Source organism: Brumicola pallidula DSM 14239 = ACAM 615, assembly GCF_000428905.1.
Classification (GTDB): Bacteria; Pseudomonadota; Gammaproteobacteria; order Enterobacterales; family Alteromonadaceae; genus Glaciecola; species Glaciecola pallidula.
The window spans coordinates 1-57,671 of sequence record NZ_KE386814.1 but is presented as its reverse complement, the minus strand read 5'-3'; the positions used below and the strand labels follow the sequence as shown (position 1 = coordinate 57,671).

The following is a 57,671-nucleotide window of genomic DNA, read 5'->3' as shown; positions in this document are numbered from 1 at the left end:
CAGTATTTCACGATTTATCGTGGTGACTTCAATACCACACATAGCCTCACACAAGGTACAGGTAGAATAATGTTTTTGTTCAATTGATACTGCAGTTGACGTCATGTTCATTGCCAATGTAAGTGATTATGAACATAAATTAGCGGGTAAGCGGATTATACACAAGCATCATTGATATTTATGGGCGCATCTTGCAAAGGTGCTGGCAAATAAGCGTCATCAGAAGGCAGGTTGCATCACCTGCCACATTTCCTACTTTCTTCTAGGCTGCCTCGGTTTGTCACCCCGACCTTCACGATTTCCATTGGCGCCATCAAAACGCGTGTTTTTGGGTGCTTTGGGGCGCTTGGGTTTTTGTGCTTTTAGGGCAACAGGTGCTAACTTTTCACTTGGCTCGAAACCTTTAATCACCTCGGTTGTGATAACTTTACCTATCAGACTTTGGATATCGCTGATATTCTTTTTGTCTTCTATGGTTGCAAAACTATAAGCATGACCCGTCGCGCCGGCTCTGCCCGTACGACCGATTCGGTGAACGTAATCTTCAGGAATGTTAGGTAAATCAAAATTCACAATTTGCGGAAGCTCGTTGATGTCGATACCTCTAGCGGCAATGTCAGTAGCTGCTAATATCTGAACCTTACCGCTTTTAAAATCAGCTAACGCTCTCGTTCTCGCACCTTGGCTTTTGTTACCATGAATAGCTGATGCGCTAATGTTCTTCTTAATTAAAAATTTGGCAAGTCTGTCAGCACCATGCTTTGTTCTGCAAAAAACCAAGACTTGATGCCAATTATTCTCAATAATTAAATGACTCAACAATGTATTCTTGTTTGTTTTGTCCACCGGAATAATGACCTGTTCAACCGCCGTTGCAGTGCTATTTTTGGTATTAACCGAAATTTCTACTGGGTTATTCACAATTGTTTTTGCTAATTTGCGAATATCATCTGAAAAGGTAGCTGAAAAAAGCAGGTTCTGTCTCTTCTTCGGAAGTATTGCCATGATTTTTTTAATGTCATGAATAAATCCCATATCTAGCATGCGGTCAGCTTCATCGAGCACAAGTATTTCAAGTTGCGAAAACTTTACTGCTCTTTGTTGATACAAATCCATTAATCGGCCAGGCGTTGCCACTAAAATATCAACACCTCGGCGTAATTTAATCATTTGCGGATTAATCCCTACTCCACCAAACACGACTTGAGTCTTCAGGTTTAAATGCTTGCCGTAGGAACGAATATTCTCGTCAATTTGAGCTGCTAATTCTCTTGTTGGGGTTAAAATAAGCGCCTTAACGTTGTTCGCTGCTGCAGGTGTTGTGTTTTCAAACATCGACAGTATTGGTAGGGTAAATGCAGCCGTTTTGCCTGTGCCTGTTTGTGCAGCAGCCATGACATCCTTGCCTTCTAATACAACCGGGATCCCTTGTTCTTGAATTGGCGATGGTTGTTTGTAGCCCTTTTCTTCTATAGCTTGAAGAACAAGAGGGGATAATCCTAAGGATTTAAATGACATGGTTATACTCGTTTGAAGAACTGATAGGACCTAACACGCTGTTAAGCAGGAATCGCCTAGCAAAATAGCTTACACATATTGCTGACTGATACTAAGATCGCAGAGGGTACAGCAGAATGTAATACATCGCAATGAAAATGCGGTGTTGTTGACCTATTTATAGCCCCAAAAACATCCATATTGACACAAATAAATAGCCGTCATTTGGTCTGCCCACAACCGTTGTTTTATAGATAATATTCGCCTTTGCCTATTTTACCTTTTCAATCGCGTAGCCTTTGGCTTCTAATTTAGCAAAAACACTGTCTTTACCTACAAAGTGAGCTGCACCAACTAACACAAATTCAGTTGGCTTATCCTTTAGCATTTGCATGATCTTGGGCATCCAATTATTGTTCCGTTGAATAATTAAGCTATTGTAAATTTCAGGGGACGTTTTTTCCATTGCTTCAATAAGCGACTTATTTAATTTTTCTAGATCGCCGTCTCTCCAGCTAGATAAGATATCATCAATAAAAGCTGGTAAAGTTTGGATTTCATCAAGCGTATGTTTGATCATTGCATTGTCATCATCGCCACCTCGGTTAACTATAAAATCTAATTGCTCATCAACAGATTCAAACCATTGTATTGGTTTTCCATCTACTTTTGCTCTCGTTGCGAAAATTTGGTCAACACCATCGTGGTCGAAACCGTTTGCTCTAAACTCCATCATTGAAATCATTAATGCCAACATTGAAGGTTTAAACCGATGGAACTCGACGATCTGCAGACCTCTGGAATCTAAATGCGTCTTCAGTGCAGTATAAGTTTCATCATTTAAATGAGATTGTAATGTCGTACCATCGGTCAAGGTCAGTTTTGATAACATTTTTTGTTGAAAATCTACCGTTTTAATACCGTCAATATCGGTTTCGAAAACCAACTTATCAGAAGCTGCGTAAGCTCTGTCATACTCAGTCGGTAAAGGTAAATTTTCAGCTTTTAAAATGTGAATAGTACCACCAAAGTAAACGCTATTTTCACCATCAGTTACCTTCCAAACAGAAGCTGCTTGCACAGAAATTGACGCCGATAACAATACTGTTAGTGCAACTTTTTTTAGCATATTCATGATTTACTTCTATCCTTAAGGTGTTTCGAATGTCACCCTGATAAGGGCTCAGAGTGCAGGCGAGTCATTGTGCCTGAATTTAGCAAAGTCTTGATACAAAGATTTAAGTGACTCATCTTTTTACTCATCTTATAATAGATTTGACAAGTTTAAACTAACTAACATTTAGGATAAAAAAATTGCTTCAAAAACACATAGGGTTTGCACTCAGCATTGTCGCAATTGGACTGTTTGTACCTGGTATTCTAGCCCCCATGTTTACATTAAATATGGAGCTTGCTGTTGTTCTCTCAGGTCCCTCAATTTCTTCAGAGCTAGTCAATAAAGAGCTAGTCAATAAAGAACTATCCATAATAGGCACGGTACAAGAACTAGTGAGTAAAGATAGGTTGTTTGTTGCTCTGCTCATATTTGTTTTTTCTGTGGTGATCCCATTAACTAAGACCAGTTTAATTACCTCAGTTTACTTTACTAAAAGTATTGAGTTTCAGCGCAAAATCAGCAAATTTGTAGCGGTTATCGGTAAATGGTCGATGGCTGATGTCTTCGTGGTTGCTATATTTCTTGCCGTACTCTCAACCGACCATGCACAAAGTGCAGAACAACATCAACTTTCTTTCTTTGGCATGTCTATCGACTTTGAAATCAGTACCCAAACGTTGTCAAATGTAGGAGTGGGTTTTTATTATTTTGTTGGATACTGCGTGATTTCCTTGATTGGTTCTCAGTTGATGTTATCTGCTATTAATCGCTCACAAAATATAATGGGAAACAATGAGCTATAGAAAACAGTCGATAACACACAAGAAAATATAGTGAAAAACTAAGAAAATGGAGAAGACTAAATTTTAGTAAAAATGAAGAAAGAACTTACAATCTGCCTTGCCGTCATCTGAATTAGGCTATGCTGTACCTTCATTCACAGATTGTGCTGACAAAAGTCCTTAGGTATGGAAGTGAAAAACATGCGTGAAAAGACCAATTTTACAGGAATAAACAACGCAGATATTCGTCAATTTTCTGAGAAATCGAATTAGCAAGCGGCACTGCTCGTCACCGCAAATTGGGCATTGATTTCACTCGCCTTCGCAGTTTCAGTTATTTGGCCATATCGGCCAAGCTATGTATTCAGTATTGTTTTGCTTGCTAACAGGCAGTTAAGTCTTGCTATTTTGATGCATGATGCCGCGCATTACATGCTTTTTAAGAACCAAAAAGTTAATCGCTGGATAGGGAGTACATTCTGCAGAGCTGTGGTTATTGCCGACCTGGACGCTTATCGAACATATCACTTGCAACATCACAAAGACTCTGGAACACAAGATGATCCAGACTACCTAAATTACAAAAATTATCCCGTTACCCATGCTAGCTTTTTACGAAAAGCAGCGCGCGACCTGAGCGACACTACTGCACTCAAAATTTTTTGGTCACTGTTGCTTATGAATGCCGGTGATACCTAGTAAAAAACGGCTATTATAAAGACACTCATATTGCTCAAGGTTATGGCGACGTGCTCAAACAATTAACGCGCACGAATTAAGTGATAGCCTATCCGCTAACCCTAATCTAGGTTAATGCTATTATCTTTTATATCAGCTTCAATTAGCTTGCCGTATTGTCTAATATTCTCTCTAATATCATCGGCTTTACCTACAATTGCAAATTGCATATTTTCTTTAGCGAAATACTTAGCGATAAGCTCTTTGCTGCGCTCTACATCAAGTTTATTGACCTGCTGGGTAAAGGTGTTAATAAAAGATTCATCAAAATCATATACAAACATTTCAGCTAGCAAAAAGGCGATGTCAGACGATGTCTCATAACGCGGAGGAAACTGTCCTTTGACGTAAGACTTGGCTGAATCCAATGTGGCTGTATCAATACCTTGTTGCCATAATTTGGCATACGTTTTTAATGCAAGATCAATCGCCTCAGTGGTGGTTTCTGTTTTGGTAAATGTAGATATCGCAAAGCTACCACCCTCTTTATTACTTGAAAAAGAGCTTCTCGCACCATACGTTAAGCCGCTGTTGACACGTAACTCATCATTCAACCAACTAGTAAATCTGCCGCCCAAAATAGTATTAATTACCGATACAGCAACGAGGTCTGAATTGCTACGTTTTATGCCGGGTCCGCCAATTAAAAAAGTACTTTCAGTCGCATCCGACTTGTTCACTAACAACACGTTTGCTTGTTTTGGGGCAGGTAACGTTGAGCTCACCTTAGCCATCACTTTCTCACCTTCCCATTCACCAAACAGACCTTTCAGTTTTTTTGCCATGGCCTCAGGCTCAATGTCACCGGTCACAATAATCGCTGAATTGCCGGGATTAAACCACTTTTCATGAAATGCTTTAACGTCGTCTAGTGTGATACTTTGGACTGAATCTATATTGCCGCCAACCGGATTTGCGTAAGCATGATCGGCGTACAAAAGCGCATTAAAGAACTGCCCTACTTTGGCCCTTGGACTTTCTTTCTGACGTTCTAAACCAGCTAAGTAGCGTGATTTTTGTTGGTCAAATTCAGCTTGGTTAAATCCAGGATTGAGCAATACATCACGCAAAATAGGTAATACAGTATCAATATCTTTACTTGCCAAGGAGGCGCTTAACACACTGTATTCTAATGCTGCACTGCTGCTTGTCTGTGCCCCAATAAAATCTAGCTTCTCTTGAAATGCTTGTCTATTCAGTGACGCTGTACCTAACAGCAAATTACTTGCTGTCATTTGTGCCACACCCGCTTTATCGTCGCTTACTGCGCCGGCCTTAACGATTGCTACAACATCGACTAGGGGTACTTCGTCTTGTTTCATTAAATAGATAGTTAAGCCATTTTTAAGTACCATCTTTTCATATTCAGGCAAAGTAAACTCTGCAGCGCTAGTAAAGTTAGCCAAACTGAACAAGGAAGTCGAAACAACAGTTATTAGTAACTTATTAAAGATCGTTTTCATTGCTATCCTCCTGGGCTGCTAGTATACCGACGGTGCGGTTTGCTTTTCGTAAATACAAATTGGCAACGCGTTGCACATCATCCTTGGACACTTTGTCGAGTGAATTTGGCAATTCAAATAAAGCGTTGTAATCGCCAAAATAGAATTCATATGAACCAAGCGTATTAGCTTTGCCATTAATCGTCGACATTTCACGATAAAAATTTACCAATTGGCGATTTTTGACTTTTTGAAGTTCCTGATCTGTTACGCCGTTTTTCATTACTTCGTTTATTTGCGTGATCAATCCTTTTTCCAGCAAGTTTATATCAACATTTGGTGCTGCAATCGCGTAGAAATAAAACAGATTGGGATTGATAGATTCTGAGCTAAACGCAAATACTTGAGCCGCTAATTCTTGCTCATAGACCAACTCTTTAGTAAGTCTTGAAGTGTCACCATCACTTAAAATACCTGCTAAAACTTGTAGCGCATAATAGTCTTCATGTTTGGTTTCTGGCACATGGTAGGCGAACATAATGTTGGGACTAGTAACTGATTTTTTTTGTACATATACACGTTTTTCACCCACTTGCTTGGGTTCCACTGTATGTACTTCACGAGGCGCAGCTTGTGCTGGAATAGGTTCGAAGTATTTTTTTGCAAGGCGTTTGACGTCCTCAAATTTGATTGCTCCTACAATAACGACAATAGCATTGTTGGGTGCATAGTAGGTTTTATGAAAGTCTTTCAAATCCTGCAGTTTCCAATTAGCAATATCTGACTCATGTCCGATTACAGACCAGCTATATGGGTGAGCACGAAATGCGGCGGCTTTAACTTGCTCACTAAGCATTCTATAGTTTGAATTTTCAAGGCCCGTGGAACGCTCTGAGATTACTACGCCACGCTCATTTTCAACTACGTCGGCGTTAATGTCCAAGTTTTGGATACGATCAGCTTCAAGGTCGAACATAAGTTCTAAGGCATCGGCAGGAAACCAATCGGAATAAACCGTCGAGTTTTCTGTGGTATATGCATTGTTAGAGCCACCGGCTGCTTCCATGGTGCGATCAAACATTTTAGGTCCGTATTTTTTAGAACCGTTAAACATCATATGCTCAAAAAAGTGCGACAAGCCGGTAATCCCAGGGTATTCGTTTCTAGAACCTACTTTCCAAAATAAGTACATGTTGGCATTAGGAATAGAATCATCTTCTAGGACGATTATTTTCATTCCATTATCTAAGGTGAATTGCTTGATATCTTGTGCTTTGGTGATAGCGTAAGACTGCGCTGAGAATAGGATGGCGGTGCAAAATAATCCTATTAACCACTTGGTGATACCGTATTTTTTCATCAGAAACTCCATTTGTTTAATTGATACTGCTCGCGCGCATCAGCGCATTGAATATATTGTGCGGGACATTTTACGTAAAATGATAAAGAGTCGCCCGCTGATGCACAACATTTGTGTGTCTTTGCTTACTTAATAAATGTAACAAAATCACACGGCTATCATTTTTGGAAGTGACAAATAGAAGTTAAGACATAAAAGTTATTATATAGATGGTTTTAATCTCATTTTGAGTGTTTTTTAAATCCGTAATTCGTAGCATTATAAATTAAAACCTTCATTAATATTATTACAAATAACAAACACTCATGACAATAAAGTGGAGAACATAATGAAACCAGAAACAATTGCGTTACATGCGGGCTATACCAGTGAACCAACAACAAAAGCAGCCGCAGTACCCATTTATCAAACAACATCTTTTACTTTCGATGATACACAACATGGTGCAGACCTTTTCAATTTAGCCGTGCCAGGTAATATTTATAGTCGTATTATGAACCCGACGAATGCAGTTTTAGAGCAACGTGTTACTGAATTAGAAGGCGGTATTGGAGCCCTAGCGGTTGCCTCAGGAATGGCTGCTATACGTTATGCAATAGAAACAATTGCAGAAGTTGGTTCCAATATTGTCAGCTCCAGTCAGTTGTATGGCGGAACGTATAATTTGTTTGCACATACTTTTCCACGTCAAGGTATCGAAACTCGATTTGCAGAAGGTGATGATTACTCAAAACTAGCCTCACTAATTGATAAAAATACTAAAGCTCTATTTTGTGAATCCATTGGTAACCCTGCCGGCAATGTTGTCGACATTCAACGATGGGCAGAAATTGCGCACGCAGCAGGCGTTCCTTTGATTGTTGACAACACCGTTGCAACGCCAATCCTCTGTCGTGCTTTTGATTTAGGCGCCGATATTGTTATTCACTCACTGACAAAATATATTGGCGGCCATGGCACGACTATCGGTGGTATTATTGTCGACTCAGGCAAGTTTGATTGGTCAGCAAATGCAGAGCGCTTTAGTATGCTAACGACACCGGACCCTTCTTATCACGGAGTTGTGTATACAGAAGCGCTTGGTGCTGCAGCTTATATTGGCCGATGTCGAGTGGTGCCGCTGAGAAATACCGGCGCTACGCTTTCAGCTCAAAGCGCATTCCAGATTATGCAAGGCTTAGAAACGCTGTCTTTACGTATGGAAAGACATTGCGAAAATGCTGAAAAAGTAGCTAAATATTTAGAATCACATAGCGCCGTTGCTTGGGTTAACTACGCGGCACTTCCAACCAGTAAGTACTACCAAACATGTCAGCGAATTTGTGCTGGCAAAGCAGCAGGTATTGTTAGTTTCGGTCTAAAAGCTGGAAAAAACACGGGCATCGAAGCGGGTTCAAAGTTTATTGATTCACTTCAATTGATCCTACGACTAGTCAATATTGGTGATGCGAAGTCATTGGCTTGCCATCCAGCAAGCACAACTCATCGACAGCTGGATCCAGATGAACTCGCAAAAGTTGGCGTGTCACAGGAAATGGTTAGGATTTCGGTTGGTATTGAACATATTGATGACATTATTGCGGATATAGAGCAAGCGTTGGCAGCAAGTCAAGCATAAACCGGTCTGCAGTACAGATGTAAAAAATCAATGCTGCTGTTACTTTAATAGCTTATGGCGCGACTATGTAGGAGCGCCATTCAATACATTGCTAGCAATTTCAAATAGGGTTAAACCACTCTTCGCGAGCATTTAGTTGGAATCAAGCGTGTCTGCGATACTTATGCTAAATGAGGTCAGTGTGTTTTTAGTTTGAATTGTTGATAGCAATACATTTTTTTAATAGTAAATGAATAATTTAAGGATAAATTAAACATGAAAAACTTAACTAATGCAGAAGTACAGCAGGTATCCGGTGGATTTTTACAAGCCTTATTAAGCTTCTTTGGTCCCAAGCTAGTAGATAAAACCTTGGAAGCAGCCGCAAATGTCGATGACATGTATCAAGATCCAAATAGAAGTCTACCTTACAACCGATTATAAAATCTGGCGCAGATCACTTCAAATGGACATCAATGAGGTGCAATCATAAAATAAAAGCTATGCTTACTGTATTTTGGTGAGTAATGGCTTTCTTCAGATAAAAGGAAATTAATGTGAACAAACAGATCTATAGTCGCTTAGCTTTTATTTTTTTAACCCTAGGGATCGTGTCAGCTGTTTTTCGACAATCCCTCGATATAACAAATTTCACGGCTACAACTGCATCCAATATACTGGTGATATTGTGCGTGGTTTGGTCCCTTCCGGTTATTTACCCGTCACTATCACCTAAACAATTTGCGCTGAGCAGCTCCTGTTGCGGACTGGGTGGATTTTTATACCAAGTTACTATTCATTGGTCGAATAACCTTTTTATATTGCTCAGTATGCTCATAATATTATGTGCAGTTGGCATAAGTAACCTAGTTTATTTAAGGATTGAAAGCGTTTAAAGGATATATACTTTGGGCTTGGTACAGGATAAACAATATGCCGGTTTGCGGCTGCCTGTAAATATATTTTGGATTTTGGGACTGTGAGGATTTTAACATTTCTAAGTTTACAGCTTGTTAACTAATACAAACTATTCCGAGGAAGAAAAACAAGGCGATGCAGACGCATCACCTCATAAGAAACTTAGATTGTTTCAACGTTTGCAGCTTGCAAACCTTTTTGGCCTTCTTCAACTTCGAAAGACACTTTCTGTCCTTCTGGAAGAGTTTTGTAGCCTTCAGCAACGATAGCTCTAAAATGAACAAAAACGTCTTTGCCGCCATTGTCCTGTGTAAGAAAACCGTAACCTTTATCAGCGTTGAACCACTTAACTGTGCCTGTAACTTTAGACATGTAAACCTCAAATATATGTAAATTTAACCGCGCAAATAGCTGCGCATTTCGAATTTCTGGGAAGATGACTTACTGAGATTTTACTAACAAATGGAAAAACGTCTAACTGATGGTCACGGGCGTGAACAAAGAGGTTTATAGCACTTACAGTATCAAACTAAATAACATTGTCTTTTCAGAAACAACAAGAGTGTAGCACAAAAATCACCATTGCAAATCTTTATTCACTAAAACTGCTAATTATTTGAACAAATTTGCGCAATGGTGCTTCTCTTGATCACACCTACAAGAACTAAGGTCGCAGCGCTTTATCGCCTCTTGCAAGACCACATACACCAGTACGTGCAGACTCAATAATATCGCCACATTGCGACATTACATCTTCAAACGCGCAAAGTTTATCGCTAGTGCCGGTAATTTCAATCGTATAGTTATTCGCATTCACATCTAGTATTCGGGCTCTGAAAATATCCACATTTCGTTTCACTTCGGCACGCGACAACTCTGTTTTGTTGCCTACTTTAATAAGCATTAATTCGCGTTCAATGTGCGGGCCTTCAGTTAGTTCTGCTATTTTGAGCACGTCAATAAGCTTATTTACCTGCTTAGTAATCTGCTCAATAACTTTGTCGTCTCCCTGCGTGATAATGGTCAAGCGAGATAAGCTTTCATCGTCAGTTGGCGCTACGCAAAGAGAGTCAACGTTAAAACCGCGTTGGGAAAACACACCGACTATTCTTGACAACGCACCGGGCGCGTTTTCCATTAATACTGAAATGATTCTTCTCATTATGTACGCTCCGTTTTACTCAAGCGCATGTCATCCATGGCACCATACTTAATTTGCATCGGATAAACGTGTTCATTTTGATCAACCATTATATCCATGAAAACTAGGCCAGGAGTCGCAAAACAACGAGCCATTGCATCATCTAGGTCATCAAGATGGTCTACTTTAATTCCAGTATGACCATAAGCTTCCGCTAGCTTAACAAAGTCAGGCATAGATTCCATGTATGAGCAAGAATGGCGCCCCTTATAATTCATATCCTGCCATTGACGAACCATACCGAGCGCACGGTTGTTCAGTGAAATAATCTTAATAGGTAAGCCATATTGCAAACAAGTCGATAGCTCTTGAATATTCATTTGAATACTACCATCACCCGTTACTACAACAGAAACCGCATCTGGATACGCAAACTGAACGCCCATAGCCGCTGGAAGACCAAAACCCATGGTGCCCAGTCCACCTGAATTAATCCATCGGCGAGGTTTAGCAAATGGATAATACAATGCTGCAAACATTTGATGTTGCCCAACGTCCGAACTCACATATGCATCACCCTTGGTATGTTCATACAAAGATTGAATAACTTTTTGTGGCTTTATTACCTGACTAGACTGATCGAACTGCAAGCATTTTTTGCTTCGCCATTCTTCAATCTGTTGCCACCAATCAGCAACCTTCTGTTCTTGGTTTGTAAAGTCTGCATCAGCCAGAAGCTCCAGCATTTGCAATACAACTTTATCAACAGAACCAACCACGGGAATGTGTGCATTCACAATTTTTGAAATAGACGCGGGGTCTATATCTACGTGAATAATGTCAGCATGTGGACAAAACTTGTCAACATTGTTGGTTACGCGATCGTCAAAGCGCGAACCCAAAGCAATAATGCAATCTGAATTGTGCATTGTTTTATTTGCTTCAAGAGTGCCGTGCATGCCTAACATACCAACAAATTGAGGATGTACTGACGAAAACGCGCCTAAGCCCATGAGTGTGCTGCAAACAGGTGCATGTAGGAGCTCTGCCAGTTGTGTAACGTAAGCACCTGCCTCAGCTACGATGGCACCGCCGCCCACATATAAAACAGGGCGTTGCGCCTTCAGCATTGACGCAACCGCTTTTTTGATTTGTTTATTGTGACCTTTCAAAGTCGGGTTGTAAGAGCGCATTGTTACGTCGTCAGGAAAAACATAAGGATGTGAATCTTGAACGTTTACGATGTCCTTAGGTAAATCAACAACCACAGGACCTGGACGACCCGTATTCGCAATATAAAATGCCTTTGCGATTGCCATTGGTATGTCTTCTGCTTTTTTGACCAGAAAACTATGTTTGACGACCGGCCTAGAGATCCCCACCATGTCACATTCTTGAAAGGCGTCTTCTCCGATATGCATAGATGGAACTTGACCGGACAAAATGACCATTGGAATCGAATCCATAAAAGCAGTCGCTATGCCAGTAATCGTATTTGTTGCGCCCGGTCCAGAAGTGACTAAGACAGCACCCGTTTTGCCTGTAGCACGAGCATAGCCATCCGCCATATGCGCCGCAGCTTGTTCATGACGCACAAGTACGTGCTTAATGTCGTCTTGAGCATGCAAGGCATCATAAATATCTAGTACCGCGCCGCCCGGATAACCGAACAAATGCGTTACACCAACTTCTTTTAGGGCTTCTACCACCATTGCAGCGCCCGACATCATTTTCACAGAGTTCTCTCCTTACGTGTTTTTAGCATATAAAATAAGGTAATAACTCGAATATAGCGTAGCCAAACCAAAGATAAAACCGAAAAGAGGCAGAAAGTGAAAAAATCATCCTAATAGATACAAATATTAGGATGAAAATACTAATAATAGAATGTTAATAGCTTGTAAATAGGATGGATGGCCTAATTATTCATCCAAATTAATACCTGCATCATCATCGACATCATTTACTAGATCGTCATCCAATCGGCTTTCGGTCAATGCTTTTTTCGTACCATGTATACTTGCATATTTTGGTCGATTAATGCGATTTTGATACTTCAACCAGGCACGCTCGGGAGTAGTATCTGGTTTCTTGCGTCCTGAGGCAGATTCAATGAAGCCTATTTCTTCATCGTTTGATGGCAATAAATGTCCATCAACCAATGCAGCAATTAAACAACCATATTGCAGTAGAGCCTTGCTCTCAGCGATAGAAAAATCGCCAGAACGAGAAAAACCATAGGGATAATGCTTAGCATCGCTAAACATACGTTTTAACAGTGATTCGCTATTCATGTTTAACACAAGAAATTGCTCCCAGAAATAAGACAAAAACAATGAGACTTGCTTACAAACCGCATTAGTGATCGGAACTTGCTTATTGTCAATAGCTAATTTTTATATTATTTGAATGGTGAAAGAGTATCGACGCCTGAGCAAGCCAATAGGAGTGCAATTAAGTTTCTATTTTTTAAAAAAAAAGCACCTATTGACATAACCTCAGTTAGTAATTTGCGTCGTGTTTTAACTATAATCGGGCTAATTATTTTTTATCTTTTTCAATCCATGCCCAATGCATTTCTGCAATGACAGGTTCATTCCCATTTTCATCGATCACTTTGACGTCAACCAGAAAATCGCCTTTTGGTTCATTTTGCAAAATATGTATTTGCTCATCGTTAAGACTCGCAGTGGCCTGTATATCCCCATAAGCTCGTTTTACATACTTAAGATTCATACTTTTTATGAGAGGAATTTTATCTCCAGGTAAATTCACTCCCACGATGAAACCGGTCGCTGATTCTGCGATTAATGCCATCGCCGCCGCATGAACGCTACAGATATGATTTTGCACTTTCTTTCGATTTTTAACAAAAAACGTGACACTTTTCAGGTCAGTTTCTTTTATTTCCATTTTACAGGTTCCAACTAATTTTACTTTATATCTAAACATCCAAGTCAATATTTTAAAACGCAGCCACAATGGTCTTTTCATGGCGCTGTCTGCAAAAATTCTCAGTGGGTTTACTATGAACATAAAATCACCTAGGTCAGTAATCAATTAGGAGCTAAGATGGATACACTAAAAACCAAAAAAGCACAGTAAAAACCGTGCTTTTTTTTATATTTGGAGCGGGAAACGAGATTCGAACTCGCGACCCCGACCTTGGCAAGGTCGTGCTCTACCAGCTGAGCTATTCCCGCAATCTGGAGGCGCATTTTACAAAAATACTCGAGCAGTGCAAGTCTAATTTGCAATTATTTGCAAATTAAGCCGTAATCGCCTAAATCTTAAACACATTTTCTCGGTAAAATTTCATTTCATCAATTGATTCAATAATATCATCTAGTGCTAAATGGACGCCTTTCTTCTTAAATCCGGCAAGTATCTCCGGTTTCCAACGCGCTGTTAGTTCCTTAATTGTACTTACATCAACATTTCGGTAATGAAAGTACGCTTCTAATTCTGACATATATTTGACTAGGAACCGTCGGTCTTGACCAATTGTGTTACCACACAAAGGAGACTTCCCCTTAGCTACGTATTGCTCTAAAAATTTTATGGTTTCTCTTGTCGCAGCGTCGACATCATATTCACTCGCGCGACAACGAGCCGTTAACCCCGTCGCACCATGGGTCTTTACACACCACTCGTCCATATTATCGAGCACATCATCAGACTGATACACTGCAATGACTGGACCTTGAGCCAATATATTAAGTTCTTTGTCTGTTACGATAGTTGCGATTTCCATGACTACGCAAGTCTCAGGGTCTAACCCTGTCATTTCCATATCAATCCAAACTAAATTTGAGTCATTAAACGATTCATTCGGCGACATGATTACCTCTGTCATTAAATATCATGAAAATAAAGACTAAAAAAGGTAACATGCAAATAAGCATTTCGCCAGCAAGTATTCAATCAACAAGGTTCACGTGGCTAAACAACCAAAACTATCCGACCGTCAAAAACGACAGGTCAAAGATAATCGCACAAAACGCTTAGCAAGCAAACAGGTTGCGCATAGCGACGAGCACCTTGGTGCTGCGTTAAAAGGTCGCGTTATTGGCCGTTTTGGAAAACATGCGAATGTGGAATCTATTGACGATGGTATCGTACATAAGTGTCACATTCGACGAACCGTTACTTCGGTTGTTTGCGGTGATAATGTGTTGTTTCGTCCTTCTCAATCGGACGACTCGCGCGACCGTGGTGTAATTGAAGTTGTCCTGGACCGAATTACAACGTTAACGCGACCTGATTTTTATGATGGTGTAAAGCCTATCGCCGCTAACATAGATCAAATTATTATTGTGGCTGCTATTGTTCCTCAACTGTCAGCACATATTATTGATCGCTATTTAGTCGCATGCGAAGACGTCGATATCCAACCTGTTGTTGTTATCAATAAAATGGAACTGTTAAGTGACGAAGATCGTGAGTATGTAAAAGAGGTCGTCGAAATCTATGAGGAAATTGGATACAGAGTAATCTACATGAGTTGTGTCACCCAAGAAGGTATTGCTGAGCTGTCCACTTTATTAAAAGATAAAGTTAGCGTTTTTGTTGGTCAAAGTGGCGTAGGCAAGTCCAGTATCATTAATCAGTTACTGCCAGACGCAGAGGAGGTGGTTGGTGATATTTCTAAAAATTCAGGGTTAGGGCAACATACAACAACCGCTGCAAAATTACTACATTTTGAGCAAGGCGGCGATTTAATTGACTCGCCAGGAGTAAGAGAATTTGGCCTTTGGCACTTACCTGTTGAAAAAGTAACCTCTGGCTTCATTGAATTTCGTGATTACATAGGAGGTTGCAAGTTTACAGATTGCAAACATGGAACCGACCCGGGGTGTCTTATCAGACAAGCTGTAATGGATGAAAAAATAACCGAGGATCGATATGAGAGTTATCATAAGATTGTCGATTCTTTAGAAGAAAACAGTCCCTCTTATTCGAAAGGGTAATTTCACATAAGAACTTAATTTCTCATTCGTTTATTCTTTGTTGTACAATAGCGAAGACTAAATTATAGAGAGAATCCAGTGCTAGATTGGCTTAAAGTTCGCGTTCAATACATAATTCCTAAACATTTAACGTCAAGGATCGTCGGCGGGTTAGCTGCGACGGAAGGAGGCGTTATTACACAGTTTTTTATCCGTATTTTTATTAAAGCATTTGAAGTGGACATGTCGGAAGCGAAGTATTCTGAGCCGAGCTACTACAAAACCTTTAATGCGTTTTTTACACGCCAACTAAAAGATGGTGTTCGTCCTATCAAAGAAGATAACAAACAACTTTGCCATTCTGTTGACGGAAGGGTAAGCCAATTCGGTAAAATTATCGGTGACGAGATTTTTCAAGCCAAAGGTCATAATTATAGTTTAACCACATTATTAGGCGGCAAACCCGAGCTAGCGAGTATATTTAAAGGCGGTGACTTTGCTACTATTTACTTATCACCTAAAGATTATCATCGCATCCACATGCCCATTGACGGCAAACTTACAGATATGTTGCATGTGCCTGGCGAACTATTTTCGGTCAACCCTTTAACAGCAGCAAATGTGCCGGGGTTGTTTGCGCGCAATGAACGTGTCGTGACCATTTTTGATACTCCCGTAGGCAAAGTAGCAATTGTTCTCGTTGGCGCCACTATTGTTGCGAGTATTGAGACCATCTGGGCAGGCAATATAACACCACCGGCAGGAAAAACAGTGCAACATTGGCAGTATGAAGATCAAGATATTAGCTTGCACAAAGGAGACGAAATGGGCCTCTTCAAATTGGGCTCGACAATTGTGGTTTGTTTCGAACCAAATGCCGTGGAATTTGCGGACTTACAAGCGGGTATGGTGACACGCTTAGGTCAACCATTTGCGGTTGTCAAAGAAAACATTGAAACATCAAGCGACTCTGAATAACGTTGATGGACCCCGTTAAGAAAAGCCTTATATCATTGCATATTACTGTAATGCTATTAGGCGGTACCGCACTTTTTTCGCAATTAATCCCGCTAGGCTCAATTGACATCACCTTTGGTCGTTCTGTAATTGCGTGTATGCTACTTTTTACAGTCGCTAAGTTCGCTGGTGAAGGATTATGGCTGAACTCAAGCAGAGACTATTTCATTGCATTCGGCCTTGGCATCATTATGGCCGTACATTGGGTCACATACTTTATGGCGATGCAGTTGTCCAGCGTATCCGTTGGTATTATTGCGCTATTTACGTTTCCGGTGATCACCGTGTTAATTGAGCCTTATTTTGAGAAAAACCGCTTGCTATGGCAAGACATTTTGAGTGCGCTTGTGGTGTTAGCCGGTATCGCCCTAATCGTTCCAGATGCGTCACTGGAAAATGATGTGACTTTGGGTGTGATCGTGGGTGTTTTTTCGGCGTTTCTTTATGCTATTCGCAACTTACTACATCGCCATTATTTTTCACACTATAGCGGCGCTAAAGCGATGGCATGGCAAACACTCATCATATGCCCTACGTTGGTCTTTTTTGTATCCGAGGAATTGGCAATGATTGATATAAACACATTGTGGTTACTGGTTGCATTAGGTACATTTTTTACTGCTGTGCCACACGCTATGGTTGCTAGCGCTCTGAAGCATTTGCGGGCAAAAACATTTTCCTTAGTTGCTTGCATGCAGCCCTTTTACGCTATTCTATTTGCAATGATTTTGATCAATGAGCAGCCTACTTGGCAAACTTTAGTTGGTGGTTTACTGGTAATTTCTGCAGCGGTATACGAGACTATTAACACCCATAGAGAAAACCAAAAAGCCAAACAATGCTCGTAATTGCTCACCGCGGTTTTAGCAGTCAATACACTGAAAATACAATTATTGCATTCCAACAAGCGTTGAAGCTTGAGGTTGATGCAATTGAACTCGACATTCATCAAGTTGAACACGAGTTTTTAGTTTTTCACGATCCCTACTTAAATACACTAACCAATGGTGAAGGTCGTATATTTGATATGCCACTGGGCCAAGCGCGTCAACTGCTGATTAAAGATAAAGACCAAATACCGACTTTGGGCGAGGTTGCCGCGCTCATTGGCAACAAAGTCATATTGAACATTGAGGTAAAGTCAGTTCAATCAGTTCAAGAGTTCGTGGTTTATGTGAAACATCTAATTGCAACACATCAATGCAGGGTTGTAATTTCATCTTTTGATCATCCTTTACTCATGGCTATAAAGACCAGTTTCAGTGACTTCACAGAAGCAGATTTGTTATCTGAAGAAACGTGCCCGGTGGAGTTTGGAGCATTAATTGCTCATGCCCCTTTTGATCATGCTAAATACGCTAGCAGTCTCGGCGTGCTAATCGCTGCCACCGATTGGAATACAGTTAATGCTGACTTTGTAGAAGATGCACATAGACGTGGCAAAAAAGTATGGTGTTATACCGTAAACCATCAAGAAACACTGTTAGAGCTTATAGACATCGGCGTCGATGGCATATTTACAGATCGCCCAGACTGGGCGAAACAATTGATTACACGGAAAGCAAGTTTAAGCTGACAAGAAAGTGTCAAACTAAACAACATATTTTCATACTTTTGAGTTAGCCTTTCGCCAAGTAAAGAAAGGACACATACCGGACCTAAGGAAATTTCGTTATTCCATGTAACCTTCACCCATTGTGAATAGTTATCATGTGCTATATTTCCCCCGCTGAGATACAATATTGATTAACGTAACGACTACTGCCTTTCAACTTAACCTCAACACTATTTTACGATATTTTCGTTTGCTTGTGCCAATATAGTAAACCCCGTTGTATAACGCTAGTAGGAAGAATGATACTTTCTGCTAGATGATCATATGGTCGCATGAGATGGTAAAAAAATAATCGTTGTTACTAATAGATCTGACAGCACAAATAGAGAATATTAACATGATTCGAATTGTACAAATTGCTTTGCCTGCCTTGTTGTTTAGCGCATCGACTTTCTCATCAGCAATTGATGAAACCGACAATAGCGATGAAGAGAGTCATATTGAGAAAATTACGGTTGAGGGTTCAGCAACGGCGAATAACAAACCTGTAGGAACCTTCGGTTCACTAGTTTCAAATCTAGAATATGATCCACGCGTTGATCTACAGTCGCGCAATATGGCAGAGGCTCAAGCCGATGTGACGATCCGTGGCGGCATTTTCGAAAATACAGGATTTAGAATAGGCAGTGCAACATTATTTGATCCGCAAACTGGGCATTATTTTGCGGAAATTCCTATTGCTCAAGAAATGTTAAGTAACGCGAACGTTCTAACAGGCGTAGACAATGCACTGCTTGGTGTTAACAGCTCGGTAGGAACTATTTCCCGAAAATGGACCCCCATAAAAACCTCAGGTAGCGTTTCTCTTGGCGCAGGTAATAACAACTTTAATTTACAACGAATTCACAGTGGTGTGACTTTGGCACTGGTTGACTTTACAGATTGGACTATCGGTTTTGAAGGTGAGCTCTCTCGCTCTGAAAGTGACGGTACTATAGAAAATGGCGACCACGATTTTCAACGTGCTTCTGGTCGTATTCAGTTAGTTGGACCATCATCACAAACTGACTTGTTTTTTGGTGCTCAAGAAAAATTCTTTGGTTGGCCAAATATGTACACACCATTTAATGTCAATGAAACTGAAGACCTTAAAGCGCGACTATTCATACTTAATCATAAACAATATTATGCACAAGACAGCCTATTTGAAATTTCCACTTACTATCGTCGTCATCGTGACCATTATGTTTTTTCGCGTGAAAACCCTGATATATTCGAAGCTTTTCACGAAACTGATGTTAAATCGATAGCCCTTTCTGGCCGCCATTTACAAACAGTATCCTTTGCACTCAATTATTCAGCGCAGTTTATAGCAGACGGTATCGAATCAACCACGCTTGAAAATAACTTTACCTCTCGTCATTATTACAAGCTTAGTGTATTACCTGAATACCGCATGGATCTGCAAAATGATCGACAGTTAACTTATCGCCTTGGCGCGACTTTTGACGATACTAACCGAGATGGCTCCGAAACGTCGCTAATTGCTGATATAACGTTGAACACGATCAATGCTGACGATACCTCGCAAACTGTCTATCTTTCTTATGCCCAAGCCAGTCAAGTGCCTGGTTATACGGCTATCGGTGGCAGTAATACAAGTGGGCTGTTCAGAAGTAACTATAATCTTGCGCGAGAAACTACTAAAAACATTGAATTAGGCTTGGCATTAGATCGAGACACTTGGCGTCTTGATTCTGCTATTTTTTATCGACAAGATGATGATTTAACCGATTGGACTTATAGTTTAAGTTCAAGCTCTGCGCGCTCTGCAAACCCCGTCAATATAGAAACTTTAGGTTTAGAGCTACTTGCCATAAAGCGTTTAGACAATACAGAGATCATTACCAGCTATACCTTCCTTAATAAATCTGAAGATTATGCCACTGCAGATATCGATGCTAGCTTTTATGCATTGAACTACCCCGATCATCGCGTAACATTAGGTGTTATTTGGCGCCCTACCAGCATGGTTGAATTCCGTGTTGATAACGAGTGGCGTAAACAAGAAGAAAATACGCTACGCAACGGTGATGACGATGCATTATTTACACACCTTACGTTAAAGATATCTCCATCGCAGTTGAAAGGATTGGATATTATACTTGCGGCAGACAATCTTTGGGATGAATCTTTTGAAGAGGTGCCTGGCACACCCGGCCGAGGAGAACAATACACGTTAAGTGCTACGTACCACTGGTAGAATTGTAGAGAGTCCTTGGCACCGCCCCAACTTATTGGTTATAAGAAACTCATAAAGTAGTTTTTAGTAACGAATTGTTTTTTCCTCGCAATCATTGGCAGCTAAAGACGAAGTCAACGAAACACTAGGGTCCCAAATCCTATCCCAAATACGGCCTACCTTACTTAAGTCTGGCCGTTCAGTTACTTTCTCAAAGTCTCCTAGCTGAATACCCGACATTGTTTTTTCGCCCACCACGAAGTTAAATACATAACTGCACTCAGCTCCCATTCGTAAGTCAGACAGAATCACTTTTTGTTCTTTTTGCCGCACTGAGTAAAATCCCCGAGTAAACCACTGCAAGCGGTTAACACCCCATTCATCTTGAATGTCATTCAATAGCTCAGGATAAGTTTGATAAGCATCCAAGGTGATATCTTTTGGAGCATCAAAAACAGAAGCATAGCCCTCATAATAATGCCCGTCAGACATAACCACGATACGCCAAAGCATGGTAGTCAACGGCGCAGGAGTGCTAATATAATGATTTGCCGGTATGCCGCGTTCGCTCAGCGAAGTTTCTAGTTTATGGTCAATAGCAACTTTAGCGATAAGGGACCAACAAATATAGATGCTACTTAACGCTAATCCTAAAAAATTCATGTGACGAGCTGTCGTGGCTTTTACCTTTGGAAATAGCGCAAAAGCGATGCCCAGCAATAAAGGCAAAGTATACATGGGGTCAATGATAAACAGATTAGAGACAGCAAATGGATATTCAGTGAGGGGCCACATTAATTGAGTGCCATACACAGTCAAACTATCAAGAATTGCATGCGTCGATAAACTTAAAAACACTAAGCAAAACCACTCTTTTTTATACTGTTGGTCGCTCGTATGCAGTTTCAGTATTAACCAAGTTATAAAGGGGCTAGCAAGAAGATGAACGAGAAGAGAGTGACTGAAGCCGCGATGATAGGTAAATGCCTCTACTTCCCCAGCATAGGGTAAAAACACATCTAAGTCGGGTAATGTGCCTAAAACAGCGCCCCAGACAGCGGCTTTACGACCAACTTTACTTCCTAGTACAGCATATCCAACGGCTGCACCCAAGGCGACTTGTGTCAAAGAATCCATGTTTTCTTAATTTGTTTTATGATCCTGCGGGTGATAGTAAATCAAGCATTCTTAAAAGCCAAAAAAATCAGCGCTATATCCAAAAAAATACATTTTACAAATAGTGGTAGTTATTAATGTACTGGTATCAAAGCTCAGCGTGGAAAGTTTCTTTTAAGTCGTGGTAGAATTTAATCTGCAAGGCGTCGTGTTTAGCACTATGCATCGCATTGTTCGCAAACTTTTTAAGTTTAGAAGGGCTTAGTGAGTCATCAGGGTAGATACTATGTACTAGTTTGCTGACCCACATTCATCTTCACAAGTTTTGCAACTACTACACAAACGCATGTTAGTCACGTGAGCGGCAACAATGAGGAAAGCACCAATCGCAATAGTAAAGGGTTCATATTCGTGACCAAATATATCCTTATTCCAGTATATTAACCCCCCAAGTGCAAGTGAATATAAAGGATAAAGTTGACGATGATATTTGTGAAAACCGACAAACAAGGCGGCAAAGCCGACCAAAATTGAGAATGTTAGTATCATACGCTCAAACCATACTTCAGCAAAAACACTGCTGGCAACTAAGGGCGCAAGGGGCAGCAAAATTGGTAAAAGTAAACAATGTACGGCACAAATGCTAGACGTCCAAATGCCCATGCGATCTAAAACTACATTTTGCGTTTTAGCCGCGACAGCAGGTTGCACGGATATAAGTGCTCCAATTTCTGCTTCTAGTACTTCTGGTTTAAGGTCAGCTACTTTGCTGTTCATTTACTCTTCTCAAAAAAGCCGGAACTTGTCGGCACGTGCCTATGCATCGTTATAATATAACATCTAATTTGAGAAGTGTAAAAGTATTAAAACGATACGAGTGTATTTACCCTAGGAGCTTATTCTGGTGCAATGTCAGTTGTCGGTAACATTGTTTCTTTTGCGAGTCTTGGCTGTTCAAAGCTATCGATACTCTCGCGGCTACCTTTGGACAGATATTCACTCACCGTAATGAGCTCAATATCATCAGGTAAATGAGCCAACTTTCGTTGTAAAAATAAGATACTGACTTTATATGGATGGGCTATACCAATCACCGACCCATCGCGTCTGGCTTTTCGAATAAGCTGGTCAAATTGCTTTTCAAGGAATGCTTCATTTGCATGGTGGTCAAGGAATACATGTCGCTGAGCACTAGCCACACCATGCTGCTGAGCGATTATATGTGCTTTAGTAAACTTGGTCGTTCGGCTATCAATGAAGTATAAGTTATGTTTATAAAGAACATCCATAACTGCATTCATCTGCAAGGTAATTTGCGTTAATTTACTGCCCATATGATTATTCACGCCGATGGCATGAGGTACTGACTCTAAGGCTGACAATAAGTTATTTTCGACTTCTTCAGGATACATACTAGCGAGTAAAGCACCATCGCCGAGTGCGTCGCCATGCAATGACTCCATCGGCATATGCAGCATAACTTCTCTCCCTTGATGATAGGAATAGCTTGAAAATTGCGTCGAAAAAGGTGCGTGCGGTAATATCGAAAAGGTGACTTTTTCAGGGAGAGAAAAAGCATCGGCATCGGCCCGTTTGTTTCCGATATCGTCAATAATGATGGCAATCTGAGCCTTTTTTTGCTTATAGCTTGAATATTGTTTGGCTTGTTGAGAACTCACTAATTTCACTTTCGCTGATTTCGCTGCCACCGAGTTGATTTTAGTTTGGCTATCTTTAGTCAATAGCTGAGTTGCATCCACAAGTAAACTAACGCAAACCAATAGCATGACTATGGTTATTTTTTTTAGCACACTTCTTCTTCTTCACTTATCATCACCAACTACTTATTCGGTAACACAAGTTGATTACTATTATTAGTCGATAATAGGATATCAATGCTCTGCAATAATTGCACACAAAATGAAGGCCAAAAATGGATTTAGTTTGACAAGTTTAATTTACCACCCAAAATACTGAACAAACCATTGTAAAGATTGCGTTTAATTTTTTTATGACGCCGCTTTCCTTTATTAATTATCGATTGAAATGTCTATTCAAAAACAAAAAATTGCCAACATGCTGACTACGTTAACTATCGAAACGCAATTTTGAGAGTTTTGACATTCACGAAGTGGAGACTTCTACCACCGTTCCAGTATCCAGTATATAGCGAGTCCTCCGACCAAAAGGGACAGCAATTGCATACCATACCATTTGTAATAATTGCTTTTTCTTAACCATAACAAAATAGGCAAGAAAATGATTAAAAGACCCAACTGCCCTATTTCCACACCTAAATTAAAACCTAGTACACTTAATAATTGATGCTCTTTGGTAAAACCAAACTCGGACAATGCCCCCGCAAAACCCATACCGTGGATTAGACCAAAAATGAACGTAATGAAGCCCAAGTTTTTAATCATCGGGAATAAATTATTGATAACGTTAAATAATATTGACGCAGCTATAGCGACTTCAATCCAAGACCCCATAACTGGAATAAGACCAAGTGCCGTGCCTGATAAGGTGATTGAATGTGCAATGGTAAATGCAGTAATAATCACCAGTATTTTTCTAATAATGATTTTTTTAGACTCTATGTTCTTCCACTCATTTAGGTGACGATAGAGACATAAAGTTAATAATAGGGTGAATAAAAATAGGATGTGATCAAGACCAATAAGAATATGAAATATACCTTGGTAAATAAACGCCCCAAATGTAGCCCATGATGAGTTCTCATTTAAACTAATATCTATCGAATTTCGACTGTTCTTATCGTCTACTATAAAAACATGTTGCTGTGAGTCGACAAGCAAACTGAAAATAGCTTTGTGATTAGCAGCTGCATCAAAAAGTAGTGAATACACAAAACTTAACTTACTCATTTTTGGACATTGTGAAGAAAAAGGTACAACTAGATAAGTAACACCATTCAGCTCTTGTAGCTCAAGCGGGCTATTCAAGTTGAGCATACATTGATCGGTGCCAGCGAAAAAACGTAAACCATTAGAAATATAGGTCTGGATGATGGCTTTACTCACTTCAAGTTCCCCCCAAGTTAATTCACCGTTGGCGTCGATATCAAGTGTAAGCACTTCTTTTAAGTCTAAAACATCAAGTTTTACCTGCCCGTTTAAACTTCCATCTTCGCTAAGTTTAGCCGCGATAAAAGTTGTGCTTAGTTCATGCGCGACTAAATTATTCACGAACAACAAAGAGAATATAAAAAAAATAGTACGAATAATCATTTATCGTCGCCCATGAACTGTTTATCTGCAGGAGGTATTTGCAAAGCATCTTGAGTCATTTTTAATAAATTCTTATCGTCTAATAATTTCGCTTGATCCCAATTAATCAGAGCCCAAGAGTGTGCTTTTTCATATTTACGTTCAATAAAGTAGTAATAAAGGGCAATGTCGAAAGCATGTTCTGTGTCATTTCTAGATTCTCTCAAATCAATTCTTGCACGCACCTTTTCTAGCCACACACTTCTTAGCGGAACTAATCGCTGTTCTGCTAAAGCAAGTCTTAAAATAAGAGCATCGTCCTGATTCTGTGAACTTTTAACAAGACTTTTAAGACGATTCATTACCCGCTCTGGATCCTCTAATTCGAGTTGAATATCAGACCAAAGGACCCAAAAACTGACCGGCACTTTTTTGTCGATATAAGGTGCGAGTATTTGCTGTGCGCGCTTAAGTTCGCCATTCGCTCTGGCAAGGCTAGCGAGAGTCTCTGCTGACCATATGGCTAGGCCTTCATTACTTTCAGCGCTTAAATCATTGTTTTTCAAAAATGTAGATAGTTGTTCCAGACTTGATTTTAAATAACCCTCTTGGGCTCTTACATTGAGTACACAAGTAGCGACGAAAGCTTGCGGAGCGATTGAGATGAGACGAATACACATCTTTTCAGCGAGTTGATGCTCTCCTAAAACAGAATACATATTGGACAGTAATAACAACGCATTAGGATTCTTAGCTTGTGTTTTCAAAAAAGTAAGGAGCAGTTCTTTACTCTCTTCAAATCGATGATAATGCTGATTTATGACGGCCTCATAGTATAATCGGTCCAGCACTAAGAGATCTTCAGTGGAGGATTGTTTAAGTAGGCTTGCGGCAATTGAATAATTTGCGCTATTGCCAGGATAAGAAGCGTTATTGAGTAGATTTTGTATTTGATTACTTACATTTAAACCTGATGTTTGTACTGGCCATTTAGCCACCACAAATTCAGATGAATGAGGCACGAAAGGCTCTGATGAGAAGGCTCTGTTAGAACAGACGAGAAGGAGTAACAAAAGTAAAATCATGCGTTTCACGAGAAGGGGTACTCCTAGTAATAAATTTAGAAATAAATAGTGGGATCAATAGAATTAGAAATGCCATCCTTGGCAAAATCCATTTAGTTACCGTCTAACAAATCCTGATAATCACTTTGATCATTTGAATCTTGAGCCAGCTCTCTGCCATTTAGCGACAATGGTTTATCACTCTGTGGTGCAGTAAATGCCTGACGACTATAGTTAAAGAATGATAACTGCAACACTTCGATAGTGATGTTAACTGTTGCAGATGCCTCTAAGCCACCAACATCGGTCACTACGTATGTAAACGCATCAGATCCCGTCACTTCATTGAATGGCTGGTACGTGAACATACCATCCTCATCAATCGTCAAACTGCCAGACTGAGGCTCTGAAGAGAGCTCAAAGGTAAGTGCTTGCCCTTCAGGATCTGAGCCCGATAACTGGTCCGTGATAGCAACTTCAGTTTGCGTAGTTAACTCGACAGACGTTGCGATAGGGGCTTCGTTAACTGGGGCGGGAGCTACTGCAACGTCAGTTGCCGCTTTATCATTATCACTATCGAAGCAGCCAGATAAACTTATAACACCAGCCATCGCTATCGCCACTTTGATTACAGACTTTTTAATTTTCATAATTGTCTCCTTAACTGTTATTACTTAGAACCGGCAATTGGAGTAGCTAAGTACGGGAAAGCTGTCATCATCATACTAGCGTCGCTTGGCGCTCCGTCAGTAAAGGCTTGATTTCCAACACTCGCGTCACTCTCTTCACAAAGACCTAAGTTTTGTGGTTCGCCATTGATAGGAATTGGGTAGCACAGTGCGCCCATAACTACGCGTAATGCGATATCCACTACATCATCACCCGGACGACGACCATTTGGGAAACCAGCAAGATCATTGCCAGCGATGCCAAATGGGCTCTGCTCAGTAGCTGGTCTCGCAGCAATACCGGTATTCAAACGTAGCATTTCAGATGCCGTAACCGTAGACATTTGATTCACACCAGGAAAACCAGTTAAGAATGCAGTTACCAAATCGACTCTAGGGAAGTTAGTTGGAGCAAGTGTTTCAAATCCAGCGCCAGTGCGCGCATTGACCGCGTCTAAGAACAAAATATTCAACAACTCAGGTAAAGAAGGGTTAGTTACATAATCAGCAAATTGACCATCATCTTTTGGATGTGATGAAGAGAATGCATCTTTATCTTTTAAACCAATAACTAGTTCGTTAACTAATGGTGAACCCAGTCTAGATACTTGTGTTAGTGCACCACCACTCTTTGCCGGCTTATCGAAAGTAGCGTTTGGATTAAGAATCCTTACTTGCGGTAAACTTGCCGTAGTCCAACCACCGACAACGCCGTTTCCTTCCCCAGTTATACAGCTTTTAGGTATTTCAATTGCGATACTTGTCACATTTTTATCTATCAAGTCATCGTTAGTCGAATCTTGAGTAATACCATCTGGAAAACCATTACCATCCCCATTTCCTCGGACACTATCGCCTTCAACAGGAACGTAGTTTACTAAATCAAAGGTTTCTCCTAAGTTAACCACGAATGCGTCTTTACGTTGGCCGACAAAAACTTTTGCTTCAGTAGAGCAACCTGGTATTTGCATGTTATAGATGTAAGCGCCTGCGTAGGCAGAATAACCGGCCTCATCTGTAAATGTTTTATTACCGATATAATCTAATGGCTTTTCAAATGTAGATTGGCTGCCATAATCACTTTGAACACTTGCAACACTTGCACCACTTGTTCTGGTTATTGCCGTTCTTGTTCCGTTTCTCATTGAGCCTTCAATCAAAGACACCTCGTAAGTTTCAGAGAAATTTGCTGCGCCGTCGTTACCTGCAGAAATTCCGCCAACATTCACTAAAGGTACAGCGATGGACTTCTTATCGCCTTCAGCGCCTATATCTAATGCAATACCAGGACTAGACTTAGTAAAATTAAAAGCAAAAGTAAGGTCCTCATTTGCATCGCCATCATTATCAATGTGAATGCTATATGTAGCATCTTGATCCATTGCAAAATAATTTGGACCTCCGTATGCATCTTGAAGAGGAATATAGTTAGCAATTATGGTGACAAAATCGCCACGACCTTCTTCATAACTATTAAACATATAGAAATCTGTTGAATCTACTGTTGGTGTTTTAGTAATGTTTGGCGCTTCACGGTGACTTGATGCGTTTGCTGCACCAGCTGTTAGCACTGCAGTTATAGCAAGTGCTATTTTAGTATTTCGTGTGTTTATCATTATAATTTCCTTTATTGGTATGAATTAGGTATTCAGGAAACCAAACGCATGAGGGTCTGTATTGGATGCAAAAGAATTTTTTTTATTAAACAATTTTTAAAGGGGGATTGAAATCGACTCTTGGGATGGTTGGAGCAGCAATAAATGCTGCTCCATGCGTGTATCTTTACTTACATTAACGCAAGTTCAACAGCATAAAGAACATCTGTCGGGGCTCCATTAGGTGAACCTCCTTTTGGTTCTTTACTTACCGCTAGTGCCGCAATATCAATATTATCAAACTCAACCGGCTTCGATAAATAGAACTCACCGGATTGCTGCATTACACCAATTGAAATAGGAGCGGCACCTGAAGCAGGAACTATCCAAAGTTGATAATCATTATTTGGCAGGTTTGGTACAAAAGAAGTCACTTTGACTCTTATATCGTTGGCCAAAACATCGATAGACCACAATATTTGCGCGTCTTCATTGCTTATTACTGCAAGGCTCTGAACTTGCTGCGTAGTATCAACCTTGATATTTTTTGAGACCAAAACTGCAAGAATTAGTGCCGCTGCTGTGGCCAGCCCAGACCACCATTTCCAGACAATATGTTTATCTTTTTGAGTCGATTTATGTTGCTTAAATTGTCTGACACTGCCTGTATTCACGGGGACATCACTACCACTAGTTTCGGCGCCAACAAACCCTAATCGTTGTCGTATATTTTGTAAGACATACTCTCTTGGCTCAATTGGCTGAAGATGCAAAGCCATTTCATTTAAATGTGATTCCCAATACTTAATTTCTTTGACTACATTTTCATTTTCAAATTTTAACGCTTCAAATCTTTCTCTGGCTTTGCCCCTCAATGTGCCAAGCACATATTCGGCTGCCAACGCAGATATTAATTGTGGGTTGTCGTAATTCATATACCTAAACACCTCTGTAAACTGGTTAATCCACGTCTAATCCAACTTTTGATAGTGCCTAAAGGATGATCCAAGTGTTCCACCACTTCGGAATGCGATAAGCCATTGAAATAGGCCAGATGAATTGCCTGCCTTTGCTGTTGGTCAAGTTCTTTCATACAACCTTCAATTTTAATATCATATCCAGATTCAGTCGTTTCTGTTGCGTCTAACTCGCTCAATATGTCCTCGGATAAATCGTCTTCTTTTTTAACCTTTTGGCTTCGCAACATATCTAAAGCACGGTAACGAATGATGCTCACCATCCAAGTTAGTACTGTACCCTGACCTTCTTTATAGTAATCAGCTTTATACCAAATACTAACGTAGGCCTCTTGCAAAGCTTCTTCGGCGCTATCTCTATTTTTTAACATTTTAAGTGCAACAGCGAAAAGTTGCCCACTGGTAATACTGTATAGTTGGTTAAAAGCGGGCTGGTTGCCTGCAGCAACTTTCTTCAGCAAAAAAAATAGTTCTTCGTGTTCCATAACAATCCTCTATTTCACTTAATTAACCAAACGAGCAACTCAGCAGGGTGGATGCAAAAAATGAATTGTAAACTATAAATAATTTTATGCTCAAAAAAAGCAGTCTTTATTCACCCTAAAAAGCACCGTTTATGCAGTTTTTTTTTAGCTAGCCGAAAATGAACTGCGACAGAAATCAAATAAAACGCCAAACTACACTAAATCTCGACAATAGCCACATTCAGTTGATGTTCACGTACAACGCTCTAAGCTAGGAGCATAAAAACAGAATGCTCATATGGCCAAAAATGGCTTACATTTAAAAGGAATTACTATGTCTCTATTACCCTATAATATATTACCGGCAGGCATATTCTTGATACTATTCAGCGTAAGCCTGAGTGCAAGTCTATCGTCATTTTCAGTATTTGCAGCAACTCAAAAATCATTACCCCTAGATGCTAATTCCATTGTACTAAAAGCAAAAGCATTGAATGCTCAAGGTAAGTACAAGGATGCATTTACTCTATTAAAAGCCGCTCCTAAAAACCCTGCTAGTTACGCCGCAATAATTTCAAACTTAGCAAACATCGATATGGATGACGCTGAAGAAGCCGCTAATGAGGCGGTAAGCGCTTTTCCAAAAAGCGCAAAACTGCATTATTTACGCGGTGTTATTATGGGAAACCAAGCACAACGCTCAATTTTTAGTGCCTTAGGCTACGCCGAAAAATCGTTAAATAGTTTTGTAAAAGCAACTGAACTTGAGCCAACAATGGTTAAATATCGCAAAGCATTGATGAGTTTCTATCTTGCTGCGCCGTCAATTGCGGGAGGCGATGAAGAGCTTGCTTTGGTGCAATTGAAAGCAATTCAAAAAGCAGATGCGCTAGAAGGAGTGTCGTCACAAGTTGCGTTTTACCAAATGACCAACAAACCCGAAAAAGCCACTCAAGCATTGCAAAAAGCCATAACTGACTTTCCATATGAGATTAACTTTGTGTTTAGATTAGCTACTTACTATGCACAGCAGGAAGATTACAAGCAAGCCTTACCTCTATTCCAGCAAGCTGCTGAGATGCCTAAACCAGAGTTCGCAATAGACCCTATAACAGGCGAAACACAAAACAGTTACATTCGAAATATGAGTGCAAAATTAAATGCACTTTATCAAGTGGGTCGCACGGCAGTGGTAACCAACGAAAATACTGAAGAGGGGCTCGCTGCAATGGATAAGCTACAAGCCGCTGTTGAAAGTAGTAAACTTGATACCAATAACCTGCCTAACATGGAGTGGGCAAAAGCAAGAATTGTGGAGTTATATATACAATCAGGTGATAAAAAGGCGGCATCAGATTTATTGATGAGTGTATTGGTAACAGACAATAAAAACTTAAAAAAGCAAGTCCACAAGTTGAAGAAGCAATTGTAGATCATACAATAAGGAGTGATAAAGACGCAGTAGCTTTGCATTTTCACAATGAAAAATACAAAGCTAGGCTATTTTCGATGTTGGGTTTACGGAAAGTTCATTCCAAATTCTGTTATTATTCGCAATCGTTAATTGCTCTTGAAGAATGTCAGACAAATGTTCCTTGGTAGTTAAAGGATTAGCTAAAACCACACGAAATACAGTAATGGCCTCACCATTGTATTTCTCAATTTCAATCCGTGTTCTGGATACAAACGACTTCCCCGCTTCACGTTGTTGCTTTTGTACCGACACCGTTAAACTATTCAATCTGTTATTGATATTGGTAATATCCGATGCCGGCATGCCTGCCAACTGAGATAACGAAAAAGGCCTAAGTCGATAGGTAAGTAAAGATAAAGTGGGTTGCGTGGTTAGCTCAAATTCAGGATGAACGTTTATCATCTCGGCAAATTCAAACGCTAGCTCAATACTTTTGTTAATAAGAAGCTCATAGCCTCGACGACCCAAAATGTGTAATGAAGAATACACCATCATGGCCATACCATTACGCGAACCTTCAAGCGTGGTTGCGCCTAAGTCTTTAGAACCCTCACGCAACACATATTGCGCATGATGACGCACTGCATTACTATGCTTTGGGTCTTTGAATAAGGCCATACCTGCGCCCATTGGCACATACATTTGCTTGTGCGCATCGATACTAACAGAGTCGGCTCGTTCAATGCCCGCCAATTTGCTGCGATAACGCTCTGAAAACAACGTTGCACCGCCCCAAGCGGCATCAACGTGAAACCAGCAATTCAATTCTTTTGCTACATCAGCAAGTTCATCTAATGGATCAACATGCCCGGTTTCAGTCGTGCCTGCTATCCCAATAATGGCAAGTAATTTGTTGCCCGACTCTTGATAAGCCTTACCTAGCTTTAGTGCCTGTTGTGGATCAAGCTTTTGCGTTGGGCTTTGCACCGTAAGCATATTGTCGCGACCAATACCCAATACATCTACTGTTTTAGACAATGAATAATGTCCTCGATTAGATGACATCACCCCAATATTCTCGTAACCGTAATGACGGTAAGCGGCGGCAAGACCTGCTTTTGCGACACCCGGAAACTTTCCATCGGCACCCAATAATTGGTTTCTAGCAATCCACAGCGCTGTTATGTTTGCGACCGTGCCACCCGAACAAAAGGATCCCAATGCATGATCTGCACTGTGCAGATAATCTTCATAAAATTTATCATCTTGCTGATAAATCAAATTATGCATCATGCCAAGGGTCTGTCGTTCGAGTGGTGTAAACGCCTTTGAGGTTTCAATTTTGACCAGATTTTGATTCAAGCCAACCAATAATTTGGCTAAGGTTAAATGAAAGTAAGGCAGAGCCGACGTCATGTGGCCTATAAACGTGGGAGAATAGGTATTAACTGAATGAGCCACCAATTTATTAAGTAATGATTCTGCGTGCTCAGAAACAAATTCAGGACTATCAGGCACAGATGCACTCGAGAAATCTTTTTCAATCTCTTCTAAAGAGGTCTTTTTTGTGACCACATGCTGAGAAAGGAAGTCTGAAATATTGTCAGATAAATGCCTTTCAATCTTGGCTAACGTTGAATCACTATGCTCAGGTTTAGTAAAAACTCTAAATAAATGCTCTAAGCTAACTTCTGCTTTTGCCAATTTGTAACCTTAGGTGAAAACTTTCAGGATTTAATTTTACCCCACTTCCACATCAATACCAAGATACTGAATGTGACAATTATCGACAAAACACATTAAATTAATGTAAATATAGGAGAATTTATTGAAAACACTCAAGATTTTGCGGTTAGAACTGATATATATTGAACAGACAATTAAGTTTGAACCTTCGCAAAATTAGGACAAGGTATTTAAATGGGTCACTCACAGCTCGAAACAGAATTCAAAATGGAGCGCGTTGTTCCCTACTTTCAGCCAATAATGAATTTGCAAAGCAACCGAGTGTGGCGATATGAGTGCTTGGCCAGATTATTGGGTGACAATGAACATATTTTTTTACCTAGTGAGTTTTTGACCATTGTTGAACAAAAGAATTGGAATACCGAATTAACACATCATATGTATGAACAAAGTCGCCGCTATTGCGTTCACCGCAATATGCCGTGGAGTATCAACCTGAGCGAAAAAGATTTAAATGACGAGTCTTTAGTGACTTGGTTGATACGCTCTCATGAAAACACATTGACGACTCTATTTGGCATTGAAATTTCCCATTCAACCTTGAAAAAGCACTTTGCAGTAATTGCTCATTTGAATGAAAACTGCCCAAATTTGACTATCATCATAGACGATGTGTCAACGTCCTGTGCTATTTTGACGCAAGCACTAAAGTTGAAAATTCAAGCTATTAAGCTTTCAGGAACAATGATAAATAGCCCCCACGTAGATAAAAAAGTACTGACTGAACTTGTCGAGTTATGCAAAATCGATAACACAAAACTGGTTGCTGAACACATTGAAGACAAAACAACGCTTGAGTTAGTCACTTCACTGGGGATTGATTATGGACAAGGCTTTTATCTGTCTTCGCCCTCAGCAAGCGTATGAAGCTGCCAACATGGTTGGCCTGATTCAGTATATTTTCGTTCGAACGGCGTAATTGGAGCACCGTTAATGGGATAAATTCGGCTTTTTACGCCATTAATATTCAGTACTTGCTGAAATTCTTCAAGATAAGTGAGCCAATTGCTTCTAACTTCAATATTGGTTGAACAACCAAGCAGAGCGATGAATGCGGGACTCGCATGCCAACGCTTTTGAACCTGAGCTTTTTTAGGGTAAGGATTGGGATAAAACAGGCATTGTTTACTTATATTCCATTTCGCTGTTTTCAGATATTCCGCCATTAACCGCCAGAAATCATTCAGGTCAGCTTGAAATACCCTGGCATTATCACTGCTATTATGATTTTTTTGGCGTTTGTAATGTGTGTATTTATTTAGGCGCACCGCCGACTTGTCAATACCAATAACCTTAGCATACGGATGTTGTTGAGCGAGTACGATACTACTCTCGCCCACACCACAACAAGCATCAATGATAACGTCACCCTGCCAATTACCTAGCCACTCAATGACCGCCTCGAAGGTTTGTTGAGTATGTTCAGCGATCGGCTTTTTAAATTCAGAGTGTCGATACTTATTTACAATATCAGCAAGGTCTTTGTGGATGCCAAGCTGATCCGTTGTAATTTCTCTTGGACTCGATTCCATTAAGTGCGAATACCAGTGCCGGTAGAGAGTAGACGGTAAGCAACAGCAAACAAAAGCACATTTAGGCCAACCAACATACTAAGCGCTAATATAATATTAACATCAGCGCTACCTAAAAAACCGTAACGAAATGCATTCACCATATGATAAATCGGGTTGATTTGAATTACACCCTGCCAAAAGTCATTAAATACTTTTTCTAGCATCGATGCTGAATAAAATACACCCCCGAGATAAGTGAGAGGAGTTAACACAAAGGTAGGAATAATACTGATATCGTCAAAGCTTTTGGCGTAGATACCGTTGATTAAACCTGCTGTAGCGAACAAGATAGAGGTGAGTAAAGTAGTCACGATAATTACTGCATAATGCGCTATTTTTATGTCAACAAAAAACATTGATACAAAAATAACAACCACGCCTATAATAGAAGCTCTCGCAACGCCACCGCCTACGAAGCCCATAATAACAACCCATGTTGGTACTGGAGCGACGAGTATTTCCTCAACATTACGCTGAAATTTTGCACTGAAAAATGAAGACGACACATTCGAATATGAGCTCGTTATTACTGCCATCATAATTAATCCGGGAACAATGAATTCCATGTAACTAGAGCCGTCAATTGGACCTATTCTGTCCCCCATAAGCTTGCCAAAAATCACAAAATAAAGCGACATTGTGATAGCAGGCGGTACTAACGTTTGTACCCAAATGCGTAAAAATCTAGTGCACTCTTTAATCCAAATGGTATAGAGCGCCGTCATATTACGATTACTCATTGGTAGTTCCTTTTGCTTGATTTGCTTCGACTAGGCGCACAAATAACTCCTCTAGTCGATTCGACTTATTGCGCATACTCATCACTTGGATATTTCGTTTTGATAGCTCCTCAAAGACCGGATTTAAGCCTCCTTTTTTGAGTACATCGACTTCTAAGGTTTGGTCATCATTAGCTCGTGTCTCAAAACCCTCAATACTTATTTTATTTGCACCCGATGCAATATCGAACACATAGGTTTCAACGTTTAAGGTGGCCAATAGGGCTTTCATGCTGGTATTTTTAACAATTTGCCCTTCATCAATGATGGCAATATTTCGACATAACATTTCTGCCTCTTCCAGATAGTGCGTGGTCAAAATAATGGTAATGCCCTCCTCATTGATTTTCTTGAGGAAGGTCCACATTGAACGACGTACTTCAATATCAACACCGGCAGTAGGTTCATCAAGTATTAGCATACGAGGTTCATGCATTAACGCACGAGCAATCATTAAACGGCGTTTCATGCCACCTGATAGCTCTCTACCTGCAGAATTCCGTTTGTCCCACAGGTCTAATTGCTTGAGATACTTTTCAGCACGCTCTTTTGCAATTGAACGAGGAACACCATAATAACCGGCTTGATTGACCACAATTTGGAATAGAGTTTCGAATTGATTAAAATTAAATTCTTGAGGCACTAGGCCAATGCAGCTTTTAGCATTAACAATATCAGTCGCTAGATCGTGCCCGAATACTTTCACACTGCCACTAGATTTATTAACTAGAGAGCTAATAATCCCAATGGCCGTGGACTTACCGGCACCATTGGGTCCTAGCAAGGCGAAAAAATCACCTTCTTCAACCGTTAAATCAACCCCTTTTAGAGCCTGCACTCCACCTTTGTAGGTTTTCGCCAAGCCCTTTATATCTAATGCTTTCATTATGCCCCTCAAGCCATTTTCACTTTTGTGAATATAGTGATTTTGCGTGTACCGCAAAAAGTGGCGGTATTATGCCAAAATTCAAGCCAAAAAGTTACACCTTAACGAAATAAGATAAAAGTAAGCGCCCAAGAATGTATAAATTCAGTGGGCTAGTTTGTCCAAGCAGCCATTTTTTGTATATTGCATAAGAGCGCAGCTTTAGCCATTCAAAAGCATATGAACGCCGATACTAGCGCCATAACCTAGCGCAATGGCAGGAGTCCATTTTAAATGACCAAAAAACGTATAATGACCGCGGGCTTGCCCCATTAATGCAACGCCCGCTGCGGAGCCAATAGAAAGCAGGCTTCCACCAACGCCAGCGGTCAGTGTTACTAACAACCATTGAACTTCGCTCATTTCAGGATTCATGGTGATCACCGCAAACATGACCGGAATATTATCCACAATAGCTGATAATATACCTACTAGGATGTTGGCATTTAATGCACCTAGCTGGCCATACATGAATTCAGATGTCATGCCTAAATAACCCATAAACCCTAAACCACCTACGGCTAAAATAACGCCATAAAAGAAGAACAATGTGTCCCATTCTGCTTGTGCAATTTTATTGAAGATATCAAATTTTCCATAACTACCATTTGGCGTTGAGCCCGGAGAAGCATCTGGGTCTTGGTCCCCATTTTGAGACTGTCGATTGAGGAAAAAAGCATACAACTTCAAATAGGCAAGACCTGTCATCATGCCAAATACTGGCGGTAGATGCAGCACTAAATGGAAGCTAATCGCGGTGACTATGGTGGCAAGAAACAAACCGACAATGACTAATCCACCTTGTTTTATCTTGAAAATTGGAGCATTAGTTTGCGTTACAGGCTTGCCAGGTGGAACGGCGAAACTAATAATAAAGGCAGGTATCAAAAAGTTGACTACAGAAGGGATAAATAGCTTAAAGAATGTCCAAAATTCAAGAATGCCCTTTTGCCAAACCATCAGTGTGGTTATATCACCAAAGGGACTAAAAGCACCACCCGCATTAGCCGCCACAACAATATTAATGCAAGCCAATCCGATGAATTTAGGTTGGTCTTTACCTACCGCCATAATAACTGCGCACATCACTAGTGCAGTTGTTAGATTGTCGGCAACTGGCGAAATGAAAAATGCCAGCACACCCGTTAACCAAAATAAGCTTTTGTAACTGAAGCCTTTGCTGACGAGCAAATCACGCAGGGCATCGAACACACCGCGCTCTAACATCGCGTTTACGTATGTCATTGCAACCAATAGGAAGAAAAACAACTCGGCATATTCCAAGAAGTTGTGTCGAATGGCTTGCTCTACAAGCAAATGATTGGGTTGTCCTAAGTAAGCTACAGCGATCAAAATCCAAATAATACCGGCAGCTAGCAACACTGGTTTCGATTTACGTAAGTGTAGCTTTTCCTCTAAGATGACAAAGACATAAGCAATGACAAAAATTGTAATTGCAATAAAACCATAGGCTGTCGCTGTTAAATCTAAAATGCTTGACTCAACAGCGTCCATTTGTTGCGACGCTTTCGCACAAAAACTCGAAAACAAAGATATTAATAGCACAGCACTCGCGCGGAAACTCATTACAAACTCCATTAGCATTAAAGGTTATTAGGATAGAGGAACAATCAAACTGGAATATAAGACCTTGGTCTAGCTAGGACAGGTATAATCAAACACTTCCCTATAATTAATTTTTAGCAGTGTGATTTTTATTTTTTTTCCTGTTTTTTATATATAAGAGAAAACAATATTGACTATCTGACGTATAGAATACATGTTTCAGGTTTCGTGCTAATATTTCACATTGCTTATGGAGGACGATAAATGTCTGATGAAAAATTTGTAGACCCTAGGTTGCAAGCGAAGGAAGGTATATTCCAACAATTGCACCTAAGTACCTTCGACACAATGGGTTATGCCCATGCGATTATTCAAGAAGTAAACGACAGTGGCAAAGATATTGACGAGGACAACGACAACTATCAACAGCTATTAAGGGATTATCTGGTAACCAAGAACATGGCACCGATCACTGGTTCTCCACTTGCATTACTTTGCACGCAAACTGACCACAATATTGAAAACTCAAAACAGGCTCACGCATCTATCTCACAGCTTTGCGCTGCGGCCACAAATACCCTTAATCATTGGCGTATATTAGCAGAAATTCCAGAGGACTTGTTAGATGTTGAAGAAGTGAGTAGTCAGCTAAAACAAAACTATGCAAATCACTTAGCGGCTTGGCACCAAGTTTTACAGGAGTTCGAACCTACCAACAAAACGGACAAGGTCAAAAACAATACTTGATCTTGTCTTATGTAGACAGATTATTTATCACTGTCTTTGGTCAAAAGGCGACGTTCACGTCTGCGCCACATCACTTTTGCAAGCTGTTTCATGCTTACGTTAGTGTCGCTTTCATCTACTATTTCGATACCTAAAAGGCTTTCGAGTAAATCCTCTAGCGTCAGCAAGCCCTCTAAGCCGCCATATTCGTCTACAACTAAGATCATATGAATGCGAGATTTCAAAAACTGATCGAATGTGCTGGATAATGGCATACTGCTTAAAACGGTGGGTAAGGAGTTACTCATTTCGCTAAGCTTCTTATCACCTTCGCCATTCGCTTTAGCCAATAGGATGTCGGACTTAATAACAAAGCCGCTTATATTTTCGCGATGGTCATCTTCGTAAATGGGGATACGAGAAAATTCAGTTGGTAATTTCTGTTTCATAAAGTCGTTGACTGACATTGATTCAGGGGCTGAAAATACGACCGTACGATGAGTCATCGCGTCTTTTACGTTTAACGCATGTAACTGTAATAAGTTCTTTAAAAAACGTGACTCTTGTTTGGCTAATTGCCCTTCTTGACCAGACAACTCCGCCATTGCCAATAACTCGCTTCGGCTTAAGCCTTTGAGCGGACTGTCTTCTTTAAATCCACGGGTTAATTTTTCAGACATTTTTACGAATGGATACAAAACAATAATTAAATATTTGAGAAAATGCGCCGTTGCTGGGGCTAATCGTCGCCAATAGGTTGCGCCGAGTGTTTTTGGAATAATCTCGGAAAAAACAAGGATCAGAAGGGTAAGCACTGCAGAAATAATCCCCAAATAGGCATCACCGAATACCGCAGCTGCTTGAGCACCAGCACCCGCAGCGCCCATTGTGTGTGCAACGGTGTTTAAGGTGAGTATTGCGGATAATGGTTTATTGATGTCGCTGGTTAATTTGCCCAGCAGTGTGCCGGAGGGCTTCCCGTCTTTTTCTAGTAACGAAATATACGCTTGCGAAACGCTAAGTATTACGGCTTCCGCAATTGAACATATAAACGAAAAACCAAGTGCAATGAGCACATATATAATAAGCAAAAGCATAAGACGAAGTCGTTCTCAACATACAAAAAAGTGATTGTAGCACTTAGCGCAGGCATGTCTCATTATTCTGCAAAGAATTTCGTGATTAAATCGAAATCACGCCCTGCAAATTTGCCGCTTAATGTCTGTGACGAGCCCGGATACTGAATACAAGCCAAAAAACACCTAATGCGCAAGTTACAATAACCGCACCTATATTAACGCTAGGAAGTCTATTCAGAATGTTGAAGTCGAAAAATTCAGAAATGATGGTTAGGTAAAACAACGCCAAACACAGCACTAACGCGCGAGTTAAATTGCGTGTTGTTAACAACGTCATGGTACTTGCTCCTAATACAGCTGCGCCAAGCTTTTGTGCTCAAGCTTATTATTATTTTTTAAATTATCTAGGTTACGCACAACTTGTTTGATATCAACCACTAGAAAGCCTGTATACCACCAGCTAAAATTGCGTATCACTGTTGTGAATATTTCTAGCCACATGTTATACCCAATAAGATTGACCTAATCAATACCTATGTATAAAAAAGTAGACGGTGAAAGCCAACAATATAAAAAGTTAATCTCTTACAGCGGCTATAGGCCCAAGTTGACGCTATTTGGCAACATAGCGGCTTGGTTAATCTCGATTGAAATAAATCAACTCAATTGTTCTGATTGTTAACAATCGATCCGTATGAGTAGTATTGAGTTTAAAGTCCTAGGATTTAAGCCCTTTGATAAGGCGACGATGAGTTATCGTGTTGGATTGCTTATAGACTGGGGAAGCTATGAATAAATAACAATCATCATAGTACTGTCATCGTTGGAGAAATAGAAAGGAGGGAAGTCGACGTCTTAAGTGCTAACTAACTGTCGATAGATACAGCAACAAACCTTAATTGATCTTTCCCCTCTTCTTTAGCTTCATAGGCTTTATTATCTGCTTTTTTAATAATGGTATCGAGTAACAGTTTTTGCTCATTTTCATCAAGTTGTTCTGGAACATAAGAAACCACAGAAGCGCCCATGCTTATGGTTATTGGTAGTACGATACTTTCGCCTTTATATTCACAGATATGATTTTTCAATGCTTGTTGCATTCGATAAAATATTATTGTTACTTCTTTTTCGCCTGCATTGGGTAATAGTATTATAAACTCTTCGCCGCCATACCGACCCATAACATCAGTTTCCCGCAGCGCACCGAGCATAATTGACGATAAGTTCTGAAGGACTTTGTCGCCTACATCATGTCCATATGTGTCGTTAACTGCCTTAAAGTTATCGACGTCTAAAATAGCAATTGTCATTGAATGTTTTTTGTTGACCTGATTGCTCAGCATAACTTTTGCTTGATGCATTGCATTTCTGCGATTTGGGCAGCCTGTCAAAAAATCAGTCATCGCTAAATGACTCATCTTTAGTTTCAAGTTACGCTCTCTCATATAGACATACACAAGTAACACAAGCATTACGATTGCACCAGAAATCACGGTCATTAAAAACCTATGCTTGCTTTGGTTTCTTTCTATAATAATCGATTTAAGTTTATTTTCTTGCTCTAAGCGCAGCGATTTCTCTTCGGCTAACTCAAGCTCGAAATTTAACATTAAGCGTTGTGCGTCTTGCATTTTTTTGGCTTCAAAGTCTTCCTCTTTCAATTTTGTTAATTGCTTTTGGTAAAGAAGAGCCTTATCAAAATTGTTGTTTTTCTCTTCAATAAGGAAGCTAGATTTAAATAATTCAATCGTCGGTTTAGCTTGGCTTTTAGCGATTGCTAGAATCGAATAAGCTTCTATTGTATTCTTTTTTGCCTCATCCCAGTTTCCTAAACTAATATGAAATTCAGCTTCGTAAGCGAGTGCTTCTATTATCCTCTGTGTATCATTGATTTTTTTATATGTGCCGATTGAACCATCTATAATTTTTATTGCTTCCGTACTCTTCCCAAGACCATGCTTGGCGCGGGAAATAATTTCGTTAGCAAAGGCAACAAATACATCACTTCCTACATCTTTTGCTTGTTGAGAAGCTAAAGTGGCTGTGTTGAGCGCTTGTTCCCACTCAAATAATTCCAACTGAGACAAAGCGATATTATGATTGTAAATAGTGATATCGAGAGGCTCTAATAAGTCACCTGCTTTATCAATACTTTTTTCATAGTATTTAATGGCATTTTTATAATCACCCAAAGTGAAGTATGTATGGCCTACATAGCTAAGTGTGGTAGATATTTTTTTGCGCTTATTTTCTTCACTCAAACTAGAGCTTTTTCCAAAGGTTTGCATAGCAAGCAGCAACATACTTACTCCGTCTTTATATTTACCAGTTCTTACATTTAACTGACCAGCACCCATAAATACGTGAGCCTTATTTACGTCAGTTACGTCATATAGTGAGAAGTAGGGCTGTAATTCTGCTATTAATTTTTTCGCATTGTCATATTTTTGCAACATTAAATATGCATTAATAGCAGAACGTAATAACCTAACGTAAATGTTAATATTTTCGTTAGTTTTATTAACATTTTCCAAGGGGATAAACGTTTTAAACAACGTTGTTATTTCTACATAACTTCCTACTTTTAACATTTCAACCAGAAGCGCCTCGTTGAATACAAGTGTGGCTATGTCATTTAGATCTTCTTTTATTTTTTCTTTATTGAGCAATGCTTCGTAGGCAGTTATTTTGTTTGCAGAAGACAAACTCGTATCATCTTTTATTAAATCGACCAATTGATTAGCTTTGGATTGTGATGAACTAATCTGAACGGAGAAAACGAGGGGCGAGATCAGACAGCTAACTAATAATGTAGTGAACAACACACGCTTCATATCATGTCTACCTTTAATCCATCTGTATGTTTATTAATAAAATGCAGTTCACGGCATAGCTTACTATCGGCATGTTACGTAAAGATATAAATAATCATTCACAAGTATAGCTGAAGATTTTTTATATGTTAATGAATAAACTGTGGATGAAGAAAACGTTGGCATATCAAAATCAATTGAAGCACAACAAACCCTAATGCCAAGTGGGCTTTTGGACGAAAGATTGCTGACCCTACATTTGACAAATTTACCAATTAACTTACACCTTTTAAACGCTATCGTTTCAGCGTACAATTGTAAGCTGAAATTAAATTAACACTCAAATAAGCCATTATCGTGAAGCAAACAGCAAGCCCACAAATGCATCAATACAGTAAGTTAGAAGAGCGTTTGAATGCGTTTACTCATTTTCTTGGCTTTGCGTTAGCAGCCTTGGGCCTTGGCGCGCTGCTGCTTAAAAGTAATGGCTTAATAGAAGTCATGTCATCTATTGTTTTTGGAAGCTCAATGGTGCTTTTGTTTGGGGCATCTACCTTGTATCACTCAGTCAGTAACCCAAGGTTAAAGCCCATACTAAAACGCGCCGACCACATTGCTATTTATTTGCTGATTGCCGGCACTTATTCACCGTTTTTAGTAGTTGCAATTGATGGTTGGGTGTCTACTGTGAGTATTATTACTATATGGGCCATAGCATTATTTGGGGTTGGTTTCAAAGCCATCTTTAAAGACAAATACCCGAAACTAGCTGTGACTACTTATGCTGTTATGGGTTGGTTAGCCTTGCTGATTATTGTACCCATTTACAATGCTGTTCCTTTAACCGGGTTCATATTTTTATTCTTAGGTGGTGTAGCGTATAGCTTGGGTATTCCATTCTATATGGCAAAACATAAACACTACACGCATGCTATATGGCATTTATTTGTGCTGCTGGGCGCAGCTTGCCACTTTTATGCAATCTACGCCTTTGTTATTGGGCAAACGGTCGTCGTTCAACTTCCTATTGCTGCATTCGCTTCTTGATAGTGGCAGTAGCAGGTGAATTGGCCGGGTCGTCTGGCCAAAAATGTCTCGGGTAACGGCCCTTCATTTCCTTCTGAATTTGCTTATAGCTCCCTTGCCAAAACCCAATCAGATCGTCCGTTGTTTGCAAGGGTCTTTGCGCGGGTGAAAGTAATTCACAAGTAATAGTTAGTTTGCCATTTAATAGTGTGGGATGCTGTTGCATGCCATATAGCTCTTGCATTCTCACAGACAATAGCGCTTTACCGTCCTCATTATAATCAATTCCAGCTTTTCTCCCTGTAGGAATAACGATACTTTCTGGTAGCAAGGAATCAAGCTTTTTGAGTTGCTGATAATCCATTTGTTGACTCAACAGCTGATAAAATGGCAGTTTAACAAATGCCTGCCACGTAGTTTTGCCACTCAAAAATGGCAACAGCCATTGATCGATATTCTGTCGCAATGCGGTATCAGAAAAATCCGGAAACGCATCGTTTTGCTCCGCTATATTTATTGCTGCATTCAACAAATTGACTCTTATGATTAATTGCTGTGTACGGGTATCAAAAGGTATCGCCGGTATTCCTTTTTTCAGTATTTGCTGCCTCCATACTTCAGTTAAAGACACCGGCGAAGGCTTAGGAAGTGGTTTTTTAGAAAATGAGATACTGCCAAAAAATTGTGATTCAAATGCGCTAATCCGTTGTTTCTCCTCATCCCATTGGACTATTTCTTTGTCGTCAAAAAATGCCAAAAAGTGAGCTTGCATCTGTTCAAATTTTATTGGCTCAGCATATCGAATAAGAGCGCTATCCTTCTGTTTGTCGGTCAACTGCATATGCCCGACGGCTAACCAACATTGGTTATTTTGTGACAACGATTGAGGTCCTAAATGTCGCAACAGTTCGTCATTAATACTCAACGTCGCGCCGCTACCATTAGCCAAACTAAAACGTCCTTCTGAGCGATGTTTTGCTATCCACTGAGGAAAACCAAAAGCCAGAACAATAGCGAGGTCTTGTAAAGGCCATTCAACTAATTGAATATTTTGCTTTCGGTGCCATTGCTTAATAAGTAACCATATGTTGTGTTGTTTATTTTTTAGCAAAAAGGTTAATCGGGGCGTCACTTCAACAGTTTGCGCTTGAGGTAATGGATCTTTACTTTCAAGCAGCGCAGCCAATGCGCAAGCCAGACTCTGATGAGCTAAACTCAATTGAGCACTCTTTAATAACATAATGCCAATGTTTGCATTACCGCCCAGCGCATGCACTTGGCGACCAAATTCGGTCACTTTATTACTTTTCTCAATAACGCCAAGACTCATTAGCTTCTCTTCACCTTGAGAGAGTTGTGCTAAATTCGGTTGGTCAATAAGCGCTAAGTCGGCAATCGGCGCGCCCCAAATAGCCGCTTCTAATACTAAGTCTGAAACATCAGATTGCAGTATTTCCGGCGTTGATTGTTGCGCGAGTCGACCATGCAATTCTTTTGACCATAAACGATAACAAGTGCCCGCCATAACTCGCCCTGCCCGGCCTGCTCTCTGGGTGGCCGAAGCTTGGGATATTTTTTGGCTTGTTAGTTGAGTAATACCTCTGCGTAAATCAAATATTGCCTTTTTTTCAATTCCGCTATCAATAACCACTTCAATTCCTTCAATGGTCAGGCTTGTTTCCGCAATGTTGGTCGCCAATACAATTTTTCTTTTGCCCTCTTTATTAGGCATTAATGCTGCTTGCTGATGTTGTTTATTGAGGTCTGAAAACAGCGGTAGAACAACACAATCTGGTAGCTTTCGAGAGAGAACTTCAGCCGCCTTTCTAATTTCAGATGCGCCGGGTAAAAAAACTAGAAAGTCTTTGTCATGGCACCTAAAGGTTTGAATTAGCAGTTCACATACCCTATCAACAACTGGCATTCTTGAATTTGAAGCAACGTACTTAATATCGACAGGATAACTTGTGCCTTTTGACTCTAATAGCTTTGCAGCAGGCATTATTTTAGTAATTGCCTGTGCATTTAATGTGGCTGACATAACTAATATTCGCAGATCATCACGCAACGCTTGCTGAACTTCTAGGCTTAATGCTAATGAAAAGTCAGCATGAATACTGCGCTCATGAAACTCATCAAAGATAATAAGCGCAACTCCTGGAAGCTCAGGACTCGCCTGCAACATGCGCGTAAGAATACCTTCAGTAACAATTTCTAAGCGGCTGTTGGCACTTGTTATATTTTCACCACGCACCCGGTAGCCAATTGTTTTACCTACCTTTTCACCCAATTGTTCAGACAGATAGTAGGCAATGTTTCGCGCTGCAATACGTCGAGGTTGCAGCATAATAATTTTACTATGTTGAAAAGCCGGTTGCTGTAACAAAAACAGTGGCAGCGCTGTTGACTTTCCGGCTCCCGGTGGCGCAACAACAATAGCGTTGCCATCTGCCAGTTGCAGCGCGAGTGCGTTAAGTATTTCCTGTATGGGAAGCAATTGAGTTTCAGTTCCTAAATGAGGTAAAAGCGTTATGCAAACAACGTTCTTGGGTGATTATCCAGCATCTCTGAATAATAGCAAAAACGGTCACCAGGTTCAGTAGCAATTACTTTTTATCAAATTACAATTAATGTAAATAAAATATAAGCAAAGGAATGCTAAAATATGAGTCATCGACAAGCTAAAACAAATCAAAGAAGCAAACTACAATTGCGGTTTAAGGGCACAACACTTGTAGAATTGATGGTTGTTGTTGGTATTTTAGCAATAGTAGGGACACTTGGGGTGCCTAGTTTCTTGTCGATTATTACCAAGGCTAGAATTACCTCTGAAACTAATCAGTTAAATAGCCTAATTCGCTTTGCACGCTTTAAGGCAATTGAGCAAGAGCAACTGACCTTATTGTGTCCCACTAGCGATTACAGTCATTGCGATAAGAACTGGAATGAACCCAAAATTGTCTTCATTGACAGTAATAACAATAATGAAAGAGACCCTCAGGAGCCTATGCTGATGAGCATGCCAAAAAGTCATGATAGTAATCGACTTTACAGTCGCAAAAAGGCTATCAAATTTTATGAAAGTGGGATCACTGCAAGCCCAGCGAGCGTGCGTATCTGCCCTGCCTCAAACGACGCTAAATACGCCAGATTACTAACAGTGAGTTTGCAGGGGAAGATAAAACTCAGCAGTGACAAAAATAACGATGGTATTCATGAAAATAGCGCTGGTATCGCATTATCCTGTTTATAAAACTTTATTTACCTGTGAGCAGCGTCTGCACTTTCTCTCGATCATCTAAAACAAATAATAAAACTAGGTCTCCAACAACAGCGCGGTCCATTATTTTCCTAGTGCCATCTAAGGGATCACTAGCGAGTATAATGTCTTCTTCTACAATACCGGTTGTAAGTAAATGTTCTTTAACTAAAAAAGAAATTTCATTTGGCTCTCGTCCTCTAAGATATTTGTTAATCTCAGCTAAAACATAAGTATTAGGGCGTAAAGCACTTACTGCTTTAGCAACGTCAAGCATATCTTTATCAGAACGATCACCTGCATGGCTAAACATGACGTGCTTAGCCTTAGCTGGCATACTTGACGCCATATTGACGACCGCTTGCATGCTATGACTGTTATGCGCGAAATCAACGATAACCGTAATGCCGTTAACTTCATATATGTTGCCACGTCCAGGATTATCGCTTGCATCGCTACTAAAATTCATTAGTCCAGAAAGAACATCATCATTACAAATCCCCAGCGCCTTGGTTAATCCAATTACACCCAAAGCGTTCTGTATATTGTGCTTTGCAGTGCCATTTACCGTCATCGGAATATCGCTGACAGCAGCAATAATGACTTGCTCACTGTCGCTGTATACAAGCTCATTATTTTGTACAAACACACAGGGATGATGTTGACTCAATGCTTGTAGTATTTGAGGGTTATGTTCATTTTCACTAAACCAACAAATAGGAACATGCAGCTTTTCAGACTCTTTTACTAGCAACACGTCATCTGCATTTAACACAAGCATGCCTTTGGTAAAGTCATTCCCTTGTGGGATAGCTTTTGAAACCATACTTTTAACCGTTGCTATCTCCTCAACTGTATTTATACCGTATTGCCCTAGATGATCACTAGCAACATTAGTAATCAAAGCGACATTTGCGAATTGAACAGGTAAACCACGTCTCAGCAAACCGCCTCGAGCAACTTCTAAAAATGCAATTTCAGTACGTTTATCTCTGAGTACAAGTCTTGCACCACCTGGGCCTGAATAATCGCCGTCATCAATAATCGTGTCTCCCACTTTGATAAAATCAGTCGAGGTTACACCTGCACTTAAGGATGCTGCTTTTGCAATTCCGGCGGCTAAGCGAACACTCGTCGACTTCCCATTAGTTCCTGTGATTAAGGCTAATGGAATAGTAGAATATTGCTGCCAGCTAACACTTTGAGGATCTGGGAATGCATCAATAGGCCATGTATCAGATTTGGCTCCCATACCAAGGCTAATTTCATCATCGTCAACCAAACAAACTACATCGTGAGCTTGAGCTTGCCGCATTAATTCAAGTAATTGTGGGTGTCTCTCGTCAACAATCGTTTCTTTCAGCGCTGCCAAACGAGGCAACATTGAAATGCTGCATTCACTATTGTCGCCTACAGACAACTCGGCAACACATAAGTCCCAAGCAAGTTCAATTAAGTCGCATGCACTATACAGTAAATCCATAGGCGCAGAAATCGACATACTTGCGCCTCCTTTATAATGTCTGTCATAGTAGTTAGAAGGCCATGTATACTCACTACCCAAACTAACCTGGCAGTGATAAAGATGCTTTTGCCAACAATCAATAACAACTTGCGCCTCGACGTTATCAAAAAACACATCTATTATCGCACCGGGTTCATTAGATAATAAATTAGGACCGGTCAACCTTCTCACCTCATCAAGTTCAAAAGCCATCAGTATCACCACTCATTATCTTACTTATACGCAATTTAATCAGCGTCTTCTTCTCTGTCAACAACAATATGAACACCGCGCTCATCTTGTACAATTCGGCTACCTTCTTGTAATTCAAATTTGTGCTCAATAGGTTCATATAATTTTTCGGGGAAGTCACTCGATGGTCTATCCATATCGCTTACAGGGTGCTCAGATACATTATTAAAGTGTACGATCTGTTTCCAGCAACGGGTAATGTTATCGCCTAAAATAATGAGTAAATCACCCGGAGTACAACTGACTAAAGCAGCTTCAACCGCATCAGCTTCACTTGGTATTACCTGAATATCTTTCGCATCAACACCGTTAGCTTCTAAGGTTTGCTTGAGTAACATTGGCACTTCATCATGTCCTCGCCCACGACGATCATCGTCAGCTTTGCAAACAAAACTGTCGAAAGTAGAAGCAACAATTTTAGCTGCCTCTATGATATCTTCATCTCGTCTATCGCCCGGCATAGCCAATACGAGTCTGCGCTTCCCTTTCACACCTAAACGCCCGGCTAAATCGGTAATTGTTTTAATTGCTGCGGGGTTGTGCGCATAATCTAAAATTACCTTGAACGGGTGTTCATCAAAGATATTGAGTCGACCCGGTGCTTGATAGAATGACGTATTGAATATTCTCAAGCCTTGGCGAATATTTTCTAATGAAGTATCAAAGCTATATGCCATCGCCGTTGCGAACATTGCATTTTGCACGTTATGCATTGCTTTGCCTTCAATCGTTGCTGGTATCAAATGCGTCCATAACAAAGGAATGTGAGCCCCATTATCATAGATTGTGATCATCTCGCCATTAATACCTTTTTCTAATACAACCGCCATCCCGCCTTGACGAATATGCTCACGCACCAGTCCATGACCAGAATCGATGGTGACATAACAAATTTGTTTGGCTTCGCAAAACTCTGCCATTTCTAGACAATGGATATCATCTGCGTTAAGTACAACGCAGTCTTGGGCGACTTCAACAACAACCCGTTTAATTTGTGCTAATTGCTCTAAGGTATCGATGCCTCGTTGACCTAAATGATCGGCTGAAATATTTAAACAAGCACCAACGTTACACGTGCTATAACCTAAGCCGCGTTTAACGATACCACCACGCGCAGTTTCCATAATGGCAAAATCGACACTGGGGTCACGCAATACAATTTGGGCCGCGGTCGGGCCAGTCATATCGCCCTTTACTGTAAGATGCCCATCAATATAGACACCATCAGTTGAGGTCATACCGGTGGTAAATCCAGCACTTTTCATGATGCTTGCTAACATTCTGGACGTGGTGGTTTTACCGTTGGTTCCGGTAATAGCGGCAACAGGAATTCTTGCATTGGTGCCAGCCGGAAATAACATATCCATTACTTTACCAGCCACATCTCTTGGTTTACCCTCGCTGGGTGCAACATGCATTCTAAAACCTGGTGCGGCATTGCACTCACAAATACCACCACCAATTTCTTTGTACGATTTGCTAATGTCATCGGTTAAAAAATCAACGCCACCGATATCAAGACCAATGGCACGAATCGCACGCACGGCCATTTCGCGGTTATCTGGGTGCACAATGTCGGTCACATCGATTGCAGTGCCCCCTGTCGACAAATTTGCAGTCGAGCGGAGATAAAACGTATGGTCTTTCTCAAGTACCGTGTCTTTATCATAATCGGCTTCTTCCATGAGCCGAAGCGCTTGCTTATCTAATTCCAGTCTAGTTAGCACTTTTTCGTGCCCTACTCCGCGACGTGGGTCTTTATTCACAATATCAATTAGCTGCTCAATAGTATGCATACCGTCACCAATAACATGCCCGGGAACTCGTTTGGCGACTGCAACTAACTCATTATTAACAACCAACATTCTGTGATCATAGCCGGTGATGAAACTTTCGACCAATACCGCTCTGCTTGTGCCATGCTGCTGCGCTTCAGCAAACGCAGCTATAACGTCGTCATCTGTCCTCAAGTTAATACTAACCCCGCGACCATGGTTCGCATTTAATGGTTTTAGTACAACTGGAAAGCCTATACGCTGAGCAGCCTTCACCGCTTGCTTATCGCTATAAATCATCATTTGTTGTGGTACGGGCAAGCCTAAATCATTGAGTAGATTGTGGGTATCTTCCTTATCACATGAAATTTCAACTGCGATGTGTTTTGTTTCGCTGGTAATCGTCGCTTGAATTCGCTGTTGATACTTACCCTGACCAAATTGCACTAAGCTGTAGTTATTCAAGCGTAACCAAGGTATGTCACGTTCCTCGGCAGCCGCCACTAAAGAGGCGGTACTTGGGCCAAACTCTTTACGCTGCGCCATTTTAATAAAGTCATTTAGTTCATCGCCAAAATTAAAATCTGGTTCAATTTTGGCGGTAATCGACTTTTGTATAGCAGGGGGCATTAAATGTGTTAGCAGTTTTAAACCCAAAGCTCCAGCTTCTGAGCCTACGTCTTTTTGTTGATATTGATAAACAACATAATAACAGCCTTTTTCTTTCAAGCTTCTTGTGCGCCCAAAGGACACTGAGGACCCTGCTAAGTTTTGCAATTCTATTGCTACGTGTTCCCAAATATGACCAATCCACGTTCCTTCATCTTCAACTAGTCTTCTTAAGAAGCCACCTTCTTCACCATAAGAACAACCGTGCTTTTGCAAGGAGGGTAAAGCTGCGATGAGACCATTAATAAAGTCTTCACCTAATTTGACCGAAGGCCAATTTTCTAATTCACCAATGTCAATTTGATAGCAAATGACCGGAAAGTTAGCATAGACATTTGGGCCGACGTAAACGTTTTTACTTAGAATTTTCATGGTTACAGATCCCTTAGTGCGACTTTTTTTATTAATTAACGACAGCAATGAAACAAGCAGTTAATTCAGTATTTGAACCTTTTGTATAATCTCAATAATCTATAGGCATGAACGGGTCAATTAAACTGTTATTATTAGTGATCTAAACTACATAAAAAAGGCAGCTTACGCTACCTTTTGAAGTGTTTTATTTTATCCTCCTCAACATCAGAATTAGCAAGCAAAGAATACTTATTTTGATGCTCAACTTACGTAAGCTTTTCGGTTTGAAATGTCAAACCTAGCACCAGTTGCTAAAATATGTAATTTAACATTTAGTAATGTGAGGGCGTCTCCGGTGCGAGCTTCTGCCATAGATGAATATTCAATATCGCTAGGATCAACGACGGTAATAGCACCGCTACCGACAACCGTAAACACGTTGTTATGGTCAATAAATGCGGCGGTATTTTCGTCCAATCCAACCCCAATCAAAAACGGATTATAACTAACAGCTGAAAGTAGTCGAGCAAGTCTGTTGCGTTCATTGAAATGCTGATCGACCACGACAGTATTAATTAACCCCATACCCGGCGCTAAGTTAACACCGCCTTCGGTCGGCACAGTACCTGTGCTACCACCAGTAATCATGTGCTGCGAGACGATAGCAGCACCTGCAGAAGTGCCTGCATAATGAACACCTTGGGCGTTTAATTGGCGAATTGTCTTTGCGATAGGTGTGCCACCTAAAATAGTGGATAACCTAAGTTGGTTGCCACCAGTAACAAATATACCGGTACTTTTCCCCAAGGTTTGTACGTATTCAGGATTTTGCGCATCACTGCGTTCAATAATTGGCAACGAATAGGTTTTTTTTACACCTATTTCTTCGAAAATTTTCTGATACCGTGAACCCGTATCGTCAAGCTGTGAAGCTGTTGGAATGATGGTAATTACCGCATCTTTACCTCCACTAAGCTCAATAAACTTGGCCAAAATTTCGGGGTTATCTAGTTTTTCTTCTGCACCGCCAATCGGAATTACATATCCTCTTTGGGTGCCATCTATAGTTGGAGAGGGCATAATATTTACTCGAAAGTGCCTTTTTTGACTTGTTGTTTATATTTAACATGCCAATGACCCATCGCCATAACATGCTCAATCCGATTTTGCTTATTCAATATTATAATATCTGCATCAGCCCCCTCTTTAATACGGCCTTTATGATGAAAATTCATCAAAGTGGCAACATTTTTGGTAAAAAAGGGTAAAAACTTTTCAACCGCTTGGTCATCATCTACTAGCTTATAGAAGATATCCGTCATCGATTGGGACTCAGCGAAGTCCATTTTCTTCAAACTACCATCAGAATGAAAATCGGGTAAGCATCCGCCGCCGTCCGAACTAATGGTTAATTTATCTTGTGGCAAATCTTGTTGCATATAGCGCAGCAAAGCTTCACCTGGCTCGAAGCCAACATCGCCAGTTTCAAAAGCAGTAACATCAACCCAACAGCCTCTTTTTGCTAGATCACAGGCTTCTTCAAATAGGAAACGCTGGCGATTAATATGCGTTGGATTATACGTCCTAGGCGGAATTTCGGCTGAATCTAAAGCCTCTCTAACCAAACTTAAGCCGCGTTCGCCGTCGCCTAAATGCAAGTGCAGCATACCTGCTTTACCGGTCATCAAGCGTGCCACGTGAGCTTCAGATGCAACTTTTAACAATTCATTCAATGTTGGCTGACTTGAACGATGATCGCTAATAGCTAACTCTCCGACACCAATAATCGGTTCAATGAAAACAATATCCGATTTCACCGACCCGGTTAAGGTTGTTGCCGGTAAATGATAACCACCGGTGTAGCAATAAGCTGAAAAACCTTCTTCTCTTAACGCATAAACTTGGGCAACCAACGACTCAGTACTACGAGTTAAATCATCTGTACCCAGCAAACCAACGGCGGTGGTTACGCCCGCCCGCGTAAACTTGCTTAATGGCACTGCCGGCACTCTTGTAGAAAACCCGGCTTCACCACCACCACCCGTAATATGCGTATGGCCATCAATAAAACCGGGCATCACAATGCAGCCCTCAGCATCAACAATGTTATGCTCAAGGTTAAGTTCGGGTAAAATGTCACCCACATAAACTATTTTATTTTCTGCAATAAGAATATGCTTCAAGCCCAAATTTTCAGGTGCATAAACGTCAGCATTCTTTATTATTGTGATCAAAACCGAAACACTCTTTTTATATGTTGAAACAGCCTTACGATTCTATAGGTTACCCGACAAAACACATAACCATTTTTAGTATATTTCACTTTTAATTAGGCTAACGGATAAAAAATCAAACTATACAAAATCAAAATAGCAAATCGCGGAGCTGCACAATACACAAATCTGTAAGGCTTGAATTTATAATGAGTGCTATTCCACTATCAAATTAGGCAGAAATCTAGGTAAATCTTTGGGATAAAAACGAATACTTATATTTAGCTTCTCTATGACTACACTTTCCTGTAGTTTAAATTTACCAGGTATCTTGATCAGCAATGATTGCAACCTCGTATCGTGAGTAGATAGCCAAAATTGGCACCAAAAATAGGGATGTTAAATGTCAGATACCAATAATCCGTTTTCAGCGGATAGTAGTCCAGAGTTCAATTACTCATACTACACGCTAGATGAAATGCTAGAAGCTTACGAATCTATTGATAAAGAGGCTTTTCCGGATCGTGCGGAAGCACTGCGAAAACTTATACTTTTGCGCCAACCAGCCATCTCGAGTATTAATCACGAAAAAGAAGAAATACTCTCCAGTGGCAAGATTAAGTTTCATGGCAACGGAACAGAATACTTTGCAATTTGGATAGTTAATTTATTGCTTTCTATTGTTACCTTAGGCATTTACTCAGCTTGGGCGACAGTGCGAACTCATCGTTACTTTTATTCTAATACAGAAATTGCTGGTCACCGCCTATCTTACCTAGCTGAACCAATGCAAATTTTGCGAGGGCGTATTATTGCAGTTCTGTTACTCGCAAGTTATCTGATTATATCCAATTTCAGTCCCATTGCAGGCGTCATCGTTATTCTTCTTATCGCTTTATTAACGCCATTTATTATTTGTTTAGGTGTGCGCTTTAGAATGCGTATGATGGCATATAGAAATGTTCGTTTTAATTTTAAAATGCGCTTTGGTAGGGCATTTTTTATATTTTTAATTTTACCGATTATGGCTATATTTACTCTCTATCTAGCAATGCCGTGGGTGTTGAAAAAAATAGATGAATTTTTATATGAGAATATGGAATACGGTAACAAAAAGTTTAAACCCGAATTAGCTGCTAGCGAATATTATGTTGCAGCTATTATTGCAAGCGCAATCGCTATAGTTGGTATGCTCATTATTGGAATTAGTTTTGCAACCGGCGTTGGTATTGGAGGGTTTGATCTTGAATCAATGTCTGCAGGATACATTTTCACTCTGTTTTTGCTTACTCTTATGTATATTTTAATCATCGTTGCAGCAACGTCATACTACAAAGCGCATATTAGAAACCATGTGTATAACAATACTAAAATTGAAGCTGTTGCGAATTTTGAATCTAACGTTAAGTTCGTTCCGCTTATGCTGTTAAACGCAACCAATTATCTAATGTTAATATTTACACTTGGTCTAGCAATACCTTGGGTTAAAGTGCGAAACGCGCGCTTTTATGCTGAAGCAACAAATGTCAATGTATTAGTCGGGATCAATCATGTGGTAGCCCAAAGCGGTAACCAAGACAGTGCTGTTGCTGACGAAGTTATTGGTGCCTTTGATATTGATATTTCTATCGGGTAATGACGAAGCACCAGCCTAGTGCTTTAACTAGTACACGGAGCTGCTGACAACTCGCTTAAAGGATTAACGTAATGCTTGTAGCACAAGGAAAGTTATTCGCCGGTAGTGGAGCTAACTACCAAATCGTTAAGGTAAAACTGCATGCGAGTGGAATACTTTGTTACACCGACGCTAGTGATGACATAGTTGAATATAAGCACGAAGAGCTAATTATTTCGGATAAGTTAGGAACGATTCCTCGTGAAATTATATTACCTAATAAAACCCTCTTAGTTATGAATTCAGAGCCCTTCCTAGATAGTTGGTTAAGTGCTGGTAAAAAAGATGTCAGCAAATGGGAGAAGTCTGCTAAAGCAGTTATTGGCAGTATAGTTGCGATACCCGTTACGCTATACTTTATTTTTGCGGTTGTTATTCCTCAAATGGCGGTGGTATTTGCGCCATATATTCCTGATGTATTTGTCGAGTTGTCGTCTAGGCATACTATGACGGCAATGGATAAAACAGTTCTCAATCCGAGTGAGGCTGATTTAGAAAAAATCACCGCACTTGAAAGTCAATGGTATTCATTATTGGCAAACATGGATTTAGACTCCGAAAAGTACAATATTCTTTTTAGACACACTAAAATGATGGGACCCAATGCTTTCGCACTCCCCAACGGTACCATTGTATTTACTGATCAGCTTCTTGAGTTAGTCGATTATGATGAAGAAATTCTAACGGCTATATTTATGCATGAAATTGGGCATGTTGAAAATCATCATTCAATGCGACTTATTTCTCAGACCTTAGCAACCTCAATTGCCATAACTTATATATTTGGTGATGTTAGTGGTTTTTTTGATTTTTTTGCAAGTGTATCAAATACCATAGCAACGAATCAGTTCACCCAAAAGCTCGAATGGGAAGCAGATGAGTTTGCTCTTGAGCAACTAAGGGCCACAGGCGCTGAACCAGTGTCTTTTGCACGAGGGATGAAGAAATTTGCTGAATATGCGGATAGCGAAAATAGCCTAATTGCAGAAGATCTTGAGAAAATATTAAGCTCACACCCGTTAACCAAAGAACGTATTGCAAACGCACTCGAATTTGCGGGAGTTTCAGAGTCGGCGTTCGCTGACATGGAAGTCGAAATACAAAAAAACAAAGACGCTCTGAAAGCTCAAAGCGAAACAGAGTTTGAACAATTAAAAACGGATTTACCAAAGTAGGCCTCACTCTAAAGTCAAACTCTCACTTTGCTTAATTTGATTTTCCTCATCGACGACCGCTGTCGAACTCCATCCTTTCAGGTTGTCTCATCAGCCATCGCTGTCGGCCTTTCATGTTCCGCAAGTTATATACAGAAGGCTTCTGTATATAACTTACTAGATTAGCGCGCTGGGTTTGCTAGGAGGTTGATTATGCTCGTTGCTGCATCGATATTTGGTGTTAGATTGATGGTTGATTGTTGATTGTTGATTGTTCGTGAATGCTAAATCGCCGTGCTTAACCTCGGCCCACACGCCACACGTGCGTGGTAAGCAGTAAAAGGAGGGGAAGGAGCGTCTTAACCTACACAAACCTTCTAATGGCAGGGATGCCATTAGCGAGCGGCCAAGGAAGGCGAACAGCGCGTTTGTGTGGGTGAAGACGCTCCCTCCCCTCCTTTTACTGCTTTTCCTTAAGTAAAAAAAAGGCGCTCAATGAGCGCCTTTTTTAGGATTTAATGCGGTATTACGCAACAATCTTTGATACAACACCAGCACCTACTGTGCGGCCACCTTCACGGATTGCGAAGCGTAAACCTTCGTCCATCGCGATAGGAGCAATGAGTTCAACTTCAAACTTCAAGTTGTCACCTGGCATAACCATCTCTACGCCTTCAGGAAGCTCTACAGCACCTGTGACGTCAGTTGTACGGAAGTAAAACTGTGGACGATAGCCTTTGAAAAATGGAGTATGACGGCCGCCTTCATCTTTGCTTAGGATATATACTTCAGCTTCGAACTTAGTATGTGGATTGATTGAACCAGGCTTCGCTAATACTTGACCACGTTCTACGTCTTCACGCTTAGTACCACGTAATAGAACACCGACGTTCTCGCCAGCACGACCTTCGTCTAACAGCTTACGGAACATTTCGACGCCCGTACACGTTGTTTTAACGGTGTCTTTAATACCAACGATTTCTACTTCTTCGCCGACTTTAACAATACCTTGCTCAACACGACCAGTAACAACTGTACCACGGCCTGATATTGAGAATACATCTTCGATTGGAAGAATGAACGGCTTATCAACATCGCGCTTTGGCTCTGGAATATAGCTATCCAGTGCTTCAGCTAGCTCAAGAATTTTCGCTTCCCATACTGGGTCGCCTTCAAGTGCTTTAAGTGCTGAACCTTGAATTACCGGTAAATCATCACCTGGGAATTCGTATTCTGTTAACAACTCACGAACTTCCATTTCTACTAGTTCTAGTAATTCTTCGTCATCAACCATGTCACATTTATTCATGAAAACGATCATGTAAGGAATACCCACTTGGCGACCTAACAAGATGTGCTCACGGGTTTGTGGCATAGGGCCGTCCGTTGCCGCAACAACTAATATACCGCCATCCATTTGCGCAGCACCGGTGATCATGTTTTTAATATAATCGGCGTGACCAGGGCAATCTACGTGTGCATAGTGACGTGCAGGTGTATCATATTCTACGTGTGATGTAGAAATTGTGATACCGCGTTCACGCTCTTCTGGTGCATTATCGATTTGGTCAAATGCTTGAGCGCTACCGCCGTAAGTCTTTGCTAATACCGACGTGATTGCCGCTGTAAGAGTTGTTTTACCGTGGTCAACGTGGCCGATAGTACCAACGTTTACGTGTGGTTTATTACGTTCAAACTT

The 57,671-nt window shown here is 40.4% G+C and carries 50 protein-coding genes and 1 tRNA gene (1 of these 51 running past the window's edge); 16 read left to right on the top strand and 35 right to left on the bottom strand.

The features are described from left to right. From G399_RS0111155 to G399_RS0111145, 3 genes are all read right to left on the bottom strand, one after another. Positions 1–105: the 5' portion of a molybdopterin-dependent oxidoreductase gene (locus G399_RS0111155; protein WP_026843660.1), read on the bottom strand. It extends 2,052 nt beyond the left edge of the window; only the first 105 of its 2,157 coding nucleotides appear in the window; its start codon is at positions 103–105; its stop codon lies off the left edge, out of view. Positions 106–252: 147 nt separating this feature from the next. After that, positions 253–1,518 carry a DEAD/DEAH box helicase gene (locus G399_RS0111150; RefSeq protein WP_006009824.1) on the bottom strand — a complete coding sequence of 422 codons (1,266 nt, stop codon included), beginning with the start codon at positions 1,516–1,518 and terminating at the stop codon, positions 253–255. Between the two features lie 250 nt (positions 1,519–1,768). Further along, positions 1,769–2,632, bottom strand: a complete 864-nt coding sequence (locus G399_RS0111145) for a TraB/GumN family protein (protein ID WP_006009826.1) — start codon at positions 2,630–2,632, stop codon at positions 1,769–1,771. 179 nt (positions 2,633–2,811) lie between these two features. Here G399_RS0111145 and G399_RS0111140 point away from each other — a divergent pair, with 179 nt between their 5' ends. After that, positions 2,812–3,417, top strand: a complete 606-nt coding sequence (locus G399_RS0111140; protein ID WP_006009828.1) for a paraquat-inducible protein A — start codon at positions 2,812–2,814, stop codon at positions 3,415–3,417. Between the two features lie 285 nt (positions 3,418–3,702). Beyond that, positions 3,703–4,095, top strand: a complete 393-nt coding sequence (locus G399_RS20640; RefSeq protein ID WP_006009830.1) for a fatty acid desaturase — start codon at positions 3,703–3,705, stop codon at positions 4,093–4,095. Between the two features lie 101 nt (positions 4,096–4,196). Here G399_RS20640 and G399_RS0111130 read toward each other — a convergent pair whose 3' ends face one another. Both G399_RS0111130 and G399_RS0111125 read right to left on the bottom strand, forming a co-directional pair. Continuing rightward, the gene (locus G399_RS0111130; protein WP_006009831.1) at positions 4,197–5,597 is read right to left on the bottom strand and encodes a M16 family metallopeptidase; all 1,401 of its coding nucleotides are present in this window, start codon (positions 5,595–5,597) and stop codon (positions 4,197–4,199) included. Continuing rightward, entirely contained in the window at positions 5,581–6,936 is a 1,356-nt protein-coding gene (locus G399_RS0111125) for a M16 family metallopeptidase (protein WP_006009833.1), read from the bottom strand. The genes G399_RS0111130 and G399_RS0111125 overlap by 17 nt, the downstream gene beginning before the upstream one ends. 328 nt (positions 6,937–7,264) lie before the next feature. Between G399_RS0111125 and G399_RS0111120 the strand changes: the two genes are divergently transcribed. Both G399_RS0111120 and G399_RS22025 read left to right on the top strand, forming a co-directional pair. Beyond that, the gene (locus G399_RS0111120; protein ID WP_006009835.1) at positions 7,265–8,554 is read left to right on the top strand and encodes an O-acetylhomoserine aminocarboxypropyltransferase/cysteine synthase family protein; all 1,290 of its coding nucleotides are present in this window, start codon (positions 7,265–7,267) and stop codon (positions 8,552–8,554) included. Positions 8,555–8,809: 255 nt separating this feature from the next. Further along, the gene (locus G399_RS22025; RefSeq protein ID WP_006009836.1) at positions 8,810–8,977 is read left to right on the top strand and encodes a hypothetical protein; all 168 of its coding nucleotides are present in this window, start codon (positions 8,810–8,812) and stop codon (positions 8,975–8,977) included. Between the two features lie 636 nt (positions 8,978–9,613). Here the strand turns inward: G399_RS22025 and cspE are convergent. The 7 genes from cspE to orn form a co-directional block, all read right to left on the bottom strand. Continuing rightward, positions 9,614–9,823, bottom strand: coding sequence for a transcription antiterminator/RNA stability regulator CspE (gene cspE, locus G399_RS0111110; RefSeq protein ID WP_006009840.1), 210 nt, complete (start codon positions 9,821–9,823; stop codon positions 9,614–9,616). 292 nt (positions 9,824–10,115) lie between these two features. Further along, complete coding sequence (gene ilvN, locus G399_RS0111105) at positions 10,116–10,613, bottom strand: acetolactate synthase small subunit (RefSeq protein WP_006009842.1); 498 nt, start codon at positions 10,611–10,613, stop codon at positions 10,116–10,118. Beyond that, entirely contained in the window at positions 10,613–12,328 is a 1,716-nt protein-coding gene (locus G399_RS0111100) for an acetolactate synthase 3 large subunit (RefSeq protein ID WP_006009844.1), read from the bottom strand. Before G399_RS0111100 ends, ilvN begins: the two co-directional genes overlap by 1 nt. A gap of 186 nt (positions 12,329–12,514) precedes the next feature. Beyond that, positions 12,515–12,895 carry a MaoP family protein gene (locus G399_RS0111095; RefSeq protein WP_006009845.1) on the bottom strand — a complete coding sequence of 127 codons (381 nt, stop codon included), beginning with the start codon at positions 12,893–12,895 and terminating at the stop codon, positions 12,515–12,517. Positions 12,896–13,133: 238 nt separating this feature from the next. After that, positions 13,134–13,628, bottom strand: a complete 495-nt coding sequence (locus G399_RS0111090; RefSeq protein ID WP_006009847.1) for a DUF4442 domain-containing protein — start codon at positions 13,626–13,628, stop codon at positions 13,134–13,136. A 91-nt stretch (positions 13,629–13,719) separates the two neighbouring features. Next, a tRNA-Gly gene (locus G399_RS0111085) sits at positions 13,720–13,795 on the bottom strand. An 80-nt stretch (positions 13,796–13,875) separates the two neighbouring features. Next, positions 13,876–14,433: an oligoribonuclease gene (gene orn / locus G399_RS0111080; RefSeq protein WP_006009849.1), complete on the bottom strand. Its 558-nt coding sequence runs from the start codon at positions 14,431–14,433 to the stop codon at positions 13,876–13,878. Positions 14,434–14,530: 97 nt separating this feature from the next. On the opposite strand from orn, the gene rsgA reads away from it, so the two are divergent. The 5 genes from rsgA to G399_RS0111055 all read left to right on the top strand — a co-directional run bounded on the left by rsgA (position 14,531) and on the right by G399_RS0111055 (position 20,376). Beyond that, positions 14,531–15,562 (top strand): small ribosomal subunit biogenesis GTPase RsgA, encoded by a 1,032-nt coding sequence (gene rsgA / locus G399_RS0111075; RefSeq protein ID WP_006009851.1) that lies wholly within the window; start codon positions 14,531–14,533, stop codon positions 15,560–15,562. Between the two features lie 78 nt (positions 15,563–15,640). Continuing rightward, entirely contained in the window at positions 15,641–16,519 is an 879-nt protein-coding gene (gene asd, locus G399_RS0111070) for an archaetidylserine decarboxylase (protein WP_006009852.1), read from the top strand. Between the two features lie 5 nt (positions 16,520–16,524). After that, a complete protein-coding gene (locus tag G399_RS0111065; RefSeq protein ID WP_006009854.1) occupies positions 16,525–17,406 on the top strand; it encodes a DMT family transporter in 882 nt (293 codons plus the stop codon). Next, entirely contained in the window at positions 17,397–18,134 is a 738-nt protein-coding gene (locus G399_RS0111060) for a glycerophosphodiester phosphodiesterase (RefSeq protein WP_006009856.1), read from the top strand. The genes G399_RS0111065 and G399_RS0111060 overlap by 10 nt, the downstream gene beginning before the upstream one ends. A gap of 376 nt (positions 18,135–18,510) precedes the next feature. Further along, the gene (locus G399_RS0111055) at positions 18,511–20,376 is read left to right on the top strand and encodes a TonB-dependent receptor plug domain-containing protein (protein ID WP_006009858.1); all 1,866 of its coding nucleotides are present in this window, start codon (positions 18,511–18,513) and stop codon (positions 20,374–20,376) included. Positions 20,377–20,439: 63 nt separating this feature from the next. Here G399_RS0111055 and G399_RS0111050 read toward each other — a convergent pair whose 3' ends face one another. From G399_RS0111050 to G399_RS0111010, 9 genes are all read right to left on the bottom strand, one after another. After that, on the bottom strand, positions 20,440–21,492 hold the full coding sequence (locus tag G399_RS0111050; protein ID WP_006009860.1) for a metal-dependent hydrolase: 1,053 nt from the start codon (positions 21,490–21,492) through the stop codon (positions 20,440–20,442). Positions 21,493–21,762: 270 nt separating this feature from the next. Beyond that, the gene (locus tag G399_RS0111045; RefSeq protein WP_006009866.1) at positions 21,763–22,248 is read right to left on the bottom strand and encodes a MerC domain-containing protein; all 486 of its coding nucleotides are present in this window, start codon (positions 22,246–22,248) and stop codon (positions 21,763–21,765) included. 119 nt (positions 22,249–22,367) lie between these two features. Then, positions 22,368–23,282, bottom strand: coding sequence for a divergent polysaccharide deacetylase family protein (locus G399_RS20635; protein ID WP_026843658.1), 915 nt, complete (start codon positions 23,280–23,282; stop codon positions 22,368–22,370). 330 nt (positions 23,283–23,612) lie between these two features. Continuing rightward, positions 23,613–24,722 (bottom strand): HupE/UreJ family protein, encoded by a 1,110-nt coding sequence (locus G399_RS0111035; RefSeq protein WP_006009869.1) that lies wholly within the window; start codon positions 24,720–24,722, stop codon positions 23,613–23,615. Beyond that, positions 24,719–25,786 (bottom strand): tetratricopeptide repeat protein, encoded by a 1,068-nt coding sequence (locus tag G399_RS0111030; RefSeq protein WP_226988933.1) that lies wholly within the window; start codon positions 25,784–25,786, stop codon positions 24,719–24,721. The genes G399_RS0111035 and G399_RS0111030 overlap by 4 nt, the downstream gene beginning before the upstream one ends. A 92-nt stretch (positions 25,787–25,878) precedes the next feature. Next, positions 25,879–26,415 (bottom strand): Ig-like domain-containing protein, encoded by a 537-nt coding sequence (locus G399_RS0111025; protein ID WP_006009873.1) that lies wholly within the window; start codon positions 26,413–26,415, stop codon positions 25,879–25,881. Between the two features lie 20 nt (positions 26,416–26,435). After that, the gene (locus tag G399_RS0111020) at positions 26,436–28,049 is read right to left on the bottom strand and encodes a DUF4331 domain-containing protein (protein WP_006009874.1); all 1,614 of its coding nucleotides are present in this window, start codon (positions 28,047–28,049) and stop codon (positions 26,436–26,438) included. A 170-nt stretch (positions 28,050–28,219) separates the two neighbouring features. Then, entirely contained in the window at positions 28,220–28,963 is a 744-nt protein-coding gene (locus G399_RS0111015) for an anti-sigma factor (RefSeq protein WP_006009875.1), read from the bottom strand. After that, positions 28,960–29,490 carry a sigma-70 family RNA polymerase sigma factor gene (locus G399_RS0111010; RefSeq protein ID WP_006009876.1) on the bottom strand — a complete coding sequence of 177 codons (531 nt, stop codon included), beginning with the start codon at positions 29,488–29,490 and terminating at the stop codon, positions 28,960–28,962. The genes G399_RS0111015 and G399_RS0111010 overlap by 4 nt, the downstream gene beginning before the upstream one ends. A gap of 313 nt (positions 29,491–29,803) precedes the next feature. Here G399_RS0111010 and G399_RS0111005 point away from each other — a divergent pair, with 313 nt between their 5' ends. Continuing rightward, positions 29,804–30,901, top strand: a complete 1,098-nt coding sequence (locus G399_RS0111005; protein WP_006009877.1) for a tetratricopeptide repeat protein — start codon at positions 29,804–29,806, stop codon at positions 30,899–30,901. Positions 30,902–30,964: 63 nt separating this feature from the next. On the opposite strand, the gene panP is transcribed toward G399_RS0111005, so the two are convergent. Then, positions 30,965–32,587: a pyridoxal-dependent aspartate 1-decarboxylase PanP gene (gene panP, locus G399_RS0111000; RefSeq protein ID WP_006009878.1), complete on the bottom strand. Its 1,623-nt coding sequence runs from the start codon at positions 32,585–32,587 to the stop codon at positions 30,965–30,967. 216 nt (positions 32,588–32,803) lie between these two features. Between panP and G399_RS0110995 the strand changes: the two genes are divergently transcribed. After that, entirely contained in the window at positions 32,804–33,496 is a 693-nt protein-coding gene (locus G399_RS0110995) for an EAL domain-containing protein (protein ID WP_006009879.1), read from the top strand. Here G399_RS0110995 and G399_RS0110990 read toward each other — a convergent pair. The 4 genes from G399_RS0110990 to nhaD all read right to left on the bottom strand — a co-directional run bounded on the left by G399_RS0110990 (position 33,466) and on the right by nhaD (position 37,494). Further along, positions 33,466–34,161 carry a methyltransferase domain-containing protein gene (locus G399_RS0110990; RefSeq protein ID WP_006009880.1) on the bottom strand — a complete coding sequence of 232 codons (696 nt, stop codon included), beginning with the start codon at positions 34,159–34,161 and terminating at the stop codon, positions 33,466–33,468. The genes G399_RS0110995 and G399_RS0110990 overlap by 31 nt on opposite strands. Continuing rightward, on the bottom strand, positions 34,161–34,943 hold the full coding sequence (locus G399_RS0110985; protein WP_006009881.1) for an ABC transporter permease: 783 nt from the start codon (positions 34,941–34,943) through the stop codon (positions 34,161–34,163). The genes G399_RS0110990 and G399_RS0110985 overlap by 1 nt, the downstream gene beginning before the upstream one ends. Then, positions 34,936–35,868 (bottom strand): ABC transporter ATP-binding protein, encoded by a 933-nt coding sequence (locus tag G399_RS0110980; protein ID WP_006009882.1) that lies wholly within the window; start codon positions 35,866–35,868, stop codon positions 34,936–34,938. Before G399_RS0110980 ends, G399_RS0110985 begins: the two co-directional genes overlap by 8 nt. A gap of 201 nt (positions 35,869–36,069) precedes the next feature. Next, on the bottom strand, positions 36,070–37,494 hold the full coding sequence (gene nhaD, locus G399_RS0110975; protein WP_006009883.1) for a sodium:proton antiporter NhaD: 1,425 nt from the start codon (positions 37,492–37,494) through the stop codon (positions 36,070–36,072). Positions 37,495–37,737: 243 nt separating this feature from the next. On the opposite strand from nhaD, the gene G399_RS0110970 reads away from it, so the two are divergent. Beyond that, on the top strand, positions 37,738–38,220 hold the full coding sequence (locus tag G399_RS0110970) for a hypothetical protein (RefSeq protein WP_006009884.1): 483 nt from the start codon (positions 37,738–37,740) through the stop codon (positions 38,218–38,220). A gap of 20 nt (positions 38,221–38,240) precedes the next feature. Here the strand turns inward: G399_RS0110970 and G399_RS0110965 are convergent, their stop codons facing one another. From G399_RS0110965 to G399_RS0110950, 3 genes are all read right to left on the bottom strand, one after another. Then, complete coding sequence (locus G399_RS0110965) at positions 38,241–39,296, bottom strand: CNNM domain-containing protein (protein WP_006009885.1); 1,056 nt, start codon at positions 39,294–39,296, stop codon at positions 38,241–38,243. A 118-nt stretch (positions 39,297–39,414) separates the two neighbouring features. Continuing rightward, a complete protein-coding gene (locus G399_RS0110960) occupies positions 39,415–39,615 on the bottom strand; it encodes a hypothetical protein (protein ID WP_006009886.1) in 201 nt (66 codons plus the stop codon). A gap of 529 nt (positions 39,616–40,144) precedes the next feature. Next, complete coding sequence (locus G399_RS0110950; RefSeq protein WP_026843656.1) at positions 40,145–42,112, bottom strand: tetratricopeptide repeat-containing diguanylate cyclase; 1,968 nt, start codon at positions 42,110–42,112, stop codon at positions 40,145–40,147. Between the two features lie 336 nt (positions 42,113–42,448). Between G399_RS0110950 and trhA the strand changes: the two genes are divergently transcribed. Beyond that, entirely contained in the window at positions 42,449–43,138 is a 690-nt protein-coding gene (gene trhA / locus G399_RS0110940; RefSeq protein ID WP_006009895.1) for a PAQR family membrane homeostasis protein TrhA, read from the top strand. On the opposite strand, the gene hrpB is transcribed toward trhA, so the two are convergent. Further along, a complete protein-coding gene (hrpB, locus tag G399_RS0110935) occupies positions 43,116–45,614 on the bottom strand; it encodes an ATP-dependent helicase HrpB (protein ID WP_006009896.1) in 2,499 nt (832 codons plus the stop codon). The genes trhA and hrpB overlap by 23 nt on opposite strands. Positions 45,615–45,782: 168 nt before the next feature. On the opposite strand from hrpB, the gene G399_RS0110930 reads away from it, so the two are divergent. Further along, positions 45,783–46,370 (top strand): GspH/FimT family pseudopilin, encoded by a 588-nt coding sequence (locus G399_RS0110930; RefSeq protein WP_006009898.1) that lies wholly within the window; start codon positions 45,783–45,785, stop codon positions 46,368–46,370. Between the two features lie 4 nt (positions 46,371–46,374). Here G399_RS0110930 and G399_RS0110925 read toward each other — a convergent pair whose 3' ends face one another. The 4 genes from G399_RS0110925 to iadA form a co-directional block, all read right to left on the bottom strand. Further along, on the bottom strand, positions 46,375–48,093 hold the full coding sequence (locus G399_RS0110925) for a Mur ligase family protein (protein WP_006009900.1): 1,719 nt from the start codon (positions 48,091–48,093) through the stop codon (positions 46,375–46,377). A gap of 35 nt (positions 48,094–48,128) precedes the next feature. Continuing rightward, positions 48,129–50,948: a cyanophycin synthetase gene (gene cphA / locus G399_RS0110920; RefSeq protein WP_006009903.1), complete on the bottom strand. Its 2,820-nt coding sequence runs from the start codon at positions 50,946–50,948 to the stop codon at positions 48,129–48,131. 243 nt (positions 50,949–51,191) lie between these two features. Continuing rightward, positions 51,192–52,010, bottom strand: coding sequence for a cyanophycinase (locus G399_RS0110915; RefSeq protein ID WP_006009905.1), 819 nt, complete (start codon positions 52,008–52,010; stop codon positions 51,192–51,194). A gap of 5 nt (positions 52,011–52,015) precedes the next feature. Next, entirely contained in the window at positions 52,016–53,164 is a 1,149-nt protein-coding gene (gene iadA, locus G399_RS0110910; protein WP_006009907.1) for a beta-aspartyl-peptidase, read from the bottom strand. 382 nt (positions 53,165–53,546) lie between these two features. On the opposite strand from iadA, the gene G399_RS0110905 reads away from it, so the two are divergent. Both G399_RS0110905 and G399_RS20630 read left to right on the top strand, forming a co-directional pair. Further along, the gene (locus tag G399_RS0110905; RefSeq protein WP_006009909.1) at positions 53,547–54,779 is read left to right on the top strand and encodes a YjgN family protein; all 1,233 of its coding nucleotides are present in this window, start codon (positions 53,547–53,549) and stop codon (positions 54,777–54,779) included. A 71-nt stretch (positions 54,780–54,850) separates the two neighbouring features. Further along, positions 54,851–55,993, top strand: coding sequence for a M48 family metallopeptidase (locus tag G399_RS20630; RefSeq protein ID WP_006009911.1), 1,143 nt, complete (start codon positions 54,851–54,853; stop codon positions 55,991–55,993). Positions 55,994–56,498: 505 nt separating this feature from the next. Here the strand turns inward: G399_RS20630 and tuf are convergent. Then, the coding region (tuf, locus tag G399_RS0110895) for an elongation factor Tu (RefSeq protein WP_026843505.1) at positions 56,499–57,671 on the bottom strand (1,173 nt) is incomplete at its 5' end.

What these genes read in the sequence shown, in the direction of transcription:
- G399_RS0110950 (WP_026843656.1), bottom strand. Translation starts at nt 42,112, where the DNA reads ATGAAGCGTGTGTTGTTCACTACATTATTAGTTAGCTGTCTGATCTCG.
- G399_RS0111130 (WP_006009831.1), bottom strand. Translation starts at nt 5,597, where the DNA reads ATGAAAACGATCTTTAATAAGTTACTAATAACTGTTGTTTCGACTTCC.
- cspE (WP_006009840.1), bottom strand. Translation starts at nt 9,823, where the DNA reads ATGTCTAAAGTTACAGGCACAGTTAAGTGGTTCAACGCTGATAAAGGT.
- G399_RS0110915 (WP_006009905.1), bottom strand. Translation starts at nt 52,010, where the DNA reads ATGCCCTCTCCAACTATAGATGGCACCCAAAGAGGATATGTAATTCCG.
- G399_RS0110990 (WP_006009880.1), bottom strand. Translation starts at nt 34,161, where the DNA reads ATGGAATCGAGTCCAAGAGAAATTACAACGGATCAGCTTGGCATCCAC.
- G399_RS0111145 (WP_006009826.1), bottom strand. Translation starts at nt 2,632, where the DNA reads ATGAATATGCTAAAAAAAGTTGCACTAACAGTATTGTTATCGGCGTCA.
- G399_RS0111025 (WP_006009873.1), bottom strand. Translation starts at nt 26,415, where the DNA reads ATGAAAATTAAAAAGTCTGTAATCAAAGTGGCGATAGCGATGGCTGGT.
- G399_RS0110970 (WP_006009884.1), top strand. Translation starts at nt 37,738, where the DNA reads ATGTCTGATGAAAAATTTGTAGACCCTAGGTTGCAAGCGAAGGAAGGT.
- G399_RS0110985 (WP_006009881.1), bottom strand. Translation starts at nt 34,943, where the DNA reads ATGAGTAATCGTAATATGACGGCGCTCTATACCATTTGGATTAAAGAG.
- G399_RS0110960 (WP_006009886.1), bottom strand. Translation starts at nt 39,615, where the DNA reads ATGACGTTGTTAACAACACGCAATTTAACTCGCGCGTTAGTGCTGTGT.
- ilvN (WP_006009842.1), bottom strand. Translation starts at nt 10,613, where the DNA reads ATGAGAAGAATCATTTCAGTATTAATGGAAAACGCGCCCGGTGCGTTG.
- G399_RS0110965 (WP_006009885.1), bottom strand. Translation starts at nt 39,296, where the DNA reads ATGCTTTTGCTTATTATATATGTGCTCATTGCACTTGGTTTTTCGTTT.
- G399_RS0111050 (WP_006009860.1), bottom strand. Translation starts at nt 21,492, where the DNA reads ATGGATTCTTTGACACAAGTCGCCTTGGGTGCAGCCGTTGGATATGCT.
- G399_RS0111010 (WP_006009876.1), bottom strand. Translation starts at nt 29,490, where the DNA reads ATGGAACACGAAGAACTATTTTTTTTGCTGAAGAAAGTTGCTGCAGGC.
- G399_RS0110925 (WP_006009900.1), bottom strand. Translation starts at nt 48,093, where the DNA reads ATGGCTTTTGAACTTGATGAGGTGAGAAGGTTGACCGGTCCTAATTTA.
- G399_RS0111065 (WP_006009854.1), top strand. Translation starts at nt 16,525, where the DNA reads ATGGACCCCGTTAAGAAAAGCCTTATATCATTGCATATTACTGTAATG.
- G399_RS0111020 (WP_006009874.1), bottom strand. Translation starts at nt 28,049, where the DNA reads ATGATAAACACACGAAATACTAAAATAGCACTTGCTATAACTGCAGTG.
- orn (WP_006009849.1), bottom strand. Translation starts at nt 14,433, where the DNA reads ATGTCGCCGAATGAATCGTTTAATGACTCAAATTTAGTTTGGATTGAT.
- G399_RS0110995 (WP_006009879.1), top strand. Translation starts at nt 32,804, where the DNA reads ATGGGTCACTCACAGCTCGAAACAGAATTCAAAATGGAGCGCGTTGTT.
- G399_RS0110980 (WP_006009882.1), bottom strand. Translation starts at nt 35,868, where the DNA reads ATGAAAGCATTAGATATAAAGGGCTTGGCGAAAACCTACAAAGGTGGA.
- G399_RS0111150 (WP_006009824.1), bottom strand. Translation starts at nt 1,518, where the DNA reads ATGTCATTTAAATCCTTAGGATTATCCCCTCTTGTTCTTCAAGCTATA.
- G399_RS0111125 (WP_006009833.1), bottom strand. Translation starts at nt 6,936, where the DNA reads ATGAAAAAATACGGTATCACCAAGTGGTTAATAGGATTATTTTGCACC.
- G399_RS0111060 (WP_006009856.1), top strand. Translation starts at nt 17,397, where the DNA reads ATGCTCGTAATTGCTCACCGCGGTTTTAGCAGTCAATACACTGAAAAT.
- G399_RS0111045 (WP_006009866.1), bottom strand. Translation starts at nt 22,248, where the DNA reads ATGAACAGCAAAGTAGCTGACCTTAAACCAGAAGTACTAGAAGCAGAA.
- nhaD (WP_006009883.1), bottom strand. Translation starts at nt 37,494, where the DNA reads ATGAGTTTCCGCGCGAGTGCTGTGCTATTAATATCTTTGTTTTCGAGT.
- G399_RS0111005 (WP_006009877.1), top strand. Translation starts at nt 29,804, where the DNA reads ATGTCTCTATTACCCTATAATATATTACCGGCAGGCATATTCTTGATA.
- G399_RS0111090 (WP_006009847.1), bottom strand. Translation starts at nt 13,628, where the DNA reads ATGTTCATAGTAAACCCACTGAGAATTTTTGCAGACAGCGCCATGAAA.
- G399_RS20630 (WP_006009911.1), top strand. Translation starts at nt 54,851, where the DNA reads ATGCTTGTAGCACAAGGAAAGTTATTCGCCGGTAGTGGAGCTAACTAC.
- G399_RS0111035 (WP_006009869.1), bottom strand. Translation starts at nt 24,722, where the DNA reads ATGATTATTCGTACTATTTTTTTTATATTCTCTTTGTTGTTCGTGAAT.
- G399_RS0111015 (WP_006009875.1), bottom strand. Translation starts at nt 28,963, where the DNA reads ATGAATTACGACAACCCACAATTAATATCTGCGTTGGCAGCCGAATAT.
- cphA (WP_006009903.1), bottom strand. Translation starts at nt 50,948, where the DNA reads ATGAAAATTCTAAGTAAAAACGTTTACGTCGGCCCAAATGTCTATGCT.
- G399_RS0110905 (WP_006009909.1), top strand. Translation starts at nt 53,547, where the DNA reads ATGTCAGATACCAATAATCCGTTTTCAGCGGATAGTAGTCCAGAGTTC.
- G399_RS22025 (WP_006009836.1), top strand. Translation starts at nt 8,810, where the DNA reads ATGAAAAACTTAACTAATGCAGAAGTACAGCAGGTATCCGGTGGATTT.
- G399_RS0111120 (WP_006009835.1), top strand. Translation starts at nt 7,265, where the DNA reads ATGAAACCAGAAACAATTGCGTTACATGCGGGCTATACCAGTGAACCA.
- G399_RS0110930 (WP_006009898.1), top strand. Translation starts at nt 45,783, where the DNA reads ATGAGTCATCGACAAGCTAAAACAAATCAAAGAAGCAAACTACAATTG.
- G399_RS0111030 (WP_226988933.1), bottom strand. Translation starts at nt 25,786, where the DNA reads ATGATTTTACTTTTGTTACTCCTTCTCGTCTGTTCTAACAGAGCCTTC.
- G399_RS0111055 (WP_006009858.1), top strand. Translation starts at nt 18,511, where the DNA reads ATGATTCGAATTGTACAAATTGCTTTGCCTGCCTTGTTGTTTAGCGCA.